Genomic DNA, 42,113 nt, shown 5'->3' with positions numbered 1-42,113 from the left:
CCCGCGGAGCGGGATACCGCGCGGCAAGCCGCGCGGTAGTGACGGCTCCGCTGGCGCTCCGCCTAATTCCCGCGCAAGCGCGGGAATGGAATTCCGCAAGCGGAATTCAGAACGGAATGCAATTCGCGCAAGCGCGAATTGGAGGCGACCGCGCAAGCGCGATCACCGGGGCTGGCTACGAGGGGGAGGTGCATCACGTGTGGGCCTGTGTAGGGTTTGGGAACCCAGCCACTACCCCCATAACGGAAGTGACGGGCTGTCGGCCCGATCGGGTGTCGGCCCCACCGCAGTGATGGGCTCCGCTGCGCTCCACCCGAACCCATCCCCGACTCTTGAAACCGGCCGTTCACGTTCACCAATACCCTGTTAACATACACGGCAACCTGTTATGGAAGGACTGTTTACGTCACGCATCAGCCTGGAGATGGAACGCGCTGCCAGAGTGATGCATCATAGACAGTTGCTGTGTAACGTTTGGACTTCAGCCGCGCCACCCATGGCCCCGGCCATAAACTCACCGAATGAATTCGAATTACACGGCCCTGGATGCCCTAGCCATAGAACGGAGGCCCTATATGGGAATGCCGGAATTCGGCGTGCGGAGGTACGCGAGCCGTTCGGCCGCCAGGCCGCACGGCGGGGCCCGGTCCGGGTGCGGCGCAGCAGCTGGCGGGCGCTGGCGGATGGATCAGGGGCCTTCCCCACCCGACCACATCCTCGCCGCCGCATGGAGCGGCTGGAGGGGCGCAGCGCGGGCCGTAGGAGGCGTGCCTCTAAAGATCAGATAGGTGCGAGCCTCTGACCTGCGAAAACGCGCGAGATATATGCAGCCTGAGTGAATGGATCACGCCCAACGGAGGCGAGTTGCATGCACGTAGGTGAATAGACCGTTCCTGTCCAGAGACACGCCCGCCGCGTGCATAGATCTCCTGCATAACATCGCAGATCTGCTATGTTATGCAGCCTCAACGATCATGGAGAAGGAGAGCCCGTGGCCCAGCCCTTGAGGCGCAGCGCGGAGGCGCCGGCGCCCGCGTCGCGGCTGGCCCCCGTCCCGCCGCCCACCGATGCCGTCAACGGCATGGAGTCGGCCCAGCAGCTGGTGAAGAGCCTGGACAGGCTGGCCAAGCGGGGCGGTACCTTCACGACGAAGGACCCGGTTAAGCCGTACGTCTTCTACGGCAAGGGACACCTGAGCATGTCCCAGGTGATCGAGGACAACCTGTGGAAGTTCGATCTGAGCGCGATGTCGCGCAACGTCCTGGACTACCTCAAGACGCACCACGACCAGCAGGGCCTGGTGGAGATGACCCAGATCGGCCTGGCGAAGAAGTACGGCTGCTCCCAGTCGAAGATCTCCCGCGCCGTCAGCCAGCTGAGCCACCACAACTTCACCTGGCGAGAACGGCGCGGGGTGTACCGCCTCAACCCGCTCTACGCTTACCGGTGGGGCAGCGAGAAGCAGCTGCGCCTGGTGAAGTCGCTCAAGAAGACCCTGGTCGCCCACGAGATCACCATCCCGACTGTGAGGAACGAGGCCACGCGATGAGCTCCGCTTCCATCCCTGGTTTCCACAACCCGGAGATCTTCGAGGTCCTGCCGAACGCCTGCCTGTCCCCCACGGCCCGCGACGTCTTCGACGTGCTCACCTCCCGCCAGGAGCCGGGCGGCCTGGTCAAGATCCGCCAGCAGGAGCTAGCCGAGCGCCTCGGGCTGACCCAGTCCGTGGTCTCCCGGGCCATCAGCCAGCTGCGCGACAAGGGCATCATCAGCGAGCGGCAGCGCCGCGGTGAGGTCCTCATCCACCCGCTGCTGGCCGGCTACGAGTCGCTGAGCCACATGGTCAACCACCTCAAGGCCCCCGACACGTTCGTGTGGCCGCTGAACTTCCCGACCGGCGACATCCGCCCGCCGCGCGCCCGCGACGCCCGCATTGGGACGGACTTCGACCCGGACCCCGACGGTGGCGAGGACGCCCCGCTGCCCGACGCACCGCCCACCCTGCGACTGGCCGGATGATCCGCAGCTCCTGCCCCGCCACCGCCACGGCGCCCACCCCACCGGGAGGGCGCCGTCGTCGTTCCCGGCCGCCGTGCTGCAGCGCGCTGGCCGGCCCCCGCAGCGCGCTGTCCGGCGCCGTGCTGCATGCAACCGGTGCATACATCTTCTGGCCTGCTGTACGAGCAGCACCCTTGTCCCGCCCGGCCCATGCAAATGCTGCGCTGCACCCGCCGGGCAGCAGACCACGAGGACGACCAGGACCACGAGCAGCAGCGACTACAGCAGAGTCCCGGCCAGGGCCCGGCGATCCCCCGTCAGGGCGTAGCGGCGGGCAGCGAGTCCGTTCTCCACCGTCTCCCCGATCTCGTCGCACAGAAGCGCCAGGAGATCGGCGGCCTCGGTGTCGGACAGGTACGCGGGGGCGACTTCGAGCATCAGCTCCCCGAGCTGGTCCGAGCACGCGACCAGGTCGTCGACGACGGCACGCAGCGCGGCGACGGCCGGTCCGCTGACGGATCGACGGGCGCCGGGGGCGGCGCGGTGCGGATGCCGCGTACGGCCTGGCGGACCACGGCGCGCACCGTGGCCTCATCGAGGGCCTGAAGGCCGCTGTGGGCGAGCGCGACGAGTCGGCGGGGATGTCTCCGCGACGGCGTCCGTACGGCCGGAGACGCCGATCAGAGCCCGCTGGGACAGGCCGTAGTCGAGCGCGGCCGCGGCGCCCGGGTCGGTGTCTCGCGTGCGAGACGTCTCGGGGCCAGCGGCGACCGCGCCGTGGATCGCGGCAAGCGCGCGGGCGACATCGAGGAGCCGGTACGCCTGGGCGCGGCTGATGCCGAACTCCGCCCGGCAGTACGACTCCCAGCTGCTGTGCCCGAGCGGCACCCAGACGCGGGCGGCGTGCGCGTCGCGGACCGGGCGGCGAGCACCGCCACGGAGCGCCGGACGTCGTCCATCGCCTCCCGCAGCCCGGCCGTCATCTCCCGGGCGCGGGCCACGGTCAGCGGCGACCGCGCCGGTTCGACGCCGTGCTCCTGGTCCTCGGTGTGCTCGCCCACGACTCCATCGTCCTCCGCGCCGACGGGCACCACCAGGGCGTGCGGGAGCACGGGCGCGAGCTCCACCTCACAGCCTCACAGATCACTCCGCCCATCTGGGAAAACAACCTGTGAGCCTCCTAGCCTCACAGCGTGACACCGTGCGGGGCGCGGGTCTGTCACGCTGATCCGCGACGGCGGGCGCGGGCCCGCCGCACGAGGCGGAGGGGGTCCGGCGTCGGGGATCGAGCGGCAGCCGGCGGAGGTACGGATACCCAAGGCGGCGCTGGACGCCTTCGCCGCGGCGCTGAGCGTGCGCACGGTGGCGATGCGGTCCTGGCCGAACGACGGCCTGGAGTGGATGTACCCGATGGACACGTGGGAGGAGGCGCACCTGGAGGTGGCGCTCCTGCCCGGCGGCGAGGAGGTGTGGCTGCGGATGTCCACCGACCGCTCCAGCGTCGCCGTGTGGACCATCGAGCAGTGGTGGGAGTTCGCCGGGGAGCTGCCCGGCGCCACGCCGCCGCCAGCCTGAGCCGCGGTTCGGCCGGCGCACGGACGGCGTAGGTCGGCGTGGCCCCGGCGGATCCGGGTCGTTGAGCACCTGGCCGCCCTGTGGCGGGTGCTGGCCGCTGGAGCGACGCGAGCGAGGACCGATGCCGAAGAAGCCCCACGACCCGACGTACGGGTTCGACGCGGAGACGAACACGGTCCGGTTCGATCAGCACGACCTGGTGCGGCTGCTGCTGATGTTCCGTTCGTTGATGCGTGAGCAGCGGGCCGGCCGGTGGAAGCACATGCAGACTTCGACCTGTCCTTCGAGCGCCTCGCGGACGCGGTCGACGCCAGCTCGGAACTTCGGTACGGCAAACGCTGGACGGGGCCGGATGTGCGGCTGCGGTGCACTACGACCGAGGCGGCCTACGAGTGGCCGAACGGCGCCCCGTACGACGGGGAGGCGACGTTCACCTGGCTGGTGCCGGGCTACGGCTCGCACGCCACCAAGGACGAATCCTTCCGCGGCTTCACGCACAAGGCGCTGTGCGGGTTCAGCTGGGGGAAGGACGACAAGCCGCACCGGATGGAGGGACTGCCGGAGTGCCCGGAGTGCCGGCGCGAGGTGCAGCTCGGTGCCGACCGCCCGCGCGGCGCCTGGTGACAGCCGCCGTTGCCACCGGGTGGCAACGGCTGGATACGGCGGTGGCTACGATGCGCAACGGCCCGGCCCCGGCAGCTGCAATGCCGGGGCCGGGCCGTTGTCACGGGTGGCTACCCGAGCCAGACGATGTTCAGGACCGTCAGGCTGTCCGGTTGATCCAGTAGGTGACGGAGAGCTGGCCGACGGCCGCGTAGCGGACGTCCTCGCCCTCGTCGTCGTCGGTGTCGAACTGCCGGAAGCCGAAAGGATCGGCGGCGGCCGCGGCGAGGATGTCCCACACGGTGTCCACCGCGTGCTCGGGCAGCGCGTCGAGGACCTTGGCGGCCGGGGCGGAGACGCGGACCGCGTACGGCGACGGGCTCACCCGCGACGTCGGCGGAGCTCCGCCAGGTCGACGGCGTCGCTGTCGTCGTAGCCGGAGGCGACGAAGGCGTCGACGGCCGGGGCGTGCGCGATGCGGCCCTGCCAGTCCTGGACGACCTCGTAGAGCCCGGCCAGGGAGAAGCTGCGGCGGGATTCCTCGAGGGCGGCGGTCCACTCGCGCTCGAAGGCTGGCACCCAGCGGTCCGCGCGCTTGTCGGCGCGCAGCTGGGCGAGGAGTTCGGCCGGTGCCCCGGGCGCGGGGGCGTAGGCGGTGACGGGTGCGTGGTCGGGCTGCGCGCTCATCTGGTCCTCCCGGCCGGTTGTCACCTCACCGTACGCGCCCCGGGTGGCCGTGGATGCGGTCATGGGCGGATCCCCTTCTACCGAGTCAGGGCGCGGGCGACGGCCTGGGCGTGCTCGCGCAGCGGGCGGTCCTGCTTGTCCCAGGTGGCGGCCACGTAGTTGAGGAGTTCGGCCGTGGCGCGCTCCGAGTCGCTCGGGTCGCTGGTGAGCAGCTTGTCGGCGGCGAGGGCGACGTCGACGGCCCGGGTGGACAGGTCCTCCGGGGCGAGGGCGTTGCCGCGGTCGACGTCCAGGACCAAGAGGTGGCGCACCTGGTTGCGGGACTGGATGGTGATGGTGTCCTCGCGCGGCGAGTCCGCGTCCGCGACGACGAAACCCGGGTGGTTGAGGATCGCCGCGGCGATGGCCTCGGTGAGCACCGGCTCGGGCAGCAGGTCGTCCTCGGTGGGTTCCGCCTCCTTGAAGGTCAGCGTGAAGTTCATGCTGGCCTCGGTGGTGAACCACACCATGTCGCCGCCCGGGTCGGCGTCCGCGGCCGCGAAGTGCGGGCTGCGGCGCAGCGCGTCGGCGACCCGGACCGGGTCGTGGTCGGCGTCGAACAGCGGGCTCTTGTCGCGGTCGATGGGCTGTGGTCGGGTAGCTGATGCTCGCTATAAAGGGCTCCGAATTTAGTAGTCGAGATCCAGGTAGTCGATGTCGTTGATTTCCACGTCCGACAGTCCCATAGCGCGACCGCCGCCATCCTGAAAATACACTTCCTTGAACCCTTCGGCGATGATCCCGCGCATCTCCTGGTCGCTGGCCCCCGTGTCGCGAGCGTCGAACAGCTGCTGCGCGTACGTCGCGGGGAGGTGCACCGTGAGGCGGCGGAACCGTCCGTCGTCGGTCGATCCGGCGGACGACGTGTAGCCGAACCGGGCCCGCGTCTCCACCGTGATCCCGCCCGTGGTGGCGGCCTGCTTCTGCCGGCGCTTGCGCACCAGCGGCTGCCAGCGGGCCTTCACCGCGTCGTCGATCTTCGCGGCGACGTCGGCGCGGGCGTGCTTGCGGGCACCGCGCCGGTAGCGGTTGACGGAGTCGGCGGTGACCCCGAGCTCCGCCGCGACGGCCTTCGCGCTGCCGAACTGCTTGAGCAGGAACCCGATCTGGCCCTTGAGAGTCTTGGGCGGGTCCTTGGTGAACGCCTCGCGGTCGGCCCGCTCGATCGCGTCGTCGATGTCCCCCACGGTCCTACTCCCCTTCGTCCAGGACGGCGTCGCCGCCCTTGATGTGGCGGGCCGGGTTCAGGCCCTTCTCCATCAGGTCGACCGCCCACAGCATCGACTGGACGCCCTCCAGCTTCGCCAGGCCGGGCGTGGGCCCGAGGCGGAAGGCGCCGGGCTGCGGCTTGCCGGACGCGGCGTACGGGAGGAAGTCGAGCGGGCTCTCACCCGGCGAGGGGTAGACGACGCAGTCGGAGAGCACGGCGAGCGGGAACAGCCCGGTCATCTTCGCCATGTTGTTGAGCTTGCGGTGCATGTTGACGCGGGCCTTGCTGATGACGGCGGCCCGGATGTCGGGGCGCCACGTCGGCCGTGCGAGGGCCGGCCACGTCTCGCCCTCCTTGTAGTGCTTGCCCTGGGGGCGCTCGCGGAGCTTGCCGACGCCGCCCTTGACCGTGGCTTTGATGGCGGACAGGACGGCGGCCAGGGCCGGGTCGTTCTGCTTGTGCTGCTCCATCGCGGCGAGGAACGCCGCGTCGTCCAGGTCCTTGGTGACGCCCATGTCGGCGAGGGTGTCGACGTAGGCGTTCTTGAGGCGGTCGTGCCACGGGTCGAGGTAGGCGCCGGTCTCGCGGCGCAGGTACGCCTCGATCGGGTGCACGTCGTGCCCGAGCTCCTGGGCGTAGGCGAGGGTGTGTGTCTGGTACCAGGCCGGGCCCGTCGGGCGGGAGCCGTCCGGCGTGAACGGCGAGGGCAGGCGCGGGTCCAGCTCGATGTGGGACAGGTCCGCGAGCCAGCTCCCGGGGATCTTCGGGTTGAACTTCGGGGCGTGGAAGTGGTCCGGGGCGGAGAGGCCGACGACCAGGCGGGCCGCGGCGGCGAGGAACGCCGTGTTCAGGTCGAGGCCGACCGCGAACGGCAGCGTGCACTCCTCATCGGACAGCGTCTGAACCGGCCGCACCCACTGGTACGCCTCCTCATTGAGGAACCCGCCTGTCCAGCCCGACTGAACGACGACCGGATGCTCCGGGGTGGCCTCCGGCGGCGCCGGGTCCATCGGCTCCGTCCCCAGCGAGCCAGGGTTGTAGGCGGAGATCCAGTTGCCCGTCTCCTCATCGCGCTCCGGCTTCGTCGGCGGGCGCAGCGCGGTCATCAGCTCCAGGCCGGAGACGGCGGTGGAGCCGCGCGGGGTGATGACCCGCTGGGCGTACACGCCGAGGACGCGGGCGATGTCGGCCGGCTCCATCTCGGAGACGCCGGGCCAGGACCGCTCATCGAGGGCGTCCCAGGACAGGATCGCCAGCTGCACGCACTGGCGGTCGCGGCCCTGCGCCTTGCGGTAGATCCGCGCCCACGGGCCGAATCCGCGCTGGGTGAGCTGCCACTTGGCCTTCGCGACCTGCTTGACGACCGGGTGCTCCTCGGGCAGGCGCAGGGAGCGGCGCTGCTCGTGGCCCTCCAGGCGCTCGGGCAGCCCGAGCTTCACGGCGGCGGCCGCGGTGAGGACGATCAGCGGGTCGCTGTCCTTGCCGTAGCGGTTGAGCTTTGGCGCACCGAGGCCGGACTCGCGCAGCGTCCACTCCACCAGCTCCGGGATCGTGGTCGCCGGGCAGTCCAGCACGGCGCCGCCCACCGCGTACGCGGAGCCGTCGCCGTCCAGGACGGCGAGCGGGCCGTGCGGGAAGCGCGGGTCGACGGCGGGTGCGGCGGCCTTCGTCGCCGCCGGACGCCGCGACGTGGCCGCCCGTCCGGCCCGGCGGGCGGGGCGCTCGGGTGCGGCCGGAGCCGGCGCCGGTGTGGTGGTCTCCGGCCCGGATGCGGCCACAGGCCGTACGGTCGGCTCCGCCGCGTCCAGGGCCGCAGTGTGGTCCGGTGCCAGCCTCCGCGGCCCGGCCTCCGTCTGAGCAGCGCGCTTGTGATCGGTGGCCCACTGCCCCAGGGGAAAGACGTCGGGCCTCGGGTACTTCTCGGCCCAGCCCTTCAGCAGCCGCTGGTACGCCTCCAGGCGCGGCGACTTCGGCTCGGAGCGGCCATTCTCGTAGTTCTTGATCGTCTGCACGGTGGACTTCAGGGCCTGCGCGAGGCGGGCCTGGGTGATGCCGGCGGCCTCACGAAGCCGGGCGCGCTCCGCCGGGGGCGGGAGCTGAGGCTCCTCCTCCAGCAACGCGTCGATGTTCGCGAATAGCTCTTCCTCGGACGCCATGTCGATCTCCTTCCGTGCCCCCACCCTAGCACTCTTTACCCTAAAAATTTAACCCAGCCTTTTAACCCTTTCGGAGATTCCTCGTCGCCGGGACAGCATCCCGGACAGGCCCTGGCTCACGCCTCACAAGCTCACCGCGTGACGCCCGCACCTGGTGAAACGACGTGTGGGTCTCACAGGGGACGGGCCGAGGAGCTGCGGGGCCCTTCTCGGCACGCGTGCTCGCTGCGGTGCCAACCGCAGCTGTGGGCTCCGAAACGGGTGCCGGGCCCGGCTCGCCGACCGCGCGCGCCGTGGCAAACCAGGGTGTAGTGCAGCCGCGGTCGGGGCGGACACGGCAGGGCGGTCGCGGGCGGCGTGCGGGCGCCCCGGCCATACTGGCGGTCTCAGTTGTGCACGTGGCTGGTACCCGGGGGTGGGGATGAGGTCGGACGCGGTCGAGGAGGCGCTGCGTGCCTACATCAGGGAGCAGGGGCTGCGAGCGGGTGATGCTCTGCCGCCGGTCGCCCAGTTGGCCGGCCTCTTCGGGGCCAACAAGAACACCGTCTCGCGCGTGCTGGGTCGGCTGAAGGACACCGGCGAGCTCACGGGCAAAGCGGGCGGCACTACGCGCCTGGGCGCAGCCGAGGCAGATGCGGAGCGCGCGGCCCGGCGGCGCGGCGCCTGCCCGCAGAGCCCGCCTCCCGGGACGGTACGGATCATCACCGGCAGCCGGACCCGGCAGGTGAACGGCCAGGAGGCCCGCGACTTCGGGATCTCCACCGACCGGGTCTGCCTGGAGACCGAGCAGACCTTCTACGACGCCGAAGGCGACGTCCTGCGGCACACGGTCACCGTCGACTTCATCGGCCAGCCGCACGTCACCCGGCACGCGCCCGGCCCTGATGAACTCGCGCACCGCGCATAGCCTGCCGCCACCCACGAGGCCGGTGAGGACGGTCGTCGCGGCCCGGCCACGGCTCCGGGCCGCGCACGAGGAGCCTCCGGAAATTCGTCACAGATTGAACTTGACGCAATCGTTCCGATACTGAGCGTTATTTTTCCTCAGGGTCAGGCTGCACGTTCGGGTCCCCCCGGAGCGCTTCATGGGTGGAGGCGGACGTCGCCTCTCATGCTCAGGGGGTGGGGCGTGGCATCTGGAACGACGCAGATATTTGGGGAGGACACGTGCAGCACGATGCTGCAGCGTGGTTGATCGAAATCGCGCTTGCCCTCAGGGTGTTCGGCCCGGACACGGTCCGCGGGTGCCGCCGGCTCCTCATGGCCGGGGTCCGTATCGGCATCACCCAGCTCACCGGCGGCCGCGCCCCGGCCCGCACCTCCGAGGTCCAGCGGGAGGACGCGTGAGCGGCGACACGGGCCCGGAGGAGACGGGGGGCGCGGTGGGAGCACCCCGCGCCGTGCCGATCGACCAGTGGGACATGACCGCGCAGATGGCGTACTGGGGCTTCCACCAGCAACGCCGCACCGACTACATGCGCTACGCCTACCTCCAGCTCGGCTCGGACGGCGACGCGGAGGAAGCCGTCGACCTGACCTTCGACGCGGTCATGGACTGCTGGCCGCGCATGCTCGAGATGGAGAACCTGGAGGGCTACGCCTGGACGATCCTCAAGCGCCGCATCATCGACATGCACCGCAAGCGCCGGCGCCGCCCGGAACTGATGGAGACCGCCGCGTTCGAGGCTGCCGTCGCCGACCAGCTCGCCGACGACCCCTACGACGCACTGACCGACGCCATCGCCCTGTACACCGCCGTCGCCTCGCTGAGCGAACGGCAGCGCGACGCGATCCTGCTCCACTACGGCATGGGCTTCACCGCCGCCGAAGCCGCCACTGTGATGGGCAACGAGGAAGCCACCGTCCGCTCCCAGCTCCGAACCGGCCGCAAACGCCTCGCCCACATGCTCAAACTCCGCTGCCCGGAGCGCCCCAACGGGAAGAAACACTCATGACGCTGCTGCCCGACCACCACACCATCGACGACCTGCTCGCCAAGGCCCGCACCCGCAACCGCTACGCGGCCTACGACATGGCCACGGCCGAGAACCGGCTGCGCGCCCGCCAGGCCGCCCGCCACCGGCCGCCCCGGCAGCGCACCAGCGACACCGCCCTCACCCGCACCGAGTGGACCCCGCCCGACAACGAGCGCACCCCGGACGCCGACCGCGCCTGGTGGGACCTCAACGCCGTCTGCCTCCTGGCCATCGGCCCCGACGCCGACCGGCACCTCGGCGGCTTCATCACCAGCCAGTACGCCGACAAGGCCGGAGCCCTCGTCTTCGCCTGCCTGCTCCACCTCGCCGACGACAGCAGCGGCGCCCGCTTCTGGTGGCGCTTCGCCGCCGGAGCAGGCCACCAGGTCGCCGAGTACTGCCTCTTCCTCGAACACGCCCACAGCGGCGAGTACCACGACGCCGACTACTGGCGCACCCAGCTCGTACGCCGACACTTCGAACCCGCCATCCTGTTCGGCGACCGCTCCACCGTCCCCGTGCTCTGCCCGCCCTGCATGGAGCAGATCCACTCCCACATCACCCACCGGCACCACTCCGAGATCGGCACCATCCCCCTCCCCCAGGCCGCACTGGTCACCCAACTCCGCACCCTCACCTCCCCCTTGTGAAGAGCAGGAGAATTGATGGCCGTTCCCCCGGCCGAGACCTGCGAGCAGCACATCGCAGGCCTGCGGTCCGCCCTGCAGCGCATGGTGCCCCTGCTGAGCTTCCACGCCGGACGAGAGGCGGCAGACTCCGATCCCGAGCAGTCCGCACTGCTGCTCCGGGCCGCTGCCGACCTGGAGGGCATCCTGGCCCGCGCCGCTCCCCAGCGACAGCCAGAGGCGGGGACAGCGGGGCCGGTCACTACGTGGTGGTCACCGGCCTCCTCCCCTTCTCGTCCCGGCCGCCCGGGCCGTCCTCACGCGCAGTCCTGCCCAGCTGCGCCGTCTGCGGGACCGCGGCCACCGTCCCGGACTCCCTCGCCGCGCTCCGCACGGGCCCGCCGCAGGGCGGCAGCGTGGAAGGCGGCGGCCTGGCGGCGGCGCTCGACGCGAACCTGCTCGACCGGGGCCGGCGCGTCGGTCGCAACGAAGTCGGCCTCGGGGAAGCGATACGGGGCAACTCCCGCATCGCGGCGGTCTGTCTCTCCACCACCGCCGCGAACTGCATGGCGCACGGGGCCCTCCAACCGAAGCGATCCCTGCACAACGGCGAGGAGGTACCAGTGCATCCTCATGCCAGGGCTATGTTCGGGCCAGCCGCTGGCCAAATCAGACCTCACTCCATGCAGTTGCACGAATGGGCTCGGTAACTTCACTGAGTCGCTAGGCTCGGCATATGCCGTCAGCACGTGTACACGACGTGCTGCCACCAGCGGTTTCCTCGGGCAACCCTGCAAGGCGAACAAATGGACATGATTGAGTCGGTTATCCGATTTGCTGTGTACCACTCGCGGACATGCTGCACGATGGTGGTCGCGTCCAACCCGGCGCCGCAGCGACGGTGTTCACCCAGGGAGATCAAGTGGGAGCCCAACCGCAGGCTCGACGGCAGGTTCGACAACTCCACAACGCCGTGCCCAAGGCGCAGCACATGGTGGTCGGCCGTGAGCTGAGGCGGCTCCGCGAAGCGCAGAAGCTCTCCCAGCGGGAAGCGGCCGCTCAACTGGGTGTCTCCAAGTACATCATCTGTCGCAACGAGACGGGTGAGACCCCATGCAGACCGGATGTCTTACGCAAGGCCCTTCAGGTCTACCGGGCGACCCCGGAAGAAGAGGCCCACCTCCTGGAGGTCCTGGACAACGCCCACCGGCGCCGCTGGTGGCAGGAGCCGGAATGGCGGGGGGTGGCCAAGCAGAAGCTGCACACCTTGGTGACGTTGGAGGAGAGCGCCAAGCTGATCCGGGTGTACGACCGCGACCGTGTGCCGGGGATGCTCCAGACCGCCGAGTACGCGCGCGCCGTGATCCGGGTCGGGATGCCGCCGGGAGCATCCGACGAGGAGATCGAGAAGCGGGTGCAATTCCGGCTGGAGCGCCAAGCTCGCTTCCTCGCCTCCCAGTCGGCTTGCTACCTCTGCCTCCTTGATGAAGTGACCCTGATCCGGGGCTTCGGGTCCAAGGAGGTCATGCGGGGCCAGCTCGGCCACCTCGTCGAGCTGGCCGATGACCCGCGCTTCAGCCTGCACCTCGTGGAGCTGTCGCGCCTGAACCTGCCGACCGGCATCGGGCAGACCATGTTGTTCGACTTCGAGGAGAAGTTGCTCCCCACGGTCCTCTACGAAGGGCTTCACGAGAACGGTCTCGTCTGCCAGGAAGCGGACGAGGTGGATCAGCGCAGCAAGAGCTTTGACCGCCTTAGGAACGTCAGCCTGTCGAAGAAGCGCACGAAGCAGCGGCTTCTCGACCTGCTCGCCAAGCAATAGCGCTCAGCACGGGGCCGCGAGAAGGGCGAGTCACCTCTTCGTGGCGACACCTGCGTAAAGAGACGCGTCGGCGTCCGTCACCAAGCTGGGCCCGCTGGCCGGCACCGGCCGCCAACGGTGCGCAACGACGAGACCGGGGTCGACCAGGTCCAGGCGATCGAAGAAGCGCAGCACCTCGGCATGGGAACGCACCTGCGCCGGGGTGCCCCTCTGTGTGTAGAGATCCACGATGGCCTGCCAGGACTCCGGGGCGAAGTCACCGGTGCAGTGCGACAGGCTGAGACACGAACCCGGCGCGAGCTCGTCGAGAAGCCGGTCCACAGCCCCATATGCATCCTGCTCGTCGGGGACGAAGTGCAGCAGAGCGTGGAGCGTCAAGGCCACGGGCTCGTCGAACGAGATGCAGCCGTCCTCCTTGACGGCCTCGATGACCGACTCGGGATCGGTGACGCTGGCTTCCAGGTAGCTCGTCTCGCCCTCCGGCGCGCTCGTGAGGAGTGAATCGGCGTACGCCAGGACGATCGGGTCGGTGTCGACGTACGCCACCTTGCACCGCGCGTCCACCGCTTGCGCCACCTCATGGAGGTTGGGCGCGGTAGGGATGCCGGTGCCGATGTCGAGGAACTGCCGTATGCCGCACTCCGCGGCGAGAAAGTGAACGGCCCGGTGCATGTAGGCGCGGTTGATGCGGGCCGCCGTCACGATGGGAGGGAACTGCTGGATGACGGCCTCGGCCGCTTCGCGGTCGACCGCGTAGTTGGTCTTGCCGCCCAGGTAGTAGTCGTACATGCGGGCGCTGTGTGGTCGATCTTGGCCTAAGTCGGTTGCCCCCTCGTCTGAGAGTCCAGCCTTCTTGCCGACGCCATCCACTCGGACACCCACCCCTCTGTCGTCGCGCCACTGAGCACCCGTGGTCTGAACTGACCGACAGAAGCGTGCAGTTGCACGCCTTCCATGATGGCCTGTCAGCACGGGCCAGTTCCAGAGCCGCCGTGCTTCTTTGATGTGATCTTGTTCGGCGAGGCCACCTCGACGTGGCGCGAGGTGGCCGAATCATCACCTCAGCGCCGGCCAGCGGCCATCCGGCCGCTCGACAGAGCCGAGATGAAGGTCGTCATCGCCCGCCGGTCCACCGAGACCACGGGCCCATGGAGGTCCTTGGAGTCGCGGAAGGACACCACGTCCCCCAACTCGGCCAGCTCGACGCAGTCGCCGTTGTGGTCGCTGTACGAACTCTTCCTCCAGGCGGACTTCACGTCGTAACGCCCGACCCGCGCGGTGCTGGGCTGCGCCATCACGCCACCTCCGTGGTCTGAACTTCCCCGTTAAGGCATGCAATTGCATGCCTGCGATCGGTAGGAGTATCACCGGTCGCCGCGGCGGTTATGCCGCGCCGGGCAAGAGATTCGAGGTTCAAGGGAGTGCGCCCGCGCGCAAGTGCACGTGATCGGCAACTTTTTCCATACCGTCACGTCGTCCTGGAGGCGACCTGCTCGGCGCTGGATAGGAACAGGTGAATATACATCGGTCATATGTTCAGTGAATGTTGAGCAAGTCGCTGACCTGCGGTGATGTCAGGTTTTCGGGATGTGCCGGGTACTGGGAAACGCGGGACGTCCCTACTGATTCCCGCCTGTCAAAGCGGTGGCTGCACTCGCCCGTGACTTGTAGCGCGGAGGGGGCGCATTAGGGGCGCGATGTCCGGCCGAGAGGGCGTGCCGTGCGCACTACTGTCTGAGCCAGCCGATCACCTGATTAGCCGCAGGACCCTGGCTGCACAGTTTCGAGGCCGTAGCGCCAGGGCCCTGCGTTTACTCCGACCAAAGGAGATACGTCCATGACGTCCTCTTTTGACCGTATGGGCGGCATGCGCGCCCGTGCAAAAGAGGCTAGCAGCCACCTCGGGAACGCCCTCCGCCCGACCTGCCTCACCGACCAATTAATCGCGGTTGCACAGATGTTTGGCGTAGCTCTGTCGCTGCAGGAGCCGCCCGCCACTCCTCTCGACTGCGTCACGGCAGCGCTGAACCTGATCTCTCACGGCTACCAGCTCTACCGGATGCTCAAGGACGGCTAGCCGAGTCCCGGCGGTCTCCTCGGCACGGGGCGACCGCCGGGCCCCGGTTCCGCGAGCCGCCCAGGTGCACGGGCCCGGCCCGTCACAGCGCTGTGCACATGCTCAGCTGAACCTCTACTTCGGATCAAGGCCACCTCACATGGACCATGACCAAGGACTCGCGACTCCCCGATGGCACGTAGGGCAGATCATGGAGCGCGTTCTCCGCCTGGCGCGAATGCCCCAGGATGAAGTCGCCGCCAGCGTGGGCGTGTCGTCCCACGCTCTGGACCGCTACCTCGCAGGAGCGGAGCTGCCCAGCCGCCCCCTGCTCGAACGGTTCGCCCGCACCTGCGGCGCCGACCCGATTGTCCTTCTCATGGTCCGCGAAGACCAACAGAGACGTACACGCGCCTGAGAATTCGGGCGTCCGCGAAGCGGGCGGCTCCTGCGGCCGCCAGCTGTCACTGCGCACAAGCTTCGTTGATGGGCGAGTTCACCGCCGACTCGACCGTGCCAGGCCCAAGGCTCGGGCGGGACCAACCGCCCCCGCGCATCCTGCACGGCTCCTGAAGACCTGGAGGGTAGCCGTCGGCGCCCGGCGCGGTGAGACCTCGGCAGTGCCCGCTCGCGCCCGCGCCGTGCACTGGCCCGACCTGGTCGTCGTCGAGACCCCCCGGGTTCCCGGTCGCCGTCGAGGATGAGCTCACCCCGAAGGCCCCGGCCGCGATCCGGGCGATCCTACGGGCACCGCACCCCCCCTACCTGGCGACCGTGGCGGTAGCTGTCCCGGCCCGAACAGGACTTGGGCCAGCGACGTCGGCCAGAAGGCGGACCTGCGCCAGGCCAACCGCGCTCATGCGTCGTCGGCCACCTCAGCGTGTGGCTCGTGCGGTGCGGTCCTGGCCCCTGGCCGCACTCGGCGCACGACCGCGGCGTGGAAGACGCCGGCTGGGCGGCGGCACTCGGTCCGAGCCTGCTCGATCGGGGCCGCCTCCTCCGGCTCGGGGAACGCCCGGCGGTGAGCGCCCGCATCGCGGCGGTCTGCCGTTCCACTGCTTCCCCGACCGACGAATCGATACGGCTCGGTGGCGCGACGGTCTGGCGCGCCACCGAGCGCCTGGCGCAAGCTGGCCGATCCCATCTCGCGCGTCCTCACCGGCTCCTGCGGAACATCCGGCGCGGCGGCCCAGGCCTCCGGTGCAGGCCGGGGTGCGGACGTGGCACCCGGGGCAGGACCCGCACGGTTGGACCGCATCGGAGCCGACTGCGGCGTTCACCCTGGCGATCAGGCGGAGCTGGGTGGCGTAGGCCGGGGAGCCGGGACGCAGATCGAGCTGCCCGGTCTCCGGGTGGAACGCGGGAGCCGTGGCGCTGCCACCTAGGAGCGTGGGTCAGCAACGGCTTGGCTTCCGCCGAGGCTGGAGTGCCGGGTCCCGGCTGGGTCTTGGGCTGGCCTAGGCTGCGGGTCATGAATGCGGCCATGACCAGCGGTGTGACCACTGAGCCCGCCGTCCTTGACGCCATGGAGCTGGCTTCCGATCCGGAGCTGGAGGTCGGTTTTGCGGAGTCGGCCCACCAGATCCTGGCGGACCTGGTCAGTAAAGGTGCTGCACTGGGCTGGGTCGAACCGCCCTCGCGGGACGAGGTGGCGGAACTTCTCGGCCACGTCGTCTCCGCGGTGCAGGCCGGGGATGCGGCCTTGCGGGCCGCTTACCTCGACCGTCGGCTTGTCGAATTGGGGTACTGGCTCCGCTACGCCCGACCGACCCATCGGCCACACGCCGATCTGGAGAAGATCGCGGTAGATGCTGCTGCCCATGGTCGTGGTGTCGGCCGGGCGCTGACCGCTGCCTTGATCGCTGACGCCCGGGAGCCGGGTATCGAGGTCCTCACTCTGGACGCCCGTGGCGACAACGCCAATGCCCTGCACCTCTACCGGTCGCTGGGCTTCACCGAATACGGCCGTCTGCCCGGCTTCGTCGCCGTCGGCGAACACCGCTACGACAAGGTCTTCTGCATGCTGGACTTCCGCCGGGAAGGCTGACCTGAGCACGCACGAGGGCCCGGCGGTGCCCCGCTGGCGCTTCACGATCCGCACCGCTCCCCAGTGACGGCCAGATGCGAAGACAGGGCTGGTCACCACTTGGTGGTGACCAGCCCTCTCACCTCCTCGTCCCGACGTCCTGAGCTCTCCTTGCGCAGTCCTGCCCGGCGGCGCCGCCTGGCCTCCCAGTCGGTGACAGCGGCGCCGGGCGCCCGTTCTGGCCGGATTCAGCCAGAACAACCGACATATATTGGTCAGTTGAGTCGATCTACCCGCCCGAGGAGTTCCCCCCGAGGCAACATACGCATCGAACTCGCATTACTACACACTGTAATGAAATGGGGGATGATGGCACGCCAGCCGAACCCGGACCTCACCAACACCCTGACGATGCTCCACACCGCTGTCGTGCACACGGACAAGAACATCCGGGACGCGCTCGACAAGAGCGTCGAGAAGCTGGACGTGGCGGGCCGGACCGCCCACGACAGGGCGACCAAGGAGGTCGTCGATGAGCTCGGCCGGATGCGCGCCAACTTCCGGGACGTCTACAACAAGCTGAACTCCAACGGAGAATCCCTCCACACCGCCGTCCGTGATGCCGTCTCCCAACTGCGTACCGAACTGCGGGAGGTCCGCATCGTGCTCGCGGACCTCACCCCGCCGGCCGCATCTCCACCCGCTCCGGCCGCCCCTTCTCCCGACTTCCTGAAGTCATCCGACACCGAGGCCGACCAGCCCTGGTTCGCTTCCGCGACCGCCGCGACCGTCACCGAACCCGGTGGTCTCCCGGACGACACCGGCCTCCACACGGCGATCCCTGCCCAGCGCACCACGGACGAGGACTCCCCGCCCGGCCCGGCGCCGACGGTGGACACGATCCGGCAGGCGGTCCGTGAGGTACTCACGGAGGAACTCGCCCCGGTGCTCGCCGCGCTCACCGCCCCCGGCAGTTCCCACGGCACTCCGGCCGCCGGTCAGCCAGACGCTCCCGACCCGCTGCAGGAAGCGGCCGCGGAAATCAAGGAAGAGCTCAGCACCGCCCTGGCGGAAGCCCGCTCCGCACTCACATCTCTGCGGCGCGAAATCGCAGAACTGCGCGCCGGGGTGGACGAGCTCCGGCCCCGGCCCGACACCGCCACCGCAACCGCGGCCCCGTCCCCGGACACCGAGGTGAGCGCGGAGCACAGCGCTCTGCTCAAGACCGCGGCCCGCGTATCCTCCGCCAGCCTGCTGTGCCACCGCGACATCTGGGAGTTCATCACCGCACAGGCCGGACGGCACCCCCACTTCCGGGTGCCGCCGCAGGTCGCCGACGAGGGAGCCGAACGGATCCGTGCCGCACTGTCCGGCCGCTCCCTGATCGCCCTGCTGATCAGCCTGCACTCCATCAAGCACACCGCCAGCGACGGCGACGGCGACCTGGAACTCGCCGCCACGGTGTACGAACGGATCGAGAAGAGCCTGACCAGCCTCACCACCAGCGGCGAGGCCGTCACCATCACCCTCGACGACCGCACCACCACAGCCCCAGATACCTCGCGCGATACCCGCACGGAGGATGCTCCGGGGAACGACGGCGCCCCGTCGGCTTCCTCAGAGCAGGACACTGACCCCGGTGAAGAGCCCGGCGCGACCGCAGCATGAGCAGCCCCGGTCGGCGCCCGGCAATCCAGCCGGACGTCGGCCAGGCAGCCACTCAGCTGTCGTAACAGACAGTGCTGGCGCGTCAGGCACCACGGGCCGCACGATGGAGAGGCCAGGGACCTCAGTGCTGCGGCATTGTCAGAAGCTGTGCCATATCCCTTGATCGGATACTTTCCGTGAGATGCGTGGGCTAGATGCGACGCCGGATCCCGGGTCGTGTCCGGTGCAGTGTTGCTGGGCCTGCGGCAGATGTGCCGGGTGGTCGCAGAGCATTGGTGATGATCCCGGAATGGCTGATACCGACCTGGCTGGCCTTGGTCGGCACGTGACAGCGTGGCCACCCCTGCGCGGCGAGTTGTTTGGGGAGGTATTTGGGTATGTCCGTCAAAAGATTGTGCTTCGGCGCCCTCGCTGGCACGGCGCTCCTGGTAAGCAGCATTACCAGTGCCGCTTCAGCCTCTGAAGGTTCCGGGACGTCGGTGAGCCCTATGGCGACGGTTCGATGCTTTGACAGTTTCCATGGCTTCTACGACTGCAGTAGCTACGGCCTGCCTGTGTGTCTGGCTGACCTGGACGGTGCGACAAGAAACGATAAGTGGGGAACGTTGTACCGCTGCGGCCGTCACCACTATGAAGGTGCGTACAAGTGGGCATGGAAGTCCCTGCAGGGATGCGTGAGCCCCGAGGTGAACGCATCGTCGCGGCACAGGGGGCCTGCTGACTGTTAGGCCGGAGGGGTGCAGTCTCCGTGGCGCCCCTACCTCGCGGGCTCCGCGGAGATCTCTACGAAGGGGGCCATATTGTGGCTGATGATCATCCGGTTCCCACACCACGGTTTCATCAGATTGTGAAAGACGCTCAAGCTATAGCCCGAGCAATGGGGCACTCGTATGCGGGTGTCGAGCATCTTTTCCTTGCCATCCTGCGGGACCCAGAAGCGGTGCCTACGCAGACGCTTTCTGAGTTGATCAGCGTGGAAACCGTTAGCTCCCACTTGGAGGAGGTAATGCGATCCCCGTCCTATCTGGGGATTGACGAGTGACTCTCGGGTCCGGCCCTGGCACCGACCCGACCGCAGGCACTGGGTCCTGGCCCGCAGTGGCCGCCTGCTCCCCCAAAAAACGGCGGGTTCGCTGAGGATGGCCGAACCGGATGGCGGCGCGGCCGCCGTGTGGGCCGCTACGTCACGAGTGTGGGGGCGCCCGCGCAGGGCGCGGGGAGGCCGACGCAGTCCAGGGTGGCATGGTGGGCGGCGGCGAAGGCGGGGGCGTAGCGGTGCAGGGCGGGCAGCCATGCCGCACGCGCCCGGCCGACCGTACGTGAAGGTGGCGAGCGTCCCGCTGATCATGGCGGATCGGCCAGGGCGGCGGCGTTACGGCTAGCCGTGCTGGTCGTTAGAAGTTGTTATGGGTACGCGTGAAGGTTCTTCTCGGTTCTGCGTGATGTGCGGAACCAGCCTCTTCGGCGGTACGGCGTATGTGGTCGACGGCACCCGCGGGCAGGGCCGCCGCCGGAGATTCGCCCGCCTCTTGATCTGCGAGGCGTGCTACGAGCGGGGATGTCCGGACCCGAATACAGGCCGGACCCGGGCGGCTTCCGCGCGACGGACTGAGTCCGTCGAGTGGTGGGGCCTGGCTGGCCGAGGCGCGGCCCTCCCGCCCCAGCCATGTGTCGCCGGGTGCGGCCTGGTCGTGGTTCGCGGGGCGGAGGTGCTAATGCGGGGGGTGACATGCTCACGCGCCTGCCGTACTTCCCTCACGCGGAAACGTAATGGGGGGCAGGGGTCGGGCCGCTCCTGCGGCGCCTGCGGCGAGACCGTTACGGCTGGGCGTGCGGATTCTGCTTACTGCGATGCGGCGTGCCGCCAGAAGGCATACCGCCGACGGCTGGCAGGCCGAACAGCAGAGCCGGCCAGCAGCCCGAACGACCAGCACGGCCAGCCGTAACGCCGTCGCCCCAGCCGGTTCGCCATGATCAGCGGGACGTTCGCCGCCTTCACGTGGACCAGACACAAGACCAACGCCTCCTGGCCGGCGGCGGTGCGGTCGCCAGCCGCTGCCCGGAGGACCTCGTCGGGCATCCGGCCAGTGACGCCGGACCCGGTGGGCGGCGCACGCGAACAGGCATCAGCGCCTGCGGATCTACTTCCAGCAGCGCCGACTCCCCCGCAGCCGTTGTCCGCGGCAGCCGGGTCCTGGCCGGGCTGGCGGCGTTGCCTGCAGGAGCGGAGCCGTCCTGGGCCTGTCCGATGGAGGCGGTGCTGCCGACAGCCGACCGGGGCCAACTCAGGCAGGTGCGCCAGGCCAGCGCCCCAGCGGCCGCAGCGCGGTACGAGTGGAAGAACCCGTAGCCGAGCCGACACCCAGTCCGGCACACAGTGGCACCCGCGCGACAAAATCACGGGCCGATCGGCGCGGGGGCGGACATCCAGGACCCGACCTGCCCGCCCGCCACATCGACGGCCCGCCGATCGTGGCGGGCCCGCTCGTGTCGCCGCACGAGATCCTCCGCCTCGGCGGCGCTCTGTTCACGTAGCCGCTCCTCGACGATCCGGCGCCGTTCGTCCTCGATCAGGAGCCCAGGCAGCTCCCGGCCTACCTGTACTGCGGCCTTCACCCGCCGGGCGCGTCAGATGCGGATCACGTTGCCGCACATCTCGCACCCGCCACCCGGCTTCCAGGCGGATCCCGTCGTCGCACCGCCGGTCCGTTCACGCCCGGCACTGCACCAGGGCCCGCCCGATCAGCCACAAACACGGGCGCTCGACCAGGCCCTCGCCGCAGGTCTCCACCAGCCGGTCCGTCAGTCGGCCGGCTAGCAGCCGCGGCGCGCCACCCGGCAGTTCCAGCAGCCCCTCCAGCCGGTCCAGTTCCGCCTCCGCAGCCGCAGGGACGACAGCGCGTCGGGGTTGGTGGCGTCGGTGATGGCGGAGCCACCACTACAGACGCGGGGACGACGCAGATATTGGTAACTGCGGTTAACAGAACGTGCGGAATGCCATGAGTGAGACAGGCTCATCGGCCTCTGTAGAAGTCCTCGTCCACCGGCGGTTCATCGCTGAGGTAGTCGTACGGGGCCTCGCCGAAGAGTTCCATGTCGTAGTCCAAGTCACCGAAGTACCTGAGCAGCTTGGTCTCGATTTCGAGATCACATGCAGCGCAGTGGAAAGCGTAAGGGACGAGGTAGACAACGGTGTGGTTGACGACGCCCTGGACGTTCACAACGCCAGCTACCCACCCCTGAGAGCCACAGGCAGGGCACTCCCTCGGCACTTCCTTACTCATGGTGATCACCGGCTGACTAGTGATTGCGGCCAGAACCACCTCACGTTCTTTGCCCGACATGTGACCAAACCGCTGTTCGAACACCGAGCGGGCTTTGACCAGCAGGGCCTCTGCCGCGACGCGTTCCTGTCGAACCTGCTCATCGACCAGCTTGTCATGTAAGACCAGGTATGGCCCCCAATAGCCCTTTGGGTCAACTTTTAGTTCTTCGAGAACCGGGTCGACCAAGCGCAGACAGACCGTGAACACTGCTTCGGCTTGCGAAGAGTCGTGTATCGCGCTGTGGGCAACTCCATTGCGGGCGTCCGCCAGGGGTCCAAGAGCCTTCTTGTCGATCGGGATCTTCCTGGGGAGGAGCTTGATCACCCGCTCATGAGCCTCAGCCAGGCCGATGGTCTTGATCTTGGTCAGTGGGCCTGCGTGAGAGCCCAGGCCCGTGGCATGGAGCAACGAGTCGAAGTGCCGACCGTCGACGATCAGAGCTGGATGGATCCCAGCGAGGTAAGCCTTGAGCAGGTGTTCCGTAGCGACTCCAGCGTGGTGAACGGCGAAGTCGTAGCTCTCGGGTCCCTCAACGAAGGCCGCCAGCGCGGCATTCATCCACCTGTGGGATGAATGTTTCAACTGCTTTGCATCCATGGCGAGACGATAGGACCGCCGGACCACCAACCGCTCGGAGTTTCACTAACGCTCGCTGCGGCTCAGTGGAGCTTGGGGTGGGGCCGGTCTTGGATCTCTGCGTCGTATCGAGCCCAGTTGCCTCCGGACTGGGTCCAGGCGGTGGCCGCCTCGGGGCTGATGCCCAAGAGCTTGGTGAGAACCGCAGCGGGCAGTTGAGTGGAGAGCCCCATCAGGGCGGAGGTCCGGCCGGGACGTGAGTAGATGCCCAGCCGCTTCAGCCGTGTTCCGAGATGGTGGCTGCTGGAGCTACCCCCGCGGGCGCGGGGACGACGTAGGGACTGGCCCCAGTGAAGCGGGCGTGCTGCCAGGCCGTGCCGTCCCAGTGGCGCCCCTGGGAGCTGCCCTCGAAGACGGCCCACCGATCGGGGGCGTCAGGGTCGCGGGCGACGACGAACTCCTCGACGTTCTGCCCCTCGCGGCGGGGCCGGGGATGCGGTACTCGGAGACGAAGGCCGTCGCCTCGGCGGCCGCCGCCTTCTCCTTCTCCTCGTGCTGCCGGAGCCTCTCTTCGTCCTCCGCGTCGTAGAAGCGGACCGTGTGCCACCGCTCGGTGTCGAACCCGTCACTGTCCCTCCACGGGTAGACAGCCTCGGCGAGCAGGTTCCAGGTCTTCTGGATCCCCTGGATGCGCCGCAGCCTCGCCTCGGAGTCTGTCTGTGCACGCTCGACGACCTCGTCACCGAACCAGTGACTGAGGGTCCCGGCGAAGCCCGGCACCAGGTACCGCAGGGCGGCGTTGGTCCGGTACTCCTCGGTATCGACGTCCATCGACGGCCGGTGGATAAGCCGGTCCGTGAGCCAGCTGGTGAGCGCGTCCACGTCGTCCTGGGTGATGTCGACGGCGTAGCGCAGGGGCTCGGTGGTGGTCATGCGGTGGTGTCCCTCCCTGGTTCTTCTGGCGCCCGGGGCGACCGGTTGTCCGCGATTCACGGACAACCGGGGACGGAAAAAACGGAAAAAATCGCGGAAGTGCTGTATCGCAAACCAGACCTGATGCTGTATAAGGATTTACATAAGACGTTGCATAAGGCGTGCAGCGCATGACGAGGATTGAGGAATCTGCATGACCGTCCATCTGTACCCCCTCGCGAACGGGCTGAGCACCGACCACCCGGTGCCCGGGCTGCCGTTCGTCGACGACTCGCACATCCCGCTCGACGAGGGCCCCGAGGCCATCGAAGCCGTGGGCCGCAACCAGGGCGAGGGGATGTGGGGCCGCTACGACCCCCACCGCGCGTCCGGCGGCTGGCGGGCCTTCACCACCGACCCGCACAACAACTCGCTCGGCTGGTCGGTGCGCTACCACCCCGAGCACGGCCGGACCGTCCTACTGATGAAGGACGACGACACCGCCACCCTGCACAGCACCTGGGACGGCGAGCATCTGCTCTACCGGGCCGGCGGCTACTGGTTCGACGGCACCACCTGGTACCGACCCGGGCAGATCTGGGACCCCGTCGAGCAGGACTACGAGAAGCGCCAGGCGCGCGCCGCGGTCACCGTCAGCGCCGCCGACATGCTCGACCGCCGCGCCGACGCGGCCCGGGCCACTGTTCTCGACGTCGCCGACATCGACGCCGAGGCGCCGGCGCCGGTGGCGGAGAACTGGGGCGACCACCTGGCGCTGTGGGCCGCCCACCAGGCCGAGCGCGACGGCGCGCTGCCGCTGGAGCGGTGCGTGGTCGACCTCGCCACCCCGGAGCTGAGCGGCGCCCAGCTGATCGGGGTGCCGGAGATGGCCGAGCTCGGCGGCATCACCGCCTCGACGCTGCGGTCGTACATCTCGCGCGGCAACAGCGAGGTGCCCCAGCCACAGGCCCTGGTCGGCGGTCGCGACCAGTGGGCCCGGGCCGTGGCCGACGACTGGGTCGAGGCCCGCCGGCGCTCCTACGAGGGCGTCCGGACCGTGATGTCGGCCGGTGACCGCGACCAGCTCTCCCGCGGGGCGGCGGAGGTCCGCGACCACTTCGCCGCCGACTTCCAAAACACCCTGTGGGGACGGCCAGACGTGCGCAAGCGGTGGGTCCTGCGCGCCCGCAACGAGGACTCCGTCCGGGAGATCGCCGACGCGCTGGCCTGGAACGTCGCCAGCAGCCTGGACCGCGTCCTGCCCACCCACCTCCTCGGCCACACCGTCGAGAGCGCCGTACTGCACGACTTCGCCGACGCCATCGACCTGGACCGCGAGGTGCCGAAGAAGCAGCCCCGGAAGCAGGAGTGGCTGCACCTGTGGGTCTCGCGCCCGGTCGCGGCGATGCTCGACTGGTTCATCCGCCACCAACCCGAGTCCGCCCACCACCACATCGGCGAGATCACCCGCGAGGCCAGCACCCGGTGGGGCATCCCGGCGGAGGACACCCTCTACACGCTGCGCCAGGCCGTTGCGATGGACGGCAAGCTGAACCAGGAGGACGCGGAGTCGTTCTTCGCCCTGCTCACCCCGCCGGAGAAGAACGACTGACCGGCAAGTCCCAACGGGCGGGGCCCGGAGCCAGGATCAGTGGCTCCGGGCCCCGCCCGCGACTGTAGCCGGGGAGCGGTCCAGGTCCGGACAGCCCCGGCTCAACACGCGTCCGGACAGCCGTCTCCCCGGGAGAAGCCGCCCCCGCTCGTCCGCCTCCCGTACCTCCCTGCCCCTCCGTAAACCCGGCACGACGTCTCCAGGACCGGCCTCCGGAGAAATCTCCTCCCTTCTTGCTGTGCCCTGTCGCCTTTCCACCCCGAAGGGCTGGAGGGCAGGGCGCCCTCCACGGGCGTGCTACCCGAGGCCGACAGGAGACGGCGATGGAGTGGATGGACACCGTGCGCGAGCTGGCAGAGGACCCGCTGGTGCGCCTGACGGTGGGCGAACTCGTCCGGGGGATCGCACGGCGTGTGCGGCGCGGCCGCGGCTCGGCGGCCGCGCACAGTGAGGCGGGGCCGGCCACCACGGCGCCGGACGCTGAGGGAACGGAGACAGCGGTGACGACGGTCGCGGACGACAGGACGGGCGAGCTGCTCGCCGAGGACCTGCTGCAGGGCGTGGGCAACGAGGGGATGCGGGCGGCCACCCGGCTGCTCGGCGCGCACCGAAACGGGTACTGGCTGCGGCGCCTGCTGGAGGAGGAGGCGGAGTTGTCGGCGTTCGTAGGCCCGGTCGTCGACCGCAGCGGCACCCATCCCTCGGTGAGCTGGAACACGATCGGGCAGCTGCTGCTCTCCCGGCCCTGCGCGCTGAGATGCTCGCACAGCGAACTGATCATGCTGGAGGTCGCGGCGTCGCTGGCGTCCCGCTGCGCGGTGCAGCTCGGCGCGGTCGTCCAGGCCGTCGACGAGGACGAGTTCCGGCTGATCCTGCGGGCGCTGCAGGAGACCGCGTACGGGGAGGACGTCCGCTGACACGGGTGGCGACAGGCGGACACCGGGGTGGCAACGCGCGTGAGCTGCGCGTTGCCACCCCGTATCCAGCGGCCACCGGCCGCGCGGCAAGCCGTCGGCGAAGGATTCCATCAGCGTCGCTGCGTGTACCGCGCGGCCTGGCAGTCGGCGGCGGGGTCGTCGGCGGCGAACTGTCGTACGCGCAGGAGGCGGGGGTGCGGTACCTCTCGTGAGGCGGCGGATGCAGTGGTTGGGCTCGTTGGGTCTACAGTAACGACATCCAGCGGCACGCACACCGAGGACACCGCGGGGCGAACCGCACCCTCTGCCGCACCCGCACCGGGGTGCCGCGCCCAGAAGTGCACGGGCGCGGACCCGGAGATCATGGGCTGCGCGACGCCGGGGCAGACCCGGCGGCTGGGTCCGCCGTACCGGACCCGCACCGGAGCACATCTGGTGGTCGTCCTCAGCACGCTGTGTCACGCCGCGTGGGCACTGACGTGGAACACCCGCACCGGTGACGCGTTCGAACTTTCGGTCCCCGAAGGCGCAGTGGAAGAGGCAAAGGTGGCCGATGTCCTTGACGCTGAGGACCCCCTCTTCACGCCCATGGTCGGCGCTCCGGCTGGCCTGCGGGCCTGTTTCATACCGGCTGCCGGCAAGCAGGAATGCGTCTCTGTCCACGGCTGATCGGCACGGAGCACTCAGTAATCAGCGCGAGGGCATCCCGAGGCCGACGGACGCGTTCTCGGCCTGCCTGTGATCCCCGGAACTCGGTGATCATACGGGTACTGCCGGACCTTGACCGCTGCGGCCGTTCGACGGGCCCTAGGGTTGAAGAACGGGCCACCAGGGTCTGCGGTTACCTGCCGGATCGTGCCCGGAAAGATACCGCTTCTTCGTAGCCCCGCCCTCCATCTTGGAGGGCGGGGTCTCTTCACGCCGCCGTGGTGACCTCGCCGCGCACGGCCGCCGCGTACTCCAACAGCAGCAGCTCGTACTCCGCCCGCTCCACATCCGACAGACGCCGCCGCGTCCGCTCCAACAACGCACGAATGTCCGCATTCACGACCGCAGCAGGCCGCACCGCACCCGGCATCGGGGAAGACGAGGACACGACGATCAGCCTAGCCGCCCAGTCTGACAATGACCTAGAAATTCAGGCGCTCCGCGGTGCCGTCGGAGACGACGAACGTGCCCTTGTTCGGCAACGTCACCACAAGGCCGCGGTCCCGCAGCTCCTGCACCGCACGCCTGGCCGTACCCGGCGCCACCCCATACTGCGCGCCCATGTCCCGCTCATTCGGCAACCGGGCGCCCTGCGGTAGCCGACCGGACCGGATCTCTGCCTCAACCTGGTCGGCGACCCGCACGTACACGTAGCCGATCGGCTCCTCGCTCATGATCGGACCGTAGGGTGGCACCCCACCGTCCGCGCCCGCAGGTGGCCGCATGGGGCACCATAGGGCGGCATATAGCGGTACGGTCTGAGCAGCGAAGACCCCCGCGACCGCAGCCACGGCCCGGGGGTACGGCCGACACCCTGGGACGTCGACAATGGACCACCCTACGGACCCCCCGCCCGCACGCCACACCCCCGCGACACATCTGTGCTGCCACTGCGGGCAGCTCACCCGGCAGCCCGTCCTCATCGACGAAGTCCACACCCCATCCGGCGAGGGCCGCGGCGTCTACGCCTGCCCCGAGGACGCGCCCCGCTTCGCCGACCAGCCGACCGGGCCCGCGGCATGACCCAGCAGCCGGACGGGCACGTCGAAGCGGCGTGCAGCCTCGGCGAGCACCAGTACTGCACCGGCAGCATCGACCTCCGCGCCGGACCAGGCCCCGCAGTGCCACTCACCCGATGCGCATGCGCCTGCCACCGCGGACAAATCCGCGTCCACGAAGCAACCCGCCGCCACTGACCCCGGCCGAGGCAGAACGTTTGGCCAACGCCTGACCTGCGGAGCTACCCCCGCGCGTGCGGGGACGACGCACCGTGGGGGTAACTCGTATGGGCGATCCGCTTCCCGGCCGCCGTGTTCTGCCCTTCACGGTCCAGGCCAGGGAGTACATGTGGGCTGTGCACCGTGACCCCAACACCGTCCTGATGGAGACCTTCGCCGAGACGTTCGGTGAACGCCCCGGCGACTGGCCAGACGGCGTCCTCCTGGCCATCCCCTACTTCGGCATCGTCCTGCAGTGCCTGGGTGACGAGAACCTGGATGAGGACGAGGCGGTCGACTTCCTGCGCCGCGCGGAGGCAGCTCTGCCGGACGACACGCCCGCGCTCTTTCCGCCGACGGAGTACAGCGACCGGCTCGCCGCGAACCTGCCGTCCTTGTGGTCCGCGCACAGCGACCGCTCTCCCCACCGGCTGTCGGCATGGATCGCCCTGACGGGAGCTCACCGGCTGCTGAACGGCGACGACCGAGACGACTTCCGCCTGTGCATCACGGCAGCGCTCAGCGCGTGCGAACTCATCGAGGAGCGCCAGATCCACGCCAACGTCCAGGCATTCTCCGCACGGGTGGCCCAGTTGAGCGCGACCGGCAGGTAAGGACTGCGCCGACCTCACGCCACTTCACCGGCCACTTTCCGGGGGTGAGGCACCGAGGGCACGATGGCCCCGGCTCGCTCGGCACGGGCCCGGCGCAACGCGGCAGCCTCCGTCGCCGCGGCCTGGCGGCGCCGCTGCGCGCGAATCTGCTCGATCGGGGCCGGCGCATCCTGCGCCACCGCAACATCCAGCCCGGCGGGACAGCTCCTGGAGCAGCTCGCCCCCGGCGGGCGCGGCCCGGCGGCTGGGCAGCTCGCCGCCGACCTCGTCCGCTGCCTGTCCACCCCGTAGCTGGCGCCGTTGCGCCACGCCGGGGCGCCGATGTCGGACAGAGTCCTCGGAATCCCTCCGCCGGTGATCTCCCGCGTCGTACGGTCGCATCTGACACGGTGACCGTCCGGAAACGCACGGTCACGGACCGATCGCGTCTCGGAGGAGAGACCTCGTGGGCATTCTGGGCAAACGGCGTGACACCGGCGCTGTCAGGAGCATTCCCGCACAGGCCGGGCCGGCCGACTGGCCCGGTCGGCGCCACCGGATCAACGAGGTGGCGAAGGCGGCCGGTGTCGGTGTGGTCAAGGTCCGCTGCCACGCCACCACCTGGGACTACTTGCAGGAGGAGGCGAAGACGCATCACAAGGGGGGCATCAGGACGCGGCCGGAGGCGTTCCGCCCCGCGACCGGTGAGGAGATCGTCACCGGTGCCGACGGCATCGTCACCGTCCCGCTCGGGGGCTCGTCCCTCGCCGCCCTCTTCGACTGGTGTTTCGAGGCGCAGAGCGTCCTCAAGACCGACCTGGAGCGGGGTGTCAGCCGACGGGTTGGCTGGGCCATCTCCGAGGCCCTCGAAAACCTGGCGGCCGCCCGGGGCCAGGGCGACCCGGCCGCAGTCATCTGGCTGGACGACCGGATCGCGGCCGCCGACGCCGGCGACTCCGCGTCCGCGCAGCCGTGACGCTGACCGTGGGGTTCCGGCTGGGCAACGACTCCGCCGCCCGGCAGGTGACGGTCCTGGTGACCGAGGGCGGCTACCTGCACCGGGCCCAGGGCCTATACGGGAAGTTGCCGCGCCTCTCCCGACCCGAGCGGTCCCCCGCGGTGGACAGCCCCATCCCCAGGTTCCGGGGCGAGCACCCGCTCGCCCGCCCCATCGCCGACCTGCGCCGCCATCACGCCGCGTACACGCGGAAGGGCTACACCCGCGTCCTCATCCCGCCAGCCGTCGTGCGCCTGGACCTCGATGAGAATCAGCCCCTGGGCGCGGTGGCGCACCGCGAGCTGTTCCAGGCGTTCACCGGCGCGGCGCCCGCCACCCCGCAGTCGCTCGAAGCGGCCATCACCGCCTTCCGCGCCGCGCTCGGCCTACCCTCTCGGCCCGAGCACATCACCACCTGGGTACCCCGCGACAAGACGCTCCCACCCCGCGTCGCCGCGATGCTGCGCACCCTTGAGGACGGCTCCGTCCTCACCCCGGCGCGCCGGCGGCCCGTCGGATGGTCGGTGAGCAACCAGGGCGTGCGCCTGCGCGTCGGCCCGACCGGCGAGGTCCTCGACCGGGCGGCGGTGGTCGAACTGCAGGCGGCGCTGAGCGCGTGGCTGCACTTCACGAAGGACAAGGAACCCCCCGCCCCGCAAGACGACGGCCCCGTCCCTGCCCGCCGCTCCGTCCCCACACCCGGAACGGCGGCCGACTAACGAAGGCGCGCCCGTACGCGAGCTCCGCGACCGAGACCGCCGTGGCCCACGAGAGCCAGCGTCACCACGATGGGCCTGCTCGTCCTCGACGAGCCTGGCGTCCGCTTCTCGCGGCCAGTCAGCCGATGCCCTGGAACCCTGGGCCCAGGCTGCGCCGCGGGGCCGTCTTCCGGCACGCGGCCGGGGCGCCCTGGAGACCGTCGCGGCCGGGCGTCGACGGGCAGACCCAGACGCCGGCGGGCCGTCGCCGTCGCCGTCGCCGCCGCCACCGCGGCCAAGGCCTCACCGGCCTCCGGACTGATCTGGGCGAGCGCCTCGGCGAGGTGTCGACGGCGACCAGGGCGTCGTCGGCCGCCGCCGCGCTCCAGCCGTGCCCGGCCGCAGCGTCCGCGAGCTTGCACGCCGCTTCCGCCGCCCGGTCCGCGTGCTCCTCGATGCCGGGCCCCGCCCGCTCCACCAGCCCCATGCCGACCACAACGCCGCGTGCGGCCGCCAGGACACAGCCCGGCCGCTTCCCCGCCGAAGCGGGCAGGTCTGCGGCTCATTGGGGTCCATGTTCATGTCGAAGGACAGGTCGCGCAGGATGCGGAGCATCTGCTCCAGGGCGACGACGTGCTCCCGTACGGCGACCGGCACGTGCGCCCGCTCCCACAGTGCGATGCCCGTCTCCCGCCGCGCCCACAGCGTTTCGAGCTCGCGGACCGGGGGCCCAGGGCGACCGCGGTGGCGGTGAGGGCGGAGCCGAAGGGGAGGCGGGGGTGGGAGTCGAGCTCGCCGGCCTGGCCGTGGTGGGCCCGGACGGCGTCGATGACGCTCACCAGGTGGGTCAGGCGTACGGCCCGCTGGGATCCACGCCGCCTCCCCGGGGAGTTCGGGGGTGTCGGGGGCGGCGATCAGGCTCGGGTGCAGGACGCCGGCGGTGTGCCGGGCGGCGGGCCCCAGCGTCCACAGGCCGACCCGCAGCTCCGAGGCCGCCCAGGTCAGGCCGTTGACCGTGTACTCGACGGTGCTGGCCCAGCGCGACCGGTGGCCGTAGCGGTAGGGGCCGGAGGCCAGTGCCCGGCAGCGGTCGGCGAGCAGCAGCGGCGGCGGGGCGCGCCGTCGGGGGTGTCGAGCAGCTCGCGGTTCTCCTTCTCGTCCTGGAGCAGGTGCCAGGCCGCGATCCACCGGGCGGCTCCAGGAACTGCGCCTCGCGGCGCTGGACCCGGTCCCAGCCGCCGGGCAGGCCGGTCGGCCATTCGGGCAGCGGCTCGGCGTAGAGGTCCCTCCGCCGCCACCGCCGTTCGCGGGGCACTGAAGAAGGCAGCCCGTGAGCAGACGACCACCAGCTGGAACAGGTTGCAACGTCAGCTCGGCTCGGCACTGCCTCGCATGACCGCTGCCGAACGCATCACCGTCCTCGCCCTCGTCGACCAGCAGACCCCGAAAGACCAGTCTCTGCTGTCGGGCCTGGTCGCCGCAGGTGATCCCGGCATGGCGGAGGCCTACCGCGAGGTCGCTGCCGCACTGGGACTGGAAGTTCCTGCAGACGACGAACTGCGTGACGTCCTGGAAGCCGACGTGCAGCAGGTCCACCAACACTGGCGCCACCAGTAAGCTCCGCGGCCGCCAAGCCCCATTTGGACACTCGCACCGGGCAGCTGAAGGCCGCGCAAGGAGGTTGACTTCGTGAATCGCGCCCGCTCGGGCCCGGGTGCGCCTTACGGTCGCTTCTATTGATGGCGGCCAGGCGGTGACGCCAGGTCAAGTGTGAGAGGGGAATCCGAGGATGGTCAACGCCCGTACGTACCCGCTGTGGCGGGATCTCGCGATGAGCGAGGACCTCCCCAAGGAAGCCCTCAAGACGGTGATCGAGGCCCTGTGCACTCCGGCGACGACGCCGGTCGGCTTCGACGCGAAGGCCGACCGGTGGCGGGAGGGAGCCCTCAACGATGCGCTGCCCGCGCTGCTCGCCCGGACCTCTGCCAAACGGCTGCGCGGCCGGCTCCTGGTGCACGCCGACGACAAGACGCTGGCCGCCCTGGCGGCCGACGGCACCGTGACCGCCGCCGACGTGCCCGCCATCCTCCGGCACCGCCGGGCCTGGCCCGGGCTCATCTCCGCACTGGCACGGCACCCCCATCAGGTCGAGGCGGCCATCGCGCTCCTGCCCCGCCTCCCCCAGCATGAGGTGGAACAGGTCGTCCGGAACTGGGACCCCGACCGCTACACCCGCACCAAGAACACCCCGTCGGCCCCGCCCGTGCCGCCAGAACTGTTCGACGCAGTCCTGGAAGCATGCCTCACCCCCCTCGCCGCCTACCTGCTCCACCCGGAACCCGAAGAGGGCTGGGAGACCGTCTCCACGTATCTGAAGGACTGGTCGCTGGAACTGAGCGCCCGCGACGGCTGGGCGATGCTGGCCCGCTGCCCCGAGCGGTGGGCGCAGCTCACCGCGCACCCCGTGTTCAAGGCGGCTGTCCAGCACCTGCTGCTGGACCATGCCGAGCAGCAGGCCCTCGAGGACGCCCGGCTCCGCGCCGCGGACCCCGATGGCGAGGAACTCCCCTCCGACCCGGCGCCCGCTCTCAGCGAGGAACTGCTGCTCGCCTGCCTTCCGGCCCTGTGCCTGCCTGAACTGGCCGACCTGCCCAACCCGCAGGTGACCGCCCGCCGGACCCTGCACCACATCGCCCACCGCGTCCACAACAACCCGCGCCTGGCCGACCTCGCCGCCGACCAGCTGCAGGCGGCCGCCGACGCGCTCGTCACCCGCGGCCAGCTGCTCACCTGGGCTGACAAGCAGGAGAAAGACTACGAGTTCGAGGGCCGCGTCCTGCGCCTCGCCGAGGACCTGGCCCTCCTCAGCGCCAACCCCGACCACCTCGCCGGGGCCTGCGCCCAGCTGGCCCGGCTGGATCCGCCGGCCGTCGTCTCCCCCAAGCCGAGCCGGACCCTGATCCGCGTCCTGGACAACGTCGATCCGGACCACGACCGCCCGGCCCGGCTCCTGGAACGCCACTCCGAGCACCGCCGGGTCCAGGCCCTGACCGTCCTTGCCTCCAACCCGCACACCCCGCGCCCCGCCGTCGCGGACGTCCTGGGCGGGCTGCACCCCGCCGAACTGGCCTGGATCGCCGAGAAGGCCGGCGGCCCCGACTGGCTCCTGGCCGCGGCGGCCGCCGTCCCGGTACCCGAGGAGGAGGACGACGGTGTGGTGCGGCTGGTGGACGACGAGGAACTCGGCAAGCGCCCCGACCCAGCGGCTGTCCTGCAGTCCTGGCTCGACTCCCCCGCCGCCGGTGAGATCCTCTCCCGCTCGGAGGTCTACCGCGCCGTCGTGAAGTCCCGCTACCGCACCCTGGAGCACCTGCGCCAGATCCCCGCCGACGAGGTCCTCGCCCGCCACGAACCCGAAGTCGCCCTGACAATCCTGCTGGAGCACTGCGGGCGCAGCACCAGGCGGTGGGAGGCCCTCGCCGCCGCCATGACCTTCGACTACGACGACGAGAAGATCACCTTCGGTCAGCTCCTCGATTCCCTGGACCCCGCGCTGGCAGAGGCGCAGACGTCCTGACGGGGGCGTCCCGCGGGCCGCCGCGTGCGGGGGGTCTGTGTAGCGAACGGTGGAACTCGGTCGGTTTTGTTCAGCGGCGTCCGGCGGTGAGCCGGCCGTCGAAGGTGATGTCGAAGGCTTGGAGTGCGGCCTTCCAGCGCATGGTCCAGCGTTTGCGCCCGTTGCCGGTCGGGTCCAGGCTCATGACGGCCAGGTAGACGCACTTGAGGGCGGCCTGGTCAGTGGGGAAGTGTCCCCGGGCCCGGACGGCCTTGCGGATCCGCGCGTTGATGCTCTCGATCGCGTTGGTGGTGCAGACGATCTTGCGGATCTCCACGTCGAACTGGAGGAAGGGCACGAACTCGGCCCAGGCGTTCTCCCAGAGCCGGACGATCGCCGGATACTTCCCGCCCCAGGCGTCGGTGAACTCCACAAACCGCTCCAGCGCGACCTCCTCGGTCGGCGCGGTGTAGACGGGCCTGAGCGCCTTCGCGATCTTCTCCCAGTCCTGCCGGGCCGCGTAACGGAAGCTGTTCCGCAGCAGGTGAACAACACAGGTCTGGACGATCGTCGCAGGCCAGACCGCGGCCACGGCGTCCGGGAGGCCGGTCAGGCCGTCGCAGACCAGCATCAGGACATCGGCCGCGCCGCGGTTCTTGATCTCGGTCAGGACCTGGAGCCAGTACTTCGCGCCCTCCCCGCCGTCGCCGATCCACAGGCCCAGGATGTCCCGGTGCCCCTCGGCGGTGACCGCCACCGCCATGTAGACAGGCCGGTTGGCGACCTGCCCGTCCCTGACCTTCACGTTCACACAGTCGATGAAGACGACCGGGTAGACGCTGTCCAGCGGACGGTTCTGCCATTCCGTCATGCCGGCCATCACGCTGTCGGTGATCGTGGAGATCGTGGACTTGGAGATCTCCGCGCCGTACACCTCGGCAAGATGCGCGGAGATCCCCCCATGCGTCAGCCCCTTCGCCGACAACGACAGGACCATCTCGTCCACCCCGCCCAGCCGCCGCTGCCGCTTCTTGACCAGCTGCGGCTCGAACGACCCCGCCCGGTCCCGCGGCACAGCGATCTCGACCGGTCCCGACTCGGTGATCACCGTCTTGGAGCGGTGCCCGTTGCGGTAGTTCTCCCGGCCGCCCTCGGCCCGCTCACCGGGCTCGTGCCCCAGGTGATCGGTGAGCTCGCCCTCCAGGGCGGACTCCAGTACCCGTTTGGTCAGCTGCTGCAGCAGGCCGCCCTCCCCGGTGAGCTTCACCCCACCGGCCTGGGCCCTTGCCACCAGCTCGGCGACCAGCCCGTCATCCACGGCGCTTGTCGCACCCACAGCGGCCTTTCCGGCCCCGGTGTCACTCGTCACGTCAGTCATCAACTGTCGCTTCCAGCTCGGGAGTTACACCGCTCACCGTACAGACCCAGCAGCCTTGAACCGTGAATCTAAGAAACTCGTGAAAGAGTTGTGGCACCAGCTTGAAGTGCTCGTGATGCAATCATTTCTGCCTCTTTATCTGGAACGTCCATGCATACGATCCGTTCATTCTCGATCGTCGAGAAAATCAGCTTTCTTTCCAGGGATGCCTCGCTACCGATGGTGCGATGGGCCAGGTGTGAAAAATAGTTTCTGTCTTTGCTCGAAGTGAGATCGAGGGGTACCCCCATGTAAGGGTCATTGCGCCGGATGCCAGCGGTTGCTGTGTTGTTCTGCTGCAAGGCAGATTGGCGCAGCTCGGTGAAAAGGAGCGAAGCCACCGGGTCTGTGATCTCGAAGTCTGTATAGAGATCGATGGTGACCTCTGCTCCGATCTCCGCTAGGTATTCACCTACTACGGTGAGAAAGATTTCCATGTCGGAGTCTGTGGCAGATGTGATTTTCATGATGCCTCTTCTGTTGGTTTGCGTGTAAGTGTAATGCATTGTGGGTGGCCGGTCGCTGTAGTGACCGGCCACCCACAGGCGTGTCAGGAGCTAGTTATCTGCGCCAGGACCAATTCGCAGTCCGCCGCAAGCCATGCTTGCTGAGGGCCCAGAAGCCGTGCCAAACACTGAGGTGTGCTTTGCTGCCAGCAGGGTTGTAATGCCAGCCGTGATGCTTGTCCCACTCGATTCGATTTTGGTGGTTGCCCCAGTGGAAGCCAGGCTTGTGCTTCCGCATCACGAAGTGCTTGTTGCCCTTGGCGAACATCATCCACTTGTTGGGCGTGTAGTGGAAGAACGTTCGTGTTGCGCGGTAGGCCCGCGGAACGTAGTGCACGGTCCGCTTTATCCAGCTCCACCGGCTACGACCGTCGAGGTCATATTGGTTGATCGGGTCTGCGGTGACGTATTCGTAGGCGTTGGCGTTTCCTCCGTAGACGGGGTCGGTGGAGAGGAAGCGTCCGGTGGTGGGGTTGTACAGGCGGATTCCCATGAGGGTGAGGCCTGTGAGTGTTTCGGTGGAGCGCTGTTTTCCGCCGAGCCAGCCGTAGCGGGTGGGGTTCTGGGTGTTGCGCGGGTTTCCGTATTCGTCGTAGTCGAGGGCGGTGGGGGCTTGGGTGGTGTCCAGCGGGAGTTGGAGTGCGACGTCGCCGTGGATGGTGGTGAGCTGGAGGACGGTGTCGCCGGTTTTGCTGGTGGTGGCGGCGAGGTCGCCGGAGGCGGATTCGACGCTGCGGGTGACGGCTGCGCCGGTGGTGTCTTCGGTGGTCCAGCGGGGGCTGTCGGTGTCGTTGTCGTAGTGGTTGGTCTTGGCTGTGGTCTGGGTCCAGGTGCTGCCGCTGCCGGTTTCGACCTTCCAGGAGCGGAAGCGCAGGGCGGCGTCCAGTTGCCAGGTCTGGCGCTTGCCGTCGGCTGTCTGCTGGTGGGCGAGGTCGTTGGCGTAGTAGCCGATGGTGCCCTGGCCGGGGGCGGTGGTGGTGCGGCCGAAGGCGTCGTAGGCGTAGCCGGGGTCGACGATCCGGTCGGCGCTGTCGTAGGTGGAGTTGGTGGTGGTGCCTGAGCCGGTGGGGCAGTCGGCGCCGGGGGTGCCGGCGACGGTGGTCAGGGATTTGCGGTTGGTGCGGTTGTCGAAGGTGTAGCTGCGGCGGGTGCAGGTCGTCTGTGCGGTGTCTTCGACCGTGGTGAGTCGTCCGGTGGTGTCGTAGCTGTAGCTCTGGCTGGAGAAGCCGGCGTGGCTGGTGACCTGGCCGTGGACGGATTCGGTGACGGTGTCGGAGTAGACGATCGTGCTGTCGCTGTCGCGGGTGTAGGTGCGGTCGGTCGCGGTTCCGGTGGTGTCCTCGGTCTGTGTGAGGGTGTATCCGCCGGGCAGTTTCTCGGTGGCGACGGATCCGTCCGCGTCGTAGGTGGCCTTGAAGGTGCCGGCTACGGAGTCGGTGGTGCTGGTGACCAGGCCGCGTGGTTCGGTGGTCGTGTCGTAGGTGTAGGTGACGGTCGAGGGCACGGTGTCACTGGTTTTGACCGGCCGGTTCAGCAGGTCGTATTCAGTGGTGGTGGTGCCGTTGTCGGCGTCGGTGTAGGAGGTCTGGCGGCCCAGCTTGTCGTAGGACCTGGAGATGGTCCCGCCGGTGGGCGAGACGGTCTTGACGGCTCTGCCGGTGGCGGGGTCGTACTGGGTGGTGGCCTCCGGCACGGCCTGGCCGAGACCGCCGGTCACGGTGGTCTTGTTCTGGCGTCCGGCGTTGTCGTAGCTGGTGGTGGTGGTGCGGGTCACGCCGTTGGCGGTGTCCGTCACCTTGGCCTGGTGGCCCCACCAGTCGTATTCGGTGGTGGTGGTGGGGAGCTGGGCGGGGTTGGAGCCTCCGCCGGTGATCGCGCCGCCGGCGCTGACGGAGCAGACCAGGTCGGCCCATTCGGGCCGGCCGGCGCACGTGCCGGTGCCGGTGGCGGACCAGTACGTGGTCACGCGGGTGCCGGCGTCCGTGCCGGTGGCGCCGGGCAGGATCTGCTTGGTGACGCGGCCCTGGGCGTCGTACTCGGTCGTCTGAGTGATCGCCGTCCCGTCCGGGTCCTTGACCGTCTTGGTGGGCAGGCCCTTCGCCCAGTCGTAGACGGTCTGGGTGACGCGGGTCTCGCCCAGCACGGAGGGGTGCTCGCGTACCTGGGCACCGGTCGTGGTCTTGGTGACCTGGTCCTTGACCTTGGCGGAGCCGTCGGTGGGCCGTCCCTCGTCGTATTCGTTGACGGTCCAGGCGCGTGCGGTGACCGATGTACCGGCCGGTACCAGGGTGGTGGTGCCCTGCTTGAGGTCGGCGGCCAGGTCGATGCGCCGCAGAGGACCGTATTCCTCCAGCTTGCGTGTGCCGTTGTCGTTGTACACGGACCGCGTGTCCAGGAGGTTGGCCCGGTCGGCGCTGGCGAGCTGGGCGATGCCGAGGTCGGCCTGGACGGCCTTGTCGTCGGCGCTCAGGCCCAGAGCGACGGCACGGTTCGCGGCGGTCAGCTCCCGCACCGTGTTGCCGAAGCGGTCGTACTCGGTGGTGGACAGGTGGCCGCCCGGGGTGGCGGTGTTGACTTCGCGGCCGGACACGCCCAGGTAGTGGATGTCGGCTCGCTTGTAGTCGCCGGCCGTCAGCGCGCTCGCGGAGTTGGAGGCGGGGACGGCGTCGGCGGGCAGGACCGCAGTGGCGTCCGTGGGGGCGTCCAGCTGGCCCCACGTTTTCACGTTCGAGGCGGCCACCTGGTACGGGGCTGTGCTTCCGGTCAGCGGTACGTCGTAGACGACGCTGGTGACGGCGGTGCCTTCCGGCACGTCGGTGGTTCCCTGCTTGAGCCCGGACCTGCTGGCCTTCAGCAGCATGCCGTCACCGGCGGTGGCGGAGTTGCCGGCCTTGCCGTAGGTGAAGGACCAGGGCAGTTCGCCGGCCGGGGTGAGCTGGGTGATCCGGCCTGCGGAGTCGTAGGCGTACTCCGTCTTCAGGGCCGGGCTGATCTGCGGGTTCCACGTCTGGCGGAGGCGGCCGGCGTTGTCGTAGAGGTAGGTCTGCACCGTCTTCGACGTGGCCGCGGCCGCGCCGGGTTCGGTGGACCACAGGCGGATCTCCTTGGCCTGGTTCGCGTAGTCGCCGAGGGAGTCCGCGGTGGCCGTGGTGGACGACGCGTACACGAACTCCATCGCCCGGCAGCCCTTGGTCGACGGGTCCGACGTGCATGCTGCCGCCGAGGCCGCCGAGGTCGGCGCGATGACTCGCTTGGGACGTGCCAGCTTCTTGCCGTCCATGGTCACTGTCTCGGAGACCACGGTGGTCGTGGAGTTGGCCAGGCCTCCCAGCAGAGTGCTGCTGACCTGCCAGGTGGTGGCGTCGGAGGCGGGCTTGGTGAACTCGGTGACCGTGCCCTCGGTGTCGGTGAGGGTGAAGCTGCCCGAGACGCTGCCCTTGAGGGTCAGGTCCTCCGAGCCGGGCTCGGGGATCCAGCCGTTCTTGGCCGCGTTGGCCGTGAAGTGGGTCTCCTCGCCCTCGGAGTCGACGACGGCCACCGCGGTGTCGGAGATCTTGCGCAGGTGGCTGAAGTCGGACTCCGTCATCTCCGCGGCAGTGCCGGCGACCCACTCCTTGCCGAAGATGGGGGCCTGGCCTTCCTGCTTGGCGCCCTTGTCGGGTACCCGTGAAGAGGCAGTGCGGGAGGCCGACAGGTCGAACGCCGAGGTGTCGGTCGCTGACAGGCTGTAGTCACCGGTCAGCAGATTCACGCTGCCCGGGCCGACCTGGTCGCTGGCCGCACCGTCAGCGTTGCGGTCGACCACCACGGTCAGCGGTTCGGTGCTGCCCGACGCCCCGCCCGGCCCGGTGAAGTCGGCCTTGACCTGGACCGATCCGTCCGGGTCGACGGTGCTCGCGGCGTCCCAGACCAGCCGTGCGTTCTTGCCGCCGGCCAGCGGCACCGGCCATGCGGTCAGGGCCTGGCCGCCGTCGGTGACGTCACCAGCGGGAATCTTGACCCAGGCATCGGCTTCCGACCGGCGCCAGGAGAAGGACACCTTGTCGTAGGTGCCTGCCGCGGCCTCGGCCACCAGAGGCAACCTGCGTGCCGTGCGCTCGCTGTCATTGGGCTCGACGAAGCCGCCCGGGCCGGCGTGGAAGGTGTACTCGATCGCCTCGGACTTGTTGTCGGCCTTGTCCACGGCCCGCACCTGCAGGGTGTGAGTGCCGTTCTTGGGCGGGGCGACGCTGATGTTCTTGTCGGCGCCGGAACCGCCGGTGGCCACCTTCGTCCAGGTCACACCGTCCAGCGACCACTCGAGCCAGTTGTGGTCCGAAGCAGGCGGGGTGACCGTGAAAGCGCCCGCCTGGCCGGCACCCTTGACCCACTTGTCCACCGGATAGTCCGGCGAGGAGATCTTCACCGGTGCGGACGGGGCCTTGGTGTCGACGGTGAAGGTCTTCCACGCCGACCAGCCGGTGTTGTAGTGGGTGCCGTCGTAGGAGTTGGTGCGGAACTTGTACGTCTTGCCGTCCGTGAGCAGGCCGGCAGGCACCGTCACCGATGCCACCTGTCCGGACGGTACGTACTTCGACACCAGGTAGTTGCCGACCTGGGTGTCGGTGGCCGAGTCGCGAATCTCGAAGGTGCCGTCGACCTTGTCGCCGTCGGCGTCGACGAAGGTGTCACGCAGCGTCGGGGTGGTGGTGTTGACGATGTAGGAGCCGCTGTAGGAGAAGTACGGTGGGCCCGCCTCCTGCTTAGTCCCCGTACGCGGCCGGTAGTTGTAGTTCACCACCAGCTTCGGAGGGTTGGAAGCCGCGTTGGCGGAGTTGACCCGCTTCCACGGCAGCAGCGCCGACTCGTCCGAGGCCCGCAGTCCCATGTTGCCGCGGGTGGCCTTGGCCGATGCCCATTCCTGTGCCAGCGTCGTCACATCGGCATTGATCCAGCCGTCCGGCTGCGTCGAGCACCCCGGGTTGCCCTTGGTCTCGGTGGACGTGGCCTTCTTCGCCGTCCAGGCCGGCTGCGCGGTCCACCGTGACGAGGTCGAGGCGGCGCCGGTCGACCAGACTTCCCACGGGTAGGCCTTGCAGTCGGTGTTGCCCGAGTGGAAGTTCCACAGTGACAGCTTGGCGCTTTGGACCAGCGCGTCCTGGATCGGAGTGGTGTTCCAGGAGATGAACGACCGCGCAGTGCGCGGAGTGCCGTTGGCGTTTTTCGTGCCCGGGTTGCCGAAGTCGAGCTCGACGTCGTTGGACCAGTCGACGGTCTCGCCCTGCTGCACATAGGTGTCGAAGACGTTCGACAGCGCGGAAGTCGACGGGTCGACGGTGACCGGATACTGCGTCTTCGGGTCGGCGAGGAACTCCGCGTTCGGCGTCACCACGAGATCGACGACGCCGCCCTTGCGGTGCACCGCCTTCAGGCCGACCCTCGCCCGGTGCGTGTGCTCACCGGAACGCTTGTCGACCGAGGAGTCCCACATCACCGGAGCCGGCATCACGGCCCGCTTCTTGCTCTTCTTGTCGGTGAAGAGGACGCTCCCGTCCTCCATCTGCCTGACCTTGAGCCCCTTGGCCTTCAGCGGCAGCGTGTAGGAGTAGCTTCCCGTACCAGGACGCTCGTTGATCCGAACGTACTGCTCAAAGCCCGTCCGGGTGGCCTCGACGACCACGTCGCCGCCGGGTACGGCACTGCGGTAGGTGGCGCGGTTGCCGTCCAGCTCCGGCTTGGGCAGACCGCCCTTCCACTGGAGAGTGATCTGCTGATCCCCCTCGCCCAAGGACACCAGGTCCCGCGTGCCGGCCGTCTTTTCCTGAGCGAGCGCGGTCAGCCGCTTCCCGCCCGGCCTGGCGAACGACAGGCCCCTGGGATGGGCCTTCGGCTCGACCGAACCGTCCGCCTTGCTCACCAGGTCCAGGTCGACAGCCCGCCAGCGTCCCGACGCCTCGTCGCGGAACCGGACCGGCCCCGCCGACAGCTCCGTCGTCAGGCTGCCATCGGCGTTGACCCACGTGGTCGACGTCTCTGTCCGCTCTGAAAGCGCCTCAACACGCTTGCCGGACAGACGCGCCAGCACATGTGCCGAGGGTATGTCCGCCGCCGAAGTGGCGTAGTGCTTCTTGTCCGCAACGGTAGCCCCCGCCGGGGACGCCGGGGACGCCGAGACGGCGTCCCCGGCTCCCTGCAGTGCGGTCACTGCCACCGTGGCAGCCAGGGACACAGCGATCCGCTGTACCCATACTCCTTGCGGATCGGGCCAGGCGCGACCGCGTCCAGCCCCCATCCTTTGCCTCATCACTGTCCTAAAGATCCTTAACCAGCCCACCACTTGAGCTGGCCAACGGAACTTAACTGATCAACAGATCGGGCATATCGACACAGTAGGGACAGGTTGATCCTTTACAAACATGATCGAATCGTAAAGATTCGATAAAGACTACGCACAGGTAACCCACAGGCCGAGTACAGGGAACCGGAAAACCTCCAAGTCACAGCACTTCCAGGCCGCCGAGCACCGCCCAGTTGACCCAGCGTCACACCCTCACCACGAAAGGCCTCTCACACCCACACCCCTATCCCACACACCATCCCCAACCCCCGCCGGACACCACCACGATTCACAACTGCGCACACACGAAGCAGCCAATA

At 69.2% G+C, this 42,113-nt stretch carries 40 protein-coding genes; 25 read left to right on the top strand and 15 right to left on the bottom strand.

Translation table 11 applies throughout. From position 1 onward, the window contains the following. Positions 1-991: 991 nt before the first annotated feature. The 5 genes from B086_RS0126860 to B086_RS0126835 all read left to right on the top strand — a co-directional run bounded on the left by B086_RS0126860 (position 992) and on the right by B086_RS0126835 (position 4,197). Positions 992-1,549, top strand: coding sequence for a replication/maintenance protein RepL (locus B086_RS0126860; protein ID WP_018569529.1), 558 nt, complete (start codon positions 992-994; stop codon positions 1,547-1,549). Continuing rightward, positions 1,546-2,019 carry a helix-turn-helix transcriptional regulator gene (locus B086_RS0126855; RefSeq protein WP_018569528.1) on the top strand — a complete coding sequence of 158 codons (474 nt, stop codon included), beginning with the start codon at positions 1,546-1,548 and terminating at the stop codon, positions 2,017-2,019. The genes B086_RS0126860 and B086_RS0126855 overlap by 4 nt, the downstream gene beginning before the upstream one ends. A 189-nt stretch (positions 2,020-2,208) precedes the next feature. Next, positions 2,209-2,604 carry a hypothetical protein gene (locus tag B086_RS44735; protein ID WP_018569527.1) on the top strand — a complete coding sequence of 132 codons (396 nt, stop codon included), beginning with the start codon at positions 2,209-2,211 and terminating at the stop codon, positions 2,602-2,604. Positions 2,605-3,360: 756 nt separating this feature from the next. After that, positions 3,361-3,573, top strand: coding sequence for a hypothetical protein (locus B086_RS40885; RefSeq protein WP_234029384.1), 213 nt, complete (start codon positions 3,361-3,363; stop codon positions 3,571-3,573). Positions 3,574-3,825: 252 nt separating this feature from the next. Next, entirely contained in the window at positions 3,826-4,197 is a 372-nt protein-coding gene (locus B086_RS0126835) for a hypothetical protein (RefSeq protein WP_018569524.1), read from the top strand. Between the two features lie 139 nt (positions 4,198-4,336). Here the strand turns inward: B086_RS0126835 and B086_RS40880 are convergent, their stop codons facing one another. The 5 genes from B086_RS40880 to tap form a co-directional block, all read right to left on the bottom strand. After that, a complete protein-coding gene (locus B086_RS40880) occupies positions 4,337-4,561 on the bottom strand; it encodes a hypothetical protein (RefSeq protein WP_018569523.1) in 225 nt (74 codons plus the stop codon). Further along, a complete protein-coding gene (locus B086_RS0126825) occupies positions 4,558-4,863 on the bottom strand; it encodes a DUF6247 family protein (protein WP_026252805.1) in 306 nt (101 codons plus the stop codon). The genes B086_RS40880 and B086_RS0126825 overlap by 4 nt, the downstream gene beginning before the upstream one ends. Before the next feature lie 77 nt (positions 4,864-4,940). Then, the gene (locus B086_RS0126820; protein ID WP_018569521.1) at positions 4,941-5,372 is read right to left on the bottom strand and encodes a hypothetical protein; all 432 of its coding nucleotides are present in this window, start codon (positions 5,370-5,372) and stop codon (positions 4,941-4,943) included. A gap of 159 nt (positions 5,373-5,531) precedes the next feature. After that, the gene (tpg, locus tag B086_RS0126815) at positions 5,532-6,089 is read right to left on the bottom strand and encodes a telomere-protecting terminal protein Tpg (protein ID WP_018569520.1); all 558 of its coding nucleotides are present in this window, start codon (positions 6,087-6,089) and stop codon (positions 5,532-5,534) included. A gap of 4 nt (positions 6,090-6,093) precedes the next feature. After that, positions 6,094-8,268 carry a telomere-associated protein Tap gene (tap, locus tag B086_RS0126810; protein WP_018569519.1) on the bottom strand — a complete coding sequence of 725 codons (2,175 nt, stop codon included), beginning with the start codon at positions 8,266-8,268 and terminating at the stop codon, positions 6,094-6,096. Between the two features lie 421 nt (positions 8,269-8,689). Here tap and B086_RS0126805 point away from each other — a divergent pair, with 421 nt between their 5' ends. The 5 genes from B086_RS0126805 (at position 8,690) to B086_RS0126780 (ending at position 12,692) form a co-directional block, all read left to right on the top strand. After that, positions 8,690-9,175, top strand: coding sequence for a GntR family transcriptional regulator (locus B086_RS0126805; RefSeq protein ID WP_018569518.1), 486 nt, complete (start codon positions 8,690-8,692; stop codon positions 9,173-9,175). Positions 9,176-9,459: 284 nt separating this feature from the next. Further along, positions 9,460-9,615, top strand: a complete 156-nt coding sequence (locus tag B086_RS0126800) for a hypothetical protein (protein ID WP_158690425.1) — start codon at positions 9,460-9,462, stop codon at positions 9,613-9,615. Next, entirely contained in the window at positions 9,612-10,223 is a 612-nt protein-coding gene (locus tag B086_RS0126795) for an RNA polymerase sigma factor (protein WP_018569516.1), read from the top strand. Before B086_RS0126800 ends, B086_RS0126795 begins: the two co-directional genes overlap by 4 nt. Then, the gene (locus B086_RS0126790; protein ID WP_026252804.1) at positions 10,220-10,894 is read left to right on the top strand and encodes a hypothetical protein; all 675 of its coding nucleotides are present in this window, start codon (positions 10,220-10,222) and stop codon (positions 10,892-10,894) included. Before B086_RS0126795 ends, B086_RS0126790 begins: the two co-directional genes overlap by 4 nt. Before the next feature lie 832 nt (positions 10,895-11,726). Next, positions 11,727-12,692 carry a helix-turn-helix domain-containing protein gene (locus B086_RS0126780; protein ID WP_234029383.1) on the top strand — a complete coding sequence of 322 codons (966 nt, stop codon included), beginning with the start codon at positions 11,727-11,729 and terminating at the stop codon, positions 12,690-12,692. Between the two features lie 30 nt (positions 12,693-12,722). Here the strand turns inward: B086_RS0126780 and B086_RS0126775 are convergent, their stop codons facing one another. Together B086_RS0126775 and B086_RS0126770 are read right to left on the bottom strand one after the other, a co-directional pair. Continuing rightward, positions 12,723-13,562: an SAM-dependent methyltransferase gene (locus B086_RS0126775; RefSeq protein ID WP_026252802.1), complete on the bottom strand. Its 840-nt coding sequence runs from the start codon at positions 13,560-13,562 to the stop codon at positions 12,723-12,725. A 191-nt stretch (positions 13,563-13,753) separates the two neighbouring features. Beyond that, on the bottom strand, positions 13,754-13,987 hold the full coding sequence (locus B086_RS0126770; RefSeq protein ID WP_037873982.1) for a DUF397 domain-containing protein: 234 nt from the start codon (positions 13,985-13,987) through the stop codon (positions 13,754-13,756). Between the two features lie 542 nt (positions 13,988-14,529). On the opposite strand from B086_RS0126770, the gene B086_RS0126765 reads away from it, so the two are divergent. The 5 genes from B086_RS0126765 (at position 14,530) to B086_RS46285 (ending at position 19,484) form a co-directional block, all read left to right on the top strand. After that, complete coding sequence (locus tag B086_RS0126765) at positions 14,530-14,769, top strand: hypothetical protein (RefSeq protein WP_018569511.1); 240 nt, start codon at positions 14,530-14,532, stop codon at positions 14,767-14,769. 139 nt (positions 14,770-14,908) lie between these two features. After that, entirely contained in the window at positions 14,909-15,166 is a 258-nt protein-coding gene (locus tag B086_RS0126760; protein ID WP_324604699.1) for a helix-turn-helix transcriptional regulator, read from the top strand. A gap of 1,065 nt (positions 15,167-16,231) precedes the next feature. Further along, a complete protein-coding gene (locus B086_RS0126755; RefSeq protein WP_018569509.1) occupies positions 16,232-16,795 on the top strand; it encodes a GNAT family N-acetyltransferase in 564 nt (187 codons plus the stop codon). 348 nt (positions 16,796-17,143) lie between these two features. After that, entirely contained in the window at positions 17,144-18,442 is a 1,299-nt protein-coding gene (locus tag B086_RS45675) for a hypothetical protein (RefSeq protein ID WP_234029380.1), read from the top strand. Positions 18,443-19,190: 748 nt separating this feature from the next. Then, entirely contained in the window at positions 19,191-19,484 is a 294-nt protein-coding gene (locus B086_RS46285; protein WP_420712573.1) for a Clp protease N-terminal domain-containing protein, read from the top strand. Between the two features lie 801 nt (positions 19,485-20,285). On the opposite strand, the gene B086_RS0126730 is transcribed toward B086_RS46285, so the two are convergent. The 4 genes from B086_RS0126730 to B086_RS0126705 all read right to left on the bottom strand — a co-directional run bounded on the left by B086_RS0126730 (position 20,286) and on the right by B086_RS0126705 (position 23,277). Next, on the bottom strand, positions 20,286-20,522 hold the full coding sequence (locus B086_RS0126730; protein WP_018569505.1) for a hypothetical protein: 237 nt from the start codon (positions 20,520-20,522) through the stop codon (positions 20,286-20,288). A 317-nt stretch (positions 20,523-20,839) separates the two neighbouring features. Further along, positions 20,840-21,058 carry a hypothetical protein gene (locus B086_RS0126725; RefSeq protein WP_018569504.1) on the bottom strand — a complete coding sequence of 73 codons (219 nt, stop codon included), beginning with the start codon at positions 21,056-21,058 and terminating at the stop codon, positions 20,840-20,842. A 398-nt stretch (positions 21,059-21,456) separates the two neighbouring features. Next, positions 21,457-22,365 (bottom strand): hypothetical protein, encoded by a 909-nt coding sequence (locus B086_RS0126715; protein WP_026252799.1) that lies wholly within the window; start codon positions 22,363-22,365, stop codon positions 21,457-21,459. Positions 22,366-22,653: 288 nt separating this feature from the next. Continuing rightward, the gene (locus B086_RS0126705; RefSeq protein WP_018569501.1) at positions 22,654-23,277 is read right to left on the bottom strand and encodes a hypothetical protein; all 624 of its coding nucleotides are present in this window, start codon (positions 23,275-23,277) and stop codon (positions 22,654-22,656) included. A gap of 193 nt (positions 23,278-23,470) precedes the next feature. Between B086_RS0126705 and B086_RS0126700 the strand changes: the two genes are divergently transcribed. The 3 genes from B086_RS0126700 (at position 23,471) to B086_RS42090 (ending at position 26,454) form a co-directional block, all read left to right on the top strand. Beyond that, positions 23,471-24,868 (top strand): hypothetical protein, encoded by a 1,398-nt coding sequence (locus B086_RS0126700; protein WP_018569500.1) that lies wholly within the window; start codon positions 23,471-23,473, stop codon positions 24,866-24,868. 323 nt (positions 24,869-25,191) lie between these two features. Further along, positions 25,192-25,785: a hypothetical protein gene (locus B086_RS0126695; RefSeq protein WP_018569499.1), complete on the top strand. Its 594-nt coding sequence runs from the start codon at positions 25,192-25,194 to the stop codon at positions 25,783-25,785. Between the two features lie 27 nt (positions 25,786-25,812). After that, positions 25,813-26,454 (top strand): DUF2690 domain-containing protein, encoded by a 642-nt coding sequence (locus B086_RS42090; RefSeq protein ID WP_324604698.1) that lies wholly within the window; start codon positions 25,813-25,815, stop codon positions 26,452-26,454. A gap of 461 nt (positions 26,455-26,915) precedes the next feature. Here the strand turns inward: B086_RS42090 and B086_RS0126680 are convergent, their stop codons facing one another. Beyond that, complete coding sequence (locus B086_RS0126680) at positions 26,916-27,167, bottom strand: GntR family transcriptional regulator (RefSeq protein WP_026252798.1); 252 nt, start codon at positions 27,165-27,167, stop codon at positions 26,916-26,918. 154 nt (positions 27,168-27,321) lie between these two features. On the opposite strand from B086_RS0126680, the gene B086_RS0126675 reads away from it, so the two are divergent. The 7 genes from B086_RS0126675 to B086_RS0126640 all read left to right on the top strand — a co-directional run bounded on the left by B086_RS0126675 (position 27,322) and on the right by B086_RS0126640 (position 33,575). Further along, positions 27,322-27,516 carry a hypothetical protein gene (locus B086_RS0126675; protein ID WP_026252797.1) on the top strand — a complete coding sequence of 65 codons (195 nt, stop codon included), beginning with the start codon at positions 27,322-27,324 and terminating at the stop codon, positions 27,514-27,516. Between the two features lie 262 nt (positions 27,517-27,778). Continuing rightward, positions 27,779-28,324 carry a hypothetical protein gene (locus B086_RS0126670; RefSeq protein ID WP_018569495.1) on the top strand — a complete coding sequence of 182 codons (546 nt, stop codon included), beginning with the start codon at positions 27,779-27,781 and terminating at the stop codon, positions 28,322-28,324. Between the two features lie 63 nt (positions 28,325-28,387). After that, positions 28,388-28,615 carry a hypothetical protein gene (locus tag B086_RS45105; protein WP_199790787.1) on the top strand — a complete coding sequence of 76 codons (228 nt, stop codon included), beginning with the start codon at positions 28,388-28,390 and terminating at the stop codon, positions 28,613-28,615. Between the two features lie 154 nt (positions 28,616-28,769). Next, positions 28,770-29,279 carry a hypothetical protein gene (locus B086_RS0126660; protein WP_018569493.1) on the top strand — a complete coding sequence of 170 codons (510 nt, stop codon included), beginning with the start codon at positions 28,770-28,772 and terminating at the stop codon, positions 29,277-29,279. After that, positions 29,276-30,019, top strand: coding sequence for a hypothetical protein (locus B086_RS0126655; RefSeq protein WP_018569492.1), 744 nt, complete (start codon positions 29,276-29,278; stop codon positions 30,017-30,019). The genes B086_RS0126660 and B086_RS0126655 overlap by 4 nt, the downstream gene beginning before the upstream one ends. Positions 30,020-31,390: 1,371 nt before the next feature. Beyond that, complete coding sequence (locus B086_RS0126645; RefSeq protein WP_018569490.1) at positions 31,391-31,615, top strand: hypothetical protein; 225 nt, start codon at positions 31,391-31,393, stop codon at positions 31,613-31,615. A 172-nt stretch (positions 31,616-31,787) separates the two neighbouring features. Further along, positions 31,788-33,575: a hypothetical protein gene (locus B086_RS0126640; protein ID WP_018569489.1), complete on the top strand. Its 1,788-nt coding sequence runs from the start codon at positions 31,788-31,790 to the stop codon at positions 33,573-33,575. A 70-nt stretch (positions 33,576-33,645) separates the two neighbouring features. Here B086_RS0126640 and B086_RS0126635 read toward each other — a convergent pair whose 3' ends face one another. The 3 genes from B086_RS0126635 to B086_RS40860 all read right to left on the bottom strand — a co-directional run bounded on the left by B086_RS0126635 (position 33,646) and on the right by B086_RS40860 (position 41,667). Beyond that, the gene (locus B086_RS0126635; RefSeq protein WP_078531210.1) at positions 33,646-34,932 is read right to left on the bottom strand and encodes an IS256 family transposase; all 1,287 of its coding nucleotides are present in this window, start codon (positions 34,930-34,932) and stop codon (positions 33,646-33,648) included. A gap of 68 nt (positions 34,933-35,000) precedes the next feature. Then, positions 35,001-35,408, bottom strand: a complete 408-nt coding sequence (locus tag B086_RS44730) for a hypothetical protein (protein WP_234029379.1) — start codon at positions 35,406-35,408, stop codon at positions 35,001-35,003. Positions 35,409-35,532: 124 nt separating this feature from the next. Continuing rightward, positions 35,533-41,667, bottom strand: a complete 6,135-nt coding sequence (locus B086_RS40860) for a DNRLRE domain-containing protein (RefSeq protein WP_051115927.1) — start codon at positions 41,665-41,667, stop codon at positions 35,533-35,535. Positions 41,668-42,113: the final 446 nt, after the last annotated feature.

The organism is Streptomyces sp. PsTaAH-124, from assembly GCF_000373685.1.
Classification (GTDB): Bacteria; Actinomycetota; Actinomycetes; order Streptomycetales; family Streptomycetaceae; genus Streptomyces; species Streptomyces andamanensis.
This window is presented reverse-complemented; position numbering and strand designations above follow the sequence as displayed.

Excerpts from the sequence above, each read along its gene's own strand:
- B086_RS0126855 (WP_018569528.1), top strand. The coding sequence starts at position 1,546 with ATGAGCTCCGCTTCCATCCCTGGTTTCCACAACCCGGAGATCTTCGAG.
- B086_RS44735 (WP_018569527.1), top strand. The coding sequence starts at position 2,209 with ATGCAAATGCTGCGCTGCACCCGCCGGGCAGCAGACCACGAGGACGAC.
- B086_RS0126825 (WP_026252805.1), bottom strand. The coding sequence starts at position 4,863 with ATGAGCGCGCAGCCCGACCACGCACCCGTCACCGCCTACGCCCCCGCG.
- B086_RS0126820 (WP_018569521.1), bottom strand. The coding sequence starts at position 5,372 with ATGGTGTGGTTCACCACCGAGGCCAGCATGAACTTCACGCTGACCTTC.
- tap (WP_018569519.1), bottom strand. The coding sequence starts at position 8,268 with ATGGCGTCCGAGGAAGAGCTATTCGCGAACATCGACGCGTTGCTGGAG.
- B086_RS0126805 (WP_018569518.1), top strand. The coding sequence starts at position 8,690 with ATGAGGTCGGACGCGGTCGAGGAGGCGCTGCGTGCCTACATCAGGGAG.
- B086_RS0126790 (WP_026252804.1), top strand. The coding sequence starts at position 10,220 with ATGACGCTGCTGCCCGACCACCACACCATCGACGACCTGCTCGCCAAG.
- B086_RS0126780 (WP_234029383.1), top strand. The coding sequence starts at position 11,727 with ATGCTGCACGATGGTGGTCGCGTCCAACCCGGCGCCGCAGCGACGGTG.
- B086_RS0126770 (WP_037873982.1), bottom strand. The coding sequence starts at position 13,987 with ATGGCGCAGCCCAGCACCGCGCGGGTCGGGCGTTACGACGTGAAGTCC.
- B086_RS0126765 (WP_018569511.1), top strand. The coding sequence starts at position 14,530 with ATGACGTCCTCTTTTGACCGTATGGGCGGCATGCGCGCCCGTGCAAAA.
- B086_RS0126760 (WP_324604699.1), top strand. The coding sequence starts at position 14,909 with ATGGACCATGACCAAGGACTCGCGACTCCCCGATGGCACGTAGGGCAG.
- B086_RS0126755 (WP_018569509.1), top strand. The coding sequence starts at position 16,232 with ATGACCAGCGGTGTGACCACTGAGCCCGCCGTCCTTGACGCCATGGAG.
- B086_RS45675 (WP_234029380.1), top strand. The coding sequence starts at position 17,144 with ATGGCACGCCAGCCGAACCCGGACCTCACCAACACCCTGACGATGCTC.
- B086_RS0126730 (WP_018569505.1), bottom strand. The coding sequence starts at position 20,522 with ATGCCCGACGAGGTCCTCCGGGCAGCGGCTGGCGACCGCACCGCCGCC.
- B086_RS0126715 (WP_026252799.1), bottom strand. The coding sequence starts at position 22,365 with ATGGATGCAAAGCAGTTGAAACATTCATCCCACAGGTGGATGAATGCC.
- B086_RS0126705 (WP_018569501.1), bottom strand. The coding sequence starts at position 23,277 with ATGACCACCACCGAGCCCCTGCGCTACGCCGTCGACATCACCCAGGAC.
- B086_RS0126700 (WP_018569500.1), top strand. The coding sequence starts at position 23,471 with ATGACCGTCCATCTGTACCCCCTCGCGAACGGGCTGAGCACCGACCAC.
- B086_RS0126695 (WP_018569499.1), top strand. The coding sequence starts at position 25,192 with ATGGAGTGGATGGACACCGTGCGCGAGCTGGCAGAGGACCCGCTGGTG.
- B086_RS0126680 (WP_026252798.1), bottom strand. The coding sequence starts at position 27,167 with ATGAGCGAGGAGCCGATCGGCTACGTGTACGTGCGGGTCGCCGACCAG.
- B086_RS0126675 (WP_026252797.1), top strand. The coding sequence starts at position 27,322 with ATGGACCACCCTACGGACCCCCCGCCCGCACGCCACACCCCCGCGACA.
- B086_RS0126670 (WP_018569495.1), top strand. The coding sequence starts at position 27,779 with ATGGGCGATCCGCTTCCCGGCCGCCGTGTTCTGCCCTTCACGGTCCAG.
- B086_RS45105 (WP_199790787.1), top strand. The coding sequence starts at position 28,388 with ATGGCCCCGGCTCGCTCGGCACGGGCCCGGCGCAACGCGGCAGCCTCC.
- B086_RS0126645 (WP_018569490.1), top strand. The coding sequence starts at position 31,391 with ATGACCGCTGCCGAACGCATCACCGTCCTCGCCCTCGTCGACCAGCAG.
- B086_RS0126640 (WP_018569489.1), top strand. The coding sequence starts at position 31,788 with ATGGTCAACGCCCGTACGTACCCGCTGTGGCGGGATCTCGCGATGAGC.
- B086_RS0126635 (WP_078531210.1), bottom strand. The coding sequence starts at position 34,932 with ATGACTGACGTGACGAGTGACACCGGGGCCGGAAAGGCCGCTGTGGGT.
- B086_RS44730 (WP_234029379.1), bottom strand. The coding sequence starts at position 35,408 with ATGGAAATCTTTCTCACCGTAGTAGGTGAATACCTAGCGGAGATCGGA.